At 44.3% G+C, this 57,671-nt stretch carries 52 protein-coding genes (1 of these 52 running past the window's edge); 23 read left to right on the forward strand and 29 right to left on the reverse strand.

What is annotated here, in order from left to right:
- Positions 1-133: 133 nt before the first annotated feature.
- Positions 134-3,496 carry a helix-turn-helix domain-containing protein gene (locus tag AB6E52_RS04050; protein WP_241910578.1) on the reverse strand — a complete coding sequence of 1,121 codons (3,363 nt, stop codon included), beginning with the start codon at positions 3,494-3,496 and terminating at the stop codon, positions 134-136.
- 269 nt (positions 3,497-3,765) lie between these two features.
- Positions 3,766-4,656 (reverse strand): zinc ABC transporter substrate-binding protein ZnuA, encoded by an 891-nt coding sequence (gene znuA / locus AB6E52_RS04055; protein WP_017067380.1) that lies wholly within the window; start codon positions 4,654-4,656, stop codon positions 3,766-3,768.
- Between the two features lie 83 nt (positions 4,657-4,739).
- On the opposite strand from znuA, the gene znuC reads away from it, so the two are divergent.
- Positions 4,740-5,519, forward strand: a complete 780-nt coding sequence (gene znuC, locus AB6E52_RS04060; RefSeq protein WP_102320165.1) for a zinc ABC transporter ATP-binding protein ZnuC — start codon at positions 4,740-4,742, stop codon at positions 5,517-5,519.
- Positions 5,519-6,304 (forward strand): zinc ABC transporter permease subunit ZnuB, encoded by a 786-nt coding sequence (gene znuB, locus AB6E52_RS04065; protein ID WP_017061944.1) that lies wholly within the window; start codon positions 5,519-5,521, stop codon positions 6,302-6,304. The genes znuC and znuB overlap by 1 nt, the downstream gene beginning before the upstream one ends.
- Positions 6,305-6,418: 114 nt before the next feature.
- Here znuB and sucD read toward each other — a convergent pair whose 3' ends face one another.
- The 8 genes from sucD to sdhC all read right to left on the reverse strand — a co-directional run bounded on the left by sucD (position 6,419) and on the right by sdhC (position 16,034).
- On the reverse strand, positions 6,419-7,291 hold the full coding sequence (sucD, locus tag AB6E52_RS04070) for a succinate--CoA ligase subunit alpha (protein WP_017061945.1): 873 nt from the start codon (positions 7,289-7,291) through the stop codon (positions 6,419-6,421).
- Positions 7,291-8,457, reverse strand: coding sequence for an ADP-forming succinate--CoA ligase subunit beta (sucC, locus tag AB6E52_RS04075; protein WP_019820479.1), 1,167 nt, complete (start codon positions 8,455-8,457; stop codon positions 7,291-7,293). The genes sucD and sucC overlap by 1 nt, the downstream gene beginning before the upstream one ends.
- Before the next feature lie 206 nt (positions 8,458-8,663).
- Positions 8,664-9,872 carry a 2-oxoglutarate dehydrogenase complex dihydrolipoyllysine-residue succinyltransferase gene (gene odhB, locus AB6E52_RS04080; protein ID WP_017056410.1) on the reverse strand — a complete coding sequence of 403 codons (1,209 nt, stop codon included), beginning with the start codon at positions 9,870-9,872 and terminating at the stop codon, positions 8,664-8,666.
- Between the two features lie 21 nt (positions 9,873-9,893).
- Entirely contained in the window at positions 9,894-12,710 is a 2,817-nt protein-coding gene (sucA, locus tag AB6E52_RS04085; protein ID WP_017061946.1) for a 2-oxoglutarate dehydrogenase E1 component, read from the reverse strand.
- A gap of 97 nt (positions 12,711-12,807) precedes the next feature.
- The gene (locus AB6E52_RS04090) at positions 12,808-13,521 is read right to left on the reverse strand and encodes a succinate dehydrogenase iron-sulfur subunit (RefSeq protein ID WP_010436773.1); all 714 of its coding nucleotides are present in this window, start codon (positions 13,519-13,521) and stop codon (positions 12,808-12,810) included.
- 12 nt (positions 13,522-13,533) lie between these two features.
- Positions 13,534-15,300, reverse strand: a complete 1,767-nt coding sequence (gene sdhA, locus AB6E52_RS04095; RefSeq protein ID WP_017061947.1) for a succinate dehydrogenase flavoprotein subunit — start codon at positions 15,298-15,300, stop codon at positions 13,534-13,536.
- A complete protein-coding gene (gene sdhD, locus AB6E52_RS04100) occupies positions 15,301-15,648 on the reverse strand; it encodes a succinate dehydrogenase, hydrophobic membrane anchor protein (RefSeq protein WP_010436768.1) in 348 nt (115 codons plus the stop codon).
- Positions 15,642-16,034, reverse strand: a complete 393-nt coding sequence (gene sdhC, locus AB6E52_RS04105; protein WP_017061948.1) for a succinate dehydrogenase cytochrome b556 subunit — start codon at positions 16,032-16,034, stop codon at positions 15,642-15,644. The genes sdhD and sdhC overlap by 7 nt, the downstream gene beginning before the upstream one ends.
- A gap of 417 nt (positions 16,035-16,451) precedes the next feature.
- On the opposite strand from sdhC, the gene AB6E52_RS04110 reads away from it, so the two are divergent.
- Positions 16,452-17,741 carry a citrate synthase gene (locus AB6E52_RS04110; protein ID WP_017061949.1) on the forward strand — a complete coding sequence of 430 codons (1,290 nt, stop codon included), beginning with the start codon at positions 16,452-16,454 and terminating at the stop codon, positions 17,739-17,741.
- Between the two features lie 248 nt (positions 17,742-17,989).
- On the opposite strand, the gene AB6E52_RS04115 is transcribed toward AB6E52_RS04110, so the two are convergent.
- Positions 17,990-18,748 carry a Nif3-like dinuclear metal center hexameric protein gene (locus AB6E52_RS04115; RefSeq protein ID WP_102320164.1) on the reverse strand — a complete coding sequence of 253 codons (759 nt, stop codon included), beginning with the start codon at positions 18,746-18,748 and terminating at the stop codon, positions 17,990-17,992.
- A gap of 115 nt (positions 18,749-18,863) precedes the next feature.
- Here AB6E52_RS04115 and AB6E52_RS04120 point away from each other — a divergent pair, with 115 nt between their 5' ends.
- Positions 18,864-19,622: a DUF1853 family protein gene (locus tag AB6E52_RS04120; RefSeq protein ID WP_102320178.1), complete on the forward strand. Its 759-nt coding sequence runs from the start codon at positions 18,864-18,866 to the stop codon at positions 19,620-19,622.
- 118 nt (positions 19,623-19,740) lie between these two features.
- On the opposite strand, the gene pgm is transcribed toward AB6E52_RS04120, so the two are convergent.
- Together pgm and seqA are read right to left on the reverse strand one after the other, a co-directional pair.
- Complete coding sequence (gene pgm / locus AB6E52_RS04125) at positions 19,741-21,387, reverse strand: phosphoglucomutase (alpha-D-glucose-1,6-bisphosphate-dependent) (RefSeq protein ID WP_061034159.1); 1,647 nt, start codon at positions 21,385-21,387, stop codon at positions 19,741-19,743.
- Positions 21,388-21,479: 92 nt separating this feature from the next.
- Positions 21,480-22,019, reverse strand: coding sequence for a replication initiation negative regulator SeqA (seqA, locus tag AB6E52_RS04130; RefSeq protein WP_017061953.1), 540 nt, complete (start codon positions 22,017-22,019; stop codon positions 21,480-21,482).
- A 93-nt stretch (positions 22,020-22,112) separates the two neighbouring features.
- Between seqA and AB6E52_RS04135 the strand changes: the two genes are divergently transcribed.
- The 3 genes from AB6E52_RS04135 (at position 22,113) to fldA (ending at position 23,793) form a co-directional block, all read left to right on the forward strand.
- Entirely contained in the window at positions 22,113-22,874 is a 762-nt protein-coding gene (locus AB6E52_RS04135) for an alpha/beta fold hydrolase (RefSeq protein WP_017061954.1), read from the forward strand.
- A 108-nt stretch (positions 22,875-22,982) separates the two neighbouring features.
- Positions 22,983-23,201 (forward strand): DUF2788 domain-containing protein, encoded by a 219-nt coding sequence (locus AB6E52_RS04140; protein WP_004737900.1) that lies wholly within the window; start codon positions 22,983-22,985, stop codon positions 23,199-23,201.
- Between the two features lie 58 nt (positions 23,202-23,259).
- Complete coding sequence (fldA, locus tag AB6E52_RS04145; RefSeq protein WP_010436745.1) at positions 23,260-23,793, forward strand: flavodoxin FldA; 534 nt, start codon at positions 23,260-23,262, stop codon at positions 23,791-23,793.
- A 96-nt stretch (positions 23,794-23,889) separates the two neighbouring features.
- On the opposite strand, the gene AB6E52_RS04150 is transcribed toward fldA, so the two are convergent.
- A complete protein-coding gene (locus AB6E52_RS04150; RefSeq protein WP_017061955.1) occupies positions 23,890-24,396 on the reverse strand; it encodes a DUF4442 domain-containing protein in 507 nt (168 codons plus the stop codon).
- Positions 24,397-24,603: 207 nt separating this feature from the next.
- On the opposite strand from AB6E52_RS04150, the gene fcrX reads away from it, so the two are divergent.
- Together fcrX and AB6E52_RS04160 are read left to right on the forward strand one after the other, a co-directional pair.
- Positions 24,604-25,050 carry a ferric iron uptake transcriptional regulator FcrX gene (gene fcrX, locus AB6E52_RS04155; protein WP_017061956.1) on the forward strand — a complete coding sequence of 149 codons (447 nt, stop codon included), beginning with the start codon at positions 24,604-24,606 and terminating at the stop codon, positions 25,048-25,050.
- 57 nt (positions 25,051-25,107) lie between these two features.
- The gene (locus tag AB6E52_RS04160; protein ID WP_032547229.1) at positions 25,108-25,725 is read left to right on the forward strand and encodes a prepilin-type N-terminal cleavage/methylation domain-containing protein; all 618 of its coding nucleotides are present in this window, start codon (positions 25,108-25,110) and stop codon (positions 25,723-25,725) included.
- 132 nt (positions 25,726-25,857) lie between these two features.
- Here AB6E52_RS04160 and glnS read toward each other — a convergent pair whose 3' ends face one another.
- Positions 25,858-27,525: a glutamine--tRNA ligase gene (gene glnS, locus AB6E52_RS04165; RefSeq protein WP_017063407.1), complete on the reverse strand. Its 1,668-nt coding sequence runs from the start codon at positions 27,523-27,525 to the stop codon at positions 25,858-25,860.
- 299 nt (positions 27,526-27,824) lie between these two features.
- The gene (gene nagE / locus AB6E52_RS04170) at positions 27,825-29,375 is read right to left on the reverse strand and encodes an N-acetylglucosamine-specific PTS transporter subunit IIBC (RefSeq protein WP_032545860.1); all 1,551 of its coding nucleotides are present in this window, start codon (positions 29,373-29,375) and stop codon (positions 27,825-27,827) included.
- A 475-nt stretch (positions 29,376-29,850) separates the two neighbouring features.
- On the opposite strand from nagE, the gene nagA reads away from it, so the two are divergent.
- From nagA to asnB, 4 genes are all read left to right on the forward strand, one after another.
- Complete coding sequence (gene nagA, locus AB6E52_RS04175) at positions 29,851-30,987, forward strand: N-acetylglucosamine-6-phosphate deacetylase (protein WP_017062193.1); 1,137 nt, start codon at positions 29,851-29,853, stop codon at positions 30,985-30,987.
- Positions 30,988-30,989: 2 nt separating this feature from the next.
- Entirely contained in the window at positions 30,990-32,204 is a 1,215-nt protein-coding gene (locus AB6E52_RS04180) for an ROK family protein (RefSeq protein WP_017062194.1), read from the forward strand.
- A gap of 83 nt (positions 32,205-32,287) precedes the next feature.
- Positions 32,288-33,874, forward strand: coding sequence for a cation:proton antiporter family protein (locus tag AB6E52_RS04185; RefSeq protein WP_102320163.1), 1,587 nt, complete (start codon positions 32,288-32,290; stop codon positions 33,872-33,874).
- A 235-nt stretch (positions 33,875-34,109) separates the two neighbouring features.
- A complete protein-coding gene (asnB, locus tag AB6E52_RS04190; RefSeq protein ID WP_102320162.1) occupies positions 34,110-35,780 on the forward strand; it encodes an asparagine synthase B in 1,671 nt (556 codons plus the stop codon).
- Between the two features lie 78 nt (positions 35,781-35,858).
- Here the strand turns inward: asnB and rfaH are convergent, their stop codons facing one another.
- Positions 35,859-36,365, reverse strand: a complete 507-nt coding sequence (rfaH, locus tag AB6E52_RS04195) for a transcription/translation regulatory transformer protein RfaH (RefSeq protein ID WP_017068990.1) — start codon at positions 36,363-36,365, stop codon at positions 35,859-35,861.
- Positions 36,366-36,866: 501 nt separating this feature from the next.
- Between rfaH and AB6E52_RS04200 the strand changes: the two genes are divergently transcribed.
- Positions 36,867-38,252, forward strand: a complete 1,386-nt coding sequence (locus AB6E52_RS04200; RefSeq protein WP_102320161.1) for a peptide MFS transporter — start codon at positions 36,867-36,869, stop codon at positions 38,250-38,252.
- A gap of 90 nt (positions 38,253-38,342) precedes the next feature.
- Here AB6E52_RS04200 and hemH read toward each other — a convergent pair whose 3' ends face one another.
- The 3 genes from hemH to htpG form a co-directional block, all read right to left on the reverse strand.
- Positions 38,343-39,305 (reverse strand): ferrochelatase, encoded by a 963-nt coding sequence (hemH, locus tag AB6E52_RS04205; protein ID WP_017068992.1) that lies wholly within the window; start codon positions 39,303-39,305, stop codon positions 38,343-38,345.
- A gap of 277 nt (positions 39,306-39,582) precedes the next feature.
- Positions 39,583-40,227 (reverse strand): adenylate kinase, encoded by a 645-nt coding sequence (gene adk / locus AB6E52_RS04210; protein WP_017062200.1) that lies wholly within the window; start codon positions 40,225-40,227, stop codon positions 39,583-39,585.
- A 389-nt stretch (positions 40,228-40,616) separates the two neighbouring features.
- Entirely contained in the window at positions 40,617-42,521 is a 1,905-nt protein-coding gene (htpG, locus tag AB6E52_RS04215; RefSeq protein ID WP_017062201.1) for a molecular chaperone HtpG, read from the reverse strand.
- A gap of 271 nt (positions 42,522-42,792) precedes the next feature.
- Here htpG and AB6E52_RS04220 point away from each other — a divergent pair, with 271 nt between their 5' ends.
- The 3 genes from AB6E52_RS04220 to AB6E52_RS04230 all read left to right on the forward strand — a co-directional run bounded on the left by AB6E52_RS04220 (position 42,793) and on the right by AB6E52_RS04230 (position 44,677).
- On the forward strand, positions 42,793-43,704 hold the full coding sequence (locus tag AB6E52_RS04220; protein ID WP_017072436.1) for a transcriptional regulator: 912 nt from the start codon (positions 42,793-42,795) through the stop codon (positions 43,702-43,704).
- Between the two features lies 1 nt (position 43,705).
- Positions 43,706-44,221 carry a regulatory protein ToxS gene (locus tag AB6E52_RS04225; protein WP_017068993.1) on the forward strand — a complete coding sequence of 172 codons (516 nt, stop codon included), beginning with the start codon at positions 43,706-43,708 and terminating at the stop codon, positions 44,219-44,221.
- 135 nt (positions 44,222-44,356) lie between these two features.
- On the forward strand, positions 44,357-44,677 hold the full coding sequence (locus AB6E52_RS04230) for a SelT/SelW/SelH family protein (protein WP_017062204.1): 321 nt from the start codon (positions 44,357-44,359) through the stop codon (positions 44,675-44,677).
- A 24-nt stretch (positions 44,678-44,701) separates the two neighbouring features.
- Here AB6E52_RS04230 and yfcE read toward each other — a convergent pair whose 3' ends face one another.
- Genes yfcE through AB6E52_RS04255 form a run of 5 tightly spaced genes read right to left on the reverse strand, consistent with a single transcriptional unit; the run spans position 44,702 to position 47,564 of the window.
- The gene (gene yfcE, locus AB6E52_RS04235; RefSeq protein ID WP_017068995.1) at positions 44,702-45,247 is read right to left on the reverse strand and encodes a phosphodiesterase; all 546 of its coding nucleotides are present in this window, start codon (positions 45,245-45,247) and stop codon (positions 44,702-44,704) included.
- A gap of 47 nt (positions 45,248-45,294) precedes the next feature.
- Positions 45,295-45,702 (reverse strand): CBS domain-containing protein, encoded by a 408-nt coding sequence (locus AB6E52_RS04240; protein WP_017062206.1) that lies wholly within the window; start codon positions 45,700-45,702, stop codon positions 45,295-45,297.
- Positions 45,699-46,049, reverse strand: coding sequence for a P-II family nitrogen regulator (locus tag AB6E52_RS04245; RefSeq protein WP_017062207.1), 351 nt, complete (start codon positions 46,047-46,049; stop codon positions 45,699-45,701). The genes AB6E52_RS04240 and AB6E52_RS04245 overlap by 4 nt, the downstream gene beginning before the upstream one ends.
- The gene (locus AB6E52_RS04250; protein WP_017062208.1) at positions 46,039-46,833 is read right to left on the reverse strand and encodes a DUF1538 domain-containing protein; all 795 of its coding nucleotides are present in this window, start codon (positions 46,831-46,833) and stop codon (positions 46,039-46,041) included. Before AB6E52_RS04250 ends, AB6E52_RS04245 begins: the two co-directional genes overlap by 11 nt.
- Complete coding sequence (locus tag AB6E52_RS04255) at positions 46,830-47,564, reverse strand: DUF1538 domain-containing protein (RefSeq protein WP_017072437.1); 735 nt, start codon at positions 47,562-47,564, stop codon at positions 46,830-46,832. The genes AB6E52_RS04250 and AB6E52_RS04255 overlap by 4 nt, the downstream gene beginning before the upstream one ends.
- Positions 47,565-47,853: 289 nt before the next feature.
- Here AB6E52_RS04255 and AB6E52_RS04260 point away from each other — a divergent pair, with 289 nt between their 5' ends.
- The 6 genes from AB6E52_RS04260 to AB6E52_RS04285 all read left to right on the forward strand — a co-directional run bounded on the left by AB6E52_RS04260 (position 47,854) and on the right by AB6E52_RS04285 (position 52,983).
- Entirely contained in the window at positions 47,854-48,768 is a 915-nt protein-coding gene (locus tag AB6E52_RS04260) for a TIGR01777 family oxidoreductase (protein ID WP_102320160.1), read from the forward strand.
- A 43-nt stretch (positions 48,769-48,811) separates the two neighbouring features.
- Entirely contained in the window at positions 48,812-49,639 is an 828-nt protein-coding gene (locus tag AB6E52_RS04265) for an SDR family oxidoreductase (protein WP_017061923.1), read from the forward strand.
- Positions 49,640-50,035: 396 nt separating this feature from the next.
- On the forward strand, positions 50,036-50,890 hold the full coding sequence (locus AB6E52_RS04270) for a co-chaperone YbbN (protein WP_102320159.1): 855 nt from the start codon (positions 50,036-50,038) through the stop codon (positions 50,888-50,890).
- Between the two features lie 211 nt (positions 50,891-51,101).
- Complete coding sequence (locus AB6E52_RS04275; RefSeq protein ID WP_010436654.1) at positions 51,102-52,031, forward strand: SPFH domain-containing protein; 930 nt, start codon at positions 51,102-51,104, stop codon at positions 52,029-52,031.
- A gap of 3 nt (positions 52,032-52,034) precedes the next feature.
- On the forward strand, positions 52,035-52,484 hold the full coding sequence (locus AB6E52_RS04280; protein ID WP_016799217.1) for an NfeD family protein: 450 nt from the start codon (positions 52,035-52,037) through the stop codon (positions 52,482-52,484).
- A gap of 319 nt (positions 52,485-52,803) precedes the next feature.
- Positions 52,804-52,983, forward strand: a complete 180-nt coding sequence (locus AB6E52_RS04285) for a hypothetical protein (RefSeq protein WP_017061927.1) — start codon at positions 52,804-52,806, stop codon at positions 52,981-52,983.
- A 64-nt stretch (positions 52,984-53,047) separates the two neighbouring features.
- Here the strand turns inward: AB6E52_RS04285 and cueR are convergent, their stop codons facing one another.
- From cueR to ligA, 4 genes are all read right to left on the reverse strand, one after another.
- The gene (cueR, locus tag AB6E52_RS04290; protein WP_017061928.1) at positions 53,048-53,440 is read right to left on the reverse strand and encodes a Cu(I)-responsive transcriptional regulator; all 393 of its coding nucleotides are present in this window, start codon (positions 53,438-53,440) and stop codon (positions 53,048-53,050) included.
- Between the two features lie 93 nt (positions 53,441-53,533).
- Positions 53,534-54,340, reverse strand: coding sequence for a DUF2057 family protein (locus AB6E52_RS04295; RefSeq protein WP_102320158.1), 807 nt, complete (start codon positions 54,338-54,340; stop codon positions 53,534-53,536).
- A gap of 98 nt (positions 54,341-54,438) precedes the next feature.
- The gene (locus AB6E52_RS04300) at positions 54,439-55,539 is read right to left on the reverse strand and encodes a porin (protein ID WP_102320157.1); all 1,101 of its coding nucleotides are present in this window, start codon (positions 55,537-55,539) and stop codon (positions 54,439-54,441) included.
- Positions 55,540-56,064: 525 nt separating this feature from the next.
- Positions 56,065-57,671 carry the 3' portion of an NAD-dependent DNA ligase LigA gene (gene ligA / locus AB6E52_RS04305; protein ID WP_102320156.1) on the reverse strand. The gene runs 406 nt beyond the window's last position, so only the last 1,607 of its 2,013 coding nucleotides appear in the window; the start codon falls outside the window, past its right edge — the gene reads right to left on this strand; its stop codon occupies positions 56,065-56,067.

The following is a 57,671-nucleotide window of genomic DNA, read 5'->3' on the forward strand; positions in this document are numbered from 1 at the left end:
CTCGTATCTCGTATCTCGTATCTCGTATCTCGTATCTCGTATCTCGTATCTCGTAGAAGCATAAGAAAGCCCCAACACGAATGTCGAGGCTAAAGTATCTTTATTTATGTTCTAGCTGAGTATCCGCTGCGTGCTACTCTTCGTTGTTTTCAGCAAACTTAGATGGTGACATGCCAAAGTGGTGCTTAAACCTTTGACTGAAATAGGAAGGGTCATTGAACCCCGAATCAAACGCCACATCAGAGATCTTCTCTCCAGCGAGTAAGCGCTCACACGCATGCTCTAGACGTACTTCATTCAAGTGCTCTTTGAAGGTCTTGTTGTAAGCCGATTTAAAGCGTCTCTGTAAGCTTCTCTCAGACATAAACAAATACTTAGCGGCAGTTGCAGTACTGAACTCGGCATCAGCGTAGTTTTCACTCACAAGCTGCGACACTCTGTTCTTCCACTCTTGTTCCGCTGTCAGTTTTTGTTGCTCTGGTGTTGAGGCGGCAAGCTTAATGGTTTCAATCTGTTCAATTGTGCTGGCTTCGAGATTGTCGAGTACTTGATACTCAATTGGCCACGAAAGCTGAACCTTATTTTGAGACTCCGAAACAAAGGCATTAAGCTCGCCACCGCTCTGATTCATCAATAGCGGCAGCTTTTCGATGTTAAGGTCGGTCGACTTTCCGGTATTGTCACCCATGCTTGATGCCAGCTTAGGGAAAGGCATGCCATGATCTCGAATGGTTACAACAAGATGCTCCTTAACCTCTTCAACCAGAACCACCATACTCTGCGACTTAAAGTTTCTCTTGATGATGCTCCCGACCAAGCTATTGAAGATAATATCGAGATTAAAATACAGCAACGAGACATATCGTTGTTTTGTTTCGACTTTAATATCCAGTTCAATACCGGCTTTGGTTAAGTCATCCTGCCAAGCTTTGAGTACCACCTCTAAGATTAAAATTATATCGTAACAAACTTGCCCTTCTCCTTGAGGCGTATTACTCAATTGAGCTAAGCCATTTTTCAAGGTTAGAATCGGCGACTTCCCGAGCTCGTCATTCCAATTCGGGAGCATCGCAGCAATATGATTCACTTCAGAAGAGAGTTCATTGGCAGTGTGAGACACAAGCGCATTCTTCACGGATAGCTGCTTTTTAAGCTGTTGATTAGTGGCGAGTAATATCCGGCTTTGGTGCCTCAATTGGTCTGTCTTCAGTGCAACTTGCGCTTTTAAGTGCCGGTTGGCAAAAGTGACATAACGCGAACGCCAAAAGACTAAGATAGTCACAACGCCAATCAGTAATATCAGAGAGCTTGCTGCAGCCCAACTGGTCAGATACCAAGGCTCCGCAATCGAGAAGCTTTGATTGGTTGACACAAAGCGATAATGGGAGCCTTTAACCGGCTTCACTTCAAGTGTGTAATCCCCTGGAAGAAGATGATCGAGCGTTAACAAGCCCCCTTCAAACTCACTCCAAGGTTCATCGTCGCTCAGTCGGTATTCCATCGCAGGTGCGAACGTTGCTGGTAAGATACCTAGCTTAAACCCCATCGATGAACCATAAGGAATCTCATCCAGCTCTGCCGTTTTCCCGCCAAGTGATACCGTTTGTTGGTCGACACTTATCTTACTCAACAAGGCACGGCTATGAGGTGTAGTTGATACCAGTAACTCGTTAGATAACGCGCTGACTACACCATACTTTGAGCCGAAAACAAGCCTCGAAGGTTGGCTATCTTGACTGTAAAAAAGAGCACACGCTCCTGCCGCCAGTTCATTGGTGATCAAACCAAATGGCGAACCTATGTGTTTATGCAGTTGCCCATCCAATCCGTAATAACTGATGCCTTTCGAAGAGCCTAACCAAACACCATTGTCATCGCTTATCAGGCAGTTGGGGCTAATATTGTCTTCAACAAGAGTGATTTCTTGAATAATAGAGCTGTCATCCGGGATTCGATACACGCCATAACTGCTCGCAAACCACTGCGCTCCATCCTTCGCTTTTTCAATATCGACGACTTTGCCAAACCGTTCGCTGGAACGACTAAAGCTAATTCGTTTATCAATGAACGAGTAGAAGCCATGATCCGTTCCTATATAGATGCGACCTAGCAAGCCTACATTGAGAGCGGTGATCTTCGCAGGCAAGAACTTGTCGACTAACCAGTCAGTGCCATAACTCGTCAGTTTCATGGTTTCGATAGATAACGAATAGAGGTTTTGCCCAGAGGTCATCCAAAGAACGTTATCGGCTTGAAGCGCAAGGTTTTCAACACGCACTCCCTCAATTGGCCTTGGTAAATCAAGGGCTTCGGGTTGTAGTGTTTCCGTATTTAGACTGATGATACCTTGTTCGGTCGCCAACCAAATGGAAGAGCCAAAGATCTCAAAATCATTAACAGGGTTAGAGTAAACACGAATTGGGTTCTCTTCACTTTCAGAATCAACCAAGTAGAGCCCCATTGAAGACGCGACCCAAGATAACTGGTCACTGACAGGCAGTACTTTATTGATCACCACACTACTCGAATGCATGCCCATTCCAGTTAGGGGTGTTCTCGAGAAGGTTTTGCTGAACAGTGAGAAGTATCGGATACCGTTGTTTGTCGCAACCCACATACCACCAGCATGATCGTTTATCAACGAATATATTTTCTCACCCGGTAACGAGAAGTCTTGACTAGCGGCTTGTTCGAATCGAGTAATTTGTCCCGTAATAAAGTTGTAGCTAATAAGGCCGTGCTCTGTACCAATCCAATACTGGTCCGAAGTTTCGGCCAACGAGAGAACATGCGACCCTTTAACGATGGTCTCTTTGTCTGGGTTCGCGAGATCAACAATCACAGCACCATTTAAAGTACCGATCACTAACTCACGTCGAGCATTCGAAAAATAAACCGTCTCAATATGGTTTTTGTCTGATGCGGTGACATGGGTAAACTCTTGATTCTCTGAAAGGTAAACGCCAGAACTGGTCGCTAGCACCCACTTTGATAGTACCCACTCAGCGTCGTTAATCGCAATGTCACTGCTGTTATTGTATCGGTACAGTTTAAGTAGAGAGTAGGTGTTGAATTCTAAAGATTGAGTGTTGTAGGTATAGAAATTACTGCCGTCAGTAACCCAAATATAATCGCCTGATGCACCGATATTCGCTATTTCAGCGCCGGGACTTAGGCTAAACGCCAATTCGTTGCCAATTCCAGGGTTATGTCGATAGACCTCATTGTCGAAAAATGTCCAAAACTCATCGTTCAGAAAGGCGACTCTTTCCGAAGAAAATTGCAGTAAGCTTCCCTTGCGAGGGAATAGAGTTCGACCATCGTAAAAGAGTACTTTTCCATGCACATCATGAACCCAGAGCCCACCTCCGGCACCTAAATACAAGTTTTTAGCCGCAAGGAAATTCCCTTGCGCTTGAACGGGCAAAGGATAGAAAACGGAGGGCGAGGTATTTACCGCTAGAACGCTAAATGAAATGCTCATTAACATGAACATTTTGAAGATAATTCGATACAACTCTTAATCCTGAACAGCAACAACACATGAAATTTTGGGTACCACAACGTCTTATCGTTGCTAAACCAAAAACTGAGTTTTTTTGTGCTTATTATTATCTTTCCATTTTAGCGGAAATTAGAAAAGGAGAAAGGAGGTTTGTTATTTGTTAGGAGGTTTTATCTTAGCGGTCACGAAAATGCCGCAAAAAGCGGCATGATTCATAAATTAACGAGAGCAAAGTAGAGTAAAGAATACTCGTTTATGACTTACTTCTCGTCTAAGCAACTTGTATAGCTATCTGTAAGTTGCTGAAGAAAATCGAAATAGCTTCCACTCTTCACTTCAACTGTTGAACCGATAGGGTCAAGCTGACCTTGTTTTGCGTTACTTCCGCGCGTCACTGATTCAATCACAGCAGGAGTGAATTGAGGCTCAGAAAACACACATTGAACGTTTTCACGTACTATCGTTTTCTTAATAGCGATCAGGCTTTTTGCACCCGGCTTACGCTCTGGGCTCACCGTAAAGTGACCTAAGTTATTTAGCTCAAACTCTTGCTCAAAGTAACCATACGCGTCATGAAAAACGTAGTAACCTTTGTCTTTCACGGGTGCAAGTTGCTCTCGAATAGACTGTTGCTTCTCTTTCAATGCAATCAGGAATGAATCGAGATTCTCTTGGTACGCCATTGCGTTGTCTGGATCAGATTCAATCAACTTAGCTGAGATGTATTTTGCAGCTACTTCAACTTGCTCGATACCTAACCAAAAATGCGGGTCATGGCTACCGTGGTGGTGCCCTTCATGTGCATCGTGGTCATGCTCTTCGTGTCCGAACTCTCGCAAGTTGATTCCGGGAATATCACTGATCTTGATAACATTTTCTTTTGAACCAATCACCTTAGTCAGAAAGGCTTCTAGGTCAGGGCCGAACCAGATGACCATATCGGCACTATGAACTTTTTTGACATCCGATGGCTTAAGCGCATAATCATGCGGCGAAGCATTGCTGTTCATCAACACATCCGGCTCACTAACGCCTTGCGTTAATTCTGTCACAATCATTTGAATTGGTTTAAAGCTTGTTAGAATAGTATTGGCACTTGCGACACTTGGCGCTAAAAGCAAAGTAGCAAGTATAAAAGATGAACGTGACATAATCCCTCGATAATAGAAAAGTAGCTTAGGCTTGAGGTAAATGTTACATTATAACATTAGCGAATTGCAAATGAGTTCTATTCATGGATAACTTAATCCAACTAGATTCTGTGAGCGTCGAATTTGACGGTCGAAAAGTTCTAGACAACATCTCTCTAAATTTAGAGCGCGGCAGAATCACCACCCTGATTGGGCCAAACGGTGCAGGAAAGTCGACATTAGTAAAAGTGGTACTGGGTTTACAGACCAAATTTTCAGGCACAATAACAAAAGCTAAAAAACTGAAAATTGGCTATGTACCACAAAAATTAAAGCTCAATGATTCCCTACCGCTCAACGTAGAGCGTTTTCTAAAACTCACTGGCAATTTCAGTCAGCAAGAGGTCCTTGAAGCATTGAAGCTTGTTGGTGCTGAACATCTGCAGAAGAGTAACATGCACCAGCTATCTGGCGGAGAAAACCAACGTGTGCTCATTGCTCGTTCATTGCTAAGAAGACCAGATCTACTGGTTCTCGATGAACCGGCTCAAGGCGTCGACGTTCAAGGGCAAATAGACCTGTATGACTTGATTGACACCATTCGCCACCGCTTTGGTTGTGCCGTATTTATGGTTTCACACGATCTGCATTTAGTGATGGCAAAAACAGACGATGTTATCTGTTTACACCACCACATCTGTTGCTCAGGCGCACCTGCAGACATCAAACACCATCCTTCGTATATTGCGCTCTTTGGCACCGCGACCCAAGAGACGCTAGCGTTTTATCATCACCAACACGAACATCACCATCATGATCTCGCAGGCCAGCCTGTCGAAGGCGACGTGCATGAATGTTCAAACCATAAACACGGACACCACTAATGCTTGAGTTTCTTCTTCCCTCTATTTTGGCAGGTTTGGGTATTGCACTAATTGCAGGCCCACTAGGTTCATTCGTGGTGTGGCGTAAGATGGCTTACTTTGGTGACACGCTTGCTCACGCTTCTTTGATGGGCTTAGCACTTGGCTTTCTGTTCAACATTAACTTGTATTTCGCGCTGCTGATTTGTTGTTTGATGCTGGCCGTGTTGCTAGTGACTTTACAAAAACAAAAGCTGGTCGCGACCGATACCCTACTCGGTATTTTGGCGCACAGTGCGCTATCACTTGGTTTGGTTGCTGTCAGTTTCTTAGATAACGTTCGTGTTGACCTAATGAGCTACCTATTTGGTGACTTGCTGGCAGTATCTCCAACGGATTTAGTGTTCATCTATGCGGGTGCTGCTGTGATTGGATTAGTACTTGCTATCTTTTGGCGACCACTACTATCAACGACGGTTAACGAAGATCTCGCGGCGGTTGATGGCATCAACATTGATTTAATGCGTCTGATTCTGATGCTATTGGTCGGTATCGTGATTGCTGTCGGTATGAAGTTTGTTGGTGCGTTAATCATGACATCGCTACTGATTATTCCTGCAGCAACGGCAAGGAAGTTCTCGAGCACACCTGAGCAGATGGCCTTCCTTGCATCAATTATTGGCTCTATCGCTGTATTCGGTGGATTAAGCTTGTCTTGGTTCTATGATACGCCTGCTGGCCCGTCTGTGGTTATCAGTGCGGCAGCAATGTTTATGCTATCTCAAATGGTTAGAAGTCGAGCTTAGCACTTAGCAGTACGATCTCGTATCTCGAAAACATAAAAAAAGGCTTGGTCAGTGACCAAGCCTTTTTAATATCGTTTCAATTAACTTCTATCTCAATCGATAAAAGCCAGCTGATTACCAACCCGTGATTTCACGTAGGCCTTTACCGATGTCAGCAAGAGACTTAACAGTCTTAACGCCTGCTGCTTCTAGTGCTGCGAATTTATCTTCAGCAGTACCTTTACCGCCAGAGATGATTGCGCCTGCGTGGCCCATACGTTTGCCCGGAGGAGCAGTAACACCAGCGATGTAAGATACAACTGGCTTAGTTACGTTTGCTTTGATGAAATCAGCCGCTTCTTCTTCCGCAGTACCACCGATTTCACCAATCATTACGATTGCTTCAGTTTCTGGGTCTTCTTGGAAAAGTTTCAAGATATCAATGAAGTTTGAACCTGGGATAGGGTCACCACCGATACCAACACATGTAGACTGACCAAAGCCTTCATCTGTTGTTTGCTTAACTGCTTCGTATGTCAGAGTACCGCTGCGAGATACGATACCTACTTTACCCTTCTTGTGGATGTGACCAGGCATGATACCAATCTTACACTCGTCTGGAGTGATAAGACCTGGACAGTTAGGACCGATCATGCGAACGCCAGTTTCTTCTAGCTTCACTTTAACGTCGATCATATCTGTTGTAGGGATACCTTCAGTGATCGTTACGATCAGTTCGATACCTGCATCAATCGCTTCTAGGATTGCATCTTTACAGAAAGGAGCTGGTACGTAGATAACTGTTGCTGTTGCGCCAGTTACTTCTACCGCTTCACGTACTGTGTTGAATACTGGAAGGCCTAGGTGAGTTTGACCACCTTTACCAGGTGAAACACCACCAACCATTTGCGTACCGTATGCGATAGCTTGGTCTGAGTGGAATGTACCTTGACCGCCAGTGAAACCCTGACAGATTACTTTAGTGTCTTTGTTAATTAATACAGACATTATTTAGCCTCCGCAGCAGCAACAACTTTCTGAGCAGCATCTGTTAGAGATTCAGCTGCAATGATATCAACATCAGAATTAGCAAGTACTTCGCGACCTAGGTCTGCGTTTGTACCTTCTAGACGAACAACTACAGGAACTGTTACGCCGACTTCTTTAACTGCACCGATAATACCTTCAGCGATCATGTCACAACGAACGATGCCACCGAAAATGTTTACGAGTACTGCTTTAACATTGTCATCAGAAAGGATGATCTTGAATGCTTCAGCTACACGCTCTTTAGTCGCGCCGCCGCCTACATCAAGGAAGTTTGCTGGCTTGCCGCCGTGTAGGTTTACGATATCCATCGTACCCATCGCAAGGCCTGCACCGTTAACCATACAGCCAACGTTGCCATCTAGTGCTACGTAGTTCAGTTCCCACTGTGCTGCGTGTGCTTCGCGCTCATCTTCTTGAGATGGATCGTGCATTTCACGTAGTTTAGGCTGACGGTACATCGCGTTTGAGTCGATGTTGATCTTACCGTCTAGACAAAGCAGGTTGCCTTCGCCAGTAATGACAAGCGGGTTGATTTCTAGTAGAGCTAGGTCGTACTGAGAGAACATTTTGCCAAGACCCATGAAGATCTTAACGAACTGTTTGATTTGATCGCCAACTAGACCAAGTTTGAACGCAAGTTCACGGCCTTGGTAAGCTTGAGGGCCTACTAGAGGATCGATCGCTGATTGGTGAATCAACTCTGGAGTTTCTTCAGCGATTTTCTCAATGTCCACACCGCCTTCAGTTGACGCCATGAATACAATTTTACGCGTTGCGCGGTCAACAACAGCACCTAGGTAAAGTTCGTTAGCAATGTTTGATGCTTCTTCAACTAGGATCTTTGTTACAGGCTGACCATTAGCGTCTGTTTGGTAAGTCACTAGGTTTTTACCTAGCCACTTTTGTGCAAACTCTTTAACGCCTTCTTTGGTGTCATGTAGCTCTACGCCGCCCGCTTTACCGCGGCCACCAGCATGTACTTGACACTTAACGACTTTCTTGGCTGTACTGATACGACCTGCAGCTTCGAAAGCTTCTTGTGCAGTATCACATGCGAAACCTTCTGGTACAGGCAAACCGAATTCTGCAAACAGCTGTTTGGCTTGGTATTCATGCAAATTCATTTTGATATTCCGTTTATTTTCCCTTAAGGGATTATTATTTCCATAACGACACAGTTTCCTGTGTTACGTCTGTAGGGTCTTCTCAAAACAACTGCTGTCCATTTTCTAATGGCTTTACAGTTCAATTGAAGGCCAGACGTTGAGCAGCCTAGCCTTTGAAACTTTTTACGTCTAGCTAACGGGGTTAACTAGACGTTTTAGCGATACTAAACGTCTAATAGCAGACGTGCAGGATCTTCTAGAAGCTCTTTGATGGTCACTAGGAAGCCAACTGATTCACGGCCATCGATTAGACGGTGGTCGTAAGAAAGCGCTAGGTACATCATTGGTAGAATCTCTACCTTGCCATCAACAGCCATTGGACGGTCTTGGATTTTGTGCATACCCAAAATTGCCGCTTGAGGTGGGTTGATGATTGGCGTAGACATTAGAGAACCAAATACACCACCGTTTGTGATAGTGAAGTTACCACCCATCAGTTCATCAACCGTTAGCTTGCCGTCACGGCCTTTGATTGCTAGCTCTTTGATGCCTTTTTCGATATCAGCGAAACCTAGTGTGTCACAGTCTTTAAGTACTGGAGTCACTAGACCACGTGGCGTAGATACCGCCATGCTGATGTCGAAGTAGTTGTGGTAAACGATATCTGTACCATCAATAGAAGCGTTCACTTCTGGGAAACGTTTTAGCGCTTCTGTTACTGCTTTCACGTAGAAAGACATGAAGCCAAGACGCGTATCGTGACGTTTCTCGAATTGGTCTTTGTACTGCTTACGAAGGTCCATGATTGGCTTCATGTTCACTTCGTTGAAAGTAGTCAGCATTGCTGTGCTGTTTTTCGCTTCTAGAAGACGGTTTGCAACTGTCTTACGCAGGCGAGTCATAGGCACGCGTTTTTGGCTGCGAGCCGCTGCTGGCGCTTCAACTGCTGGTGCAGATGCTGCTGCCGGAGCCGCTTTCGCTGCTGCTAGGTGTGCGTCGATGTCTTCACGAGTAATACGACCACCAACACCAGTGCCTTTAACGTCAGCTGGTTGTAGGTTGTGCTCAGCAAGCAGGCGACGAACAGCTGGGCTTAGTGCGTCGTTGTTCTCTTCTGTTAGCGCAGCTTTATGGCGCTTATCAGGAGATGCTTCTGTATCTTCAGTGGTGTCTTTCGTTGGTTCACCAGCGACAGCACCCGGCTTGATTTTAGCCAAAAGCTGCTTAGAAAGTACCGTAGCACCCTCTTCTTCGATGATAGCTTCCAGAACACCCGCTTCAGGAGCCGGTACTTCTAGAACTACTTTATCTGTTTCGATATCTACAATGACTTCATCACGTGCAACCGCTTCGCCCGGTTTTTTGTGCCAAGTAGCAACTGTTGCATCAGCCACAGATTCAGGTAAATCTGGAACCAGAATTTCAATTGTCATGTGCGTATTTTCCTTTTACTTCTAGTTCTTAAGTAGGGTCAAAGCGTCGTCAACTAACGCTTTTTGTTGTTTCAAGTGTACTGACATATAGCCAACAGCTGGTGATGCTGATGCAGGACGACCTGCGTATTGAATATCAGCACCTACTGGGATAGCAGCTCGGAAATTATGTTGGCTACTGTACCAAGCACCTTGGTTTTGTGGCTCTTCTTGACACCAAACGTAATCGACTACATTTGTGTACTGTGCGATGGCAGCTCTCACGTCCTCATAAGGGAACGGGTAAAGTTGCTCAATACGTACAATAGCGACATCGTCTTGCTCGTTCTTACGTCTTTGGTCAAGCAGGTCAAAGTAAACCTTACCTGAACAGAACACGACGCGTTTTACGTTCTCAGGAGCCAGATCATCAATTTCTGCGATAGCTGGTTGGAACGTGCCTTCTGCCAAATCTTCAAGAGAAGAAGTACACAGAGGGTGACGAAGCAATGACTTAGGTGACATTACAATCAGTGGACGACGCATTGGTCGAACAACCTGACGGCGAATCATGTGGTAAACCTGAGCTGGTGTTGAAGGAACAACAACCTGCATGTTTTGTTCAGCACATAACTGAAGGTAACGCTCAAGACGTGCAGAAGAGTGCTCCGGGCCTTGGCCTTCATAACCGTGAGGAAGCAGCATAGTTAGACCACATAGACGTGCCCACTTTTGCTCACCTGATGAAATGAATTGGTCGATAACAACTTGTGCACCGTTTGCGAAGTCACCAAATTGAGCTTCCCAAAGGGTTAGACCGCTTGGCTCTGCTGTCGCGTAACCATACTCAAATGCGAGTACCGCTTCTTCAGATAACACAGAGTCAAACACTTGGAATGGCCCTTGTTTATCATGAATGTTCGCAAGAGGAACATACGTGCTTGCATCTGATTGATTGTGCAGTACTGAGTGACGGTGGAAGAACGTACCACGACCTGAATCTTGGCCTGAGATACGAATACGCTTACCGTCGTCAACAAGTGTTGCGTATGCCAGAGTTTCAGCCATACCCCAATCGACTTGTTTCTCACCATTCACCATGGCAGTACGATCGTTGTACAGTTTATTTACTCGGCTTTGCAGCTTGTGGCTGTCCGGGTATTGACAAAGTTTGGTACCAAGCTCTTTCAGGCGCTCGATATCAATCTTGTTATCCCACTCGATGTTCCAGTCGTGACCTAGGTAAGGAGACCAGTCTACTGAGTGAAGTGCCATTGGACGCCACTCTTTAACCACAACTTCACCGTGATCAAGTGCATCACGATATTCGTTAACTAGCTGAGTTGCTGTATCAATACCAAACTCACCGCGCTCCATTAACACGTCAGCGTAAAGCTTACGTGGTGTTGGGTGCTTCTTGATTTTTTGGTACATCAAAGGCTGTGTTGCATTCGGCTCATCGGCTTCATTGTGACCGTGGCGACGGTAACAAACCAAATCAATAACAACATCACGCTTAAACGTATTACGGTAATCCAATGCAAGACGCGCAACAAACGCAACCGCTTCTGGATCATCAGAGTTAACGTGGAAAATCGGAGCCTGAACCATCTTCGCGATATCGGTACAGTACATCGTAGAGCGTGTATCGCGAGGGTTAGACGTTGTAAAACCAACTTGGTTGTTTACAACGATACGAACCGTACCACCTACACAGAAACCACGAGCTTGAGACATGTTAAACGTCTCTTGTACTACACCCTGACCAGCGATAGCTGAGTCACCGTGGATAGTAATTGGAAGTACACGGCTACCATCATTATCACCAAGGCGATCTTGACGTGCACGTACTGAACCGATAACTACCGGGTTTACGATTTCTAAGTGAGATGGGTTAAATGCTAGTGCTAAGTGAACGTTGCCGCCTGGCGTTGCGAAGTCCGCAGAGAAGCCTTGGTGGTATTTCACATCACCAGTACCCCACGTGTCATCGTGCTTGCCCGCAAACTCGTCAAACAGGTCTTGTGGCTTTTTACCAAGCACGTTGACCAACATGTTTAGACGACCACGGTGAGCCATACCAACAACAACTTCACGCATGCCTTGTCCGCCAGCATGACGAATAATTTCTTTCGTCATTGGGATAAGAGCATCACCACCTTCCAACGAGAAGCGTTTTGCGCCTGGGAATTTCGCACCAAGATAGCGCTCAAGACCTTCAGCAGCAGTTAGCTCTTCTAGGAAAGCTTGCTTTTCTTCTTTGTTGAAAGAGGGTTGACCAGATACAGACTCTAAACGTTGTTGGATCCAACGCTTTTGCTCTGTATTTGTCATGTGCATGTATTCAGCACCAATAGAGCCACAATACGTTTGCTTTAGAGATTTGTAGAGATCTTTAAGCACCATCGTCTCTTGGCCAATGGCGTAAGAGCCGACGTTGAACGTCTCATTGAGGTCATCTTCGGTAAGAGTGTGGAAAGAAGGGTCCAGTTCATCAACTGTCGCTCTTTTCCATAAACCTAGGGGGTCTAGATTTGCTGCTTGATGCCCTCGGAATCGATAGGCATTAATAAGTTGCAGAACCTTTACTTGTTTCGCATCGACATCTGGATCACTAACTTGGACACTGTAATGCTTTGTTTCTTGAGCGAGTCGACGGAAGTATTCACGAACACGAGAGTGTGGTTGTTCCACTGTCTCTGAAGCTTGCACAGGCAGTTCTTCAAAAACACTTCTCCATTCGTCACTTACCGAATCTGGGTCACTTAGATACAGTTCATAGAGTTCTTCTACGTACGTTGCATTGGCGCCAGCCAAGTGTGAAGACTCGAGCCATGCCTTCATCACGCCGTTGTGCATATTTTCCCTTAACCAGTAGTTTTCACGTTTGCTGCGGTCTATGCCGAGCTATTAAAAGGCCGCCCCAAAACTTCTAGGGCGGCAATTTTTATATAACTTAAACCGAACGATTCACTAGCATGGTCTTGATGTGACCAATAGCTTTCGTCGGATTTAATCCCTTAGGACAAACACTTACACAATTCATGATGCCATGGCAACGAAAAACGCTAAATGCATCATCAAGATCGGACAAACGTTCGTCTGTCGCTGTATCTCGGCTATCAATTAGCCAACGGTACGCTGCAAGCAGGCCTGCTGGTCCGATGAATTTGTCAGGGTTCCACCAGAATGATGGGCATGACGTTGTACAACATGCACACATGATACATTCGTACAATCCATCTAAATGAGCACGCTCATCAGGGCTTTGTAAGTTTTCACGAGCCGGTGGCACATTGCCATCAGACACTAAGAATGGCTTCACTTTTTCGTAGTTATCGTAGAACTGAGTCATGTCTACAATCAGGTCACGAACAACGGGTAAGCCAGGCAGTGGGCGAATCACAATCTTGTCTTGGCCCGAAAGCGCAGACAATGGCGTGATACACGCTAGGCCATTTTTACCGTTCATGTTCAAACCATCCGAGCCACATACACCTTCACGGCATGAGCGACGGAATGAGATTGTTGGATCTTGCTCTTTCAACAGAATAAGCGCATCCAAAAGCATCATGTCTGAACCTTCATCCACTTCTAGAGTGTATTCCTTCATATAAGGTTTCTGGTCGACATCTGGATTGTAACGATATAAAGAGAAATTCAGTTTCATGGTCATATCTCCTTAGTACGTACGTGCTTTTGGTGGGAACGCTTCACGATGGATAGGTTCCATGTTTACACCACGCTTAGTCATGCTCTCTGACTCTGGGTTGTAAAGTGAGTGGCATAGCCATTGCTCATCATCACGGTCAGGGAAATCGAATCGAGCGTGTGCGCCACGGCTCTCTGTACGGAAATTTGCAGCAACAGCCGTTGCGAATGCCGTTTCCATCAAGTTTTCAAGCTCTAGACACTCGATACGTTGAGTGTTGAACTCTGTAGACTTATCAGATAGGTGTGCATTTTTCAGACGCTCGCGAATCGCTTTTAGCTCTTCTAGGCCTTCAGCCATTGCTTTGCCTTCACGGAATACTGAGAAGTTGTTCTGCATACATTGCTGAAGATCTTTACGGATTTGCGCTGGATCTTCGCCGTCTGTGCTGTTTTCCCAACGGTTGTAACGCTCTAGTGAACGCTCAATGTCAGCTTCAGTTGCAGGTTTCGCTTCGTCTTGCTTCTTCAGTGTCTCACCTAGGTGTAGACCTGTCGCACGACCAAATACCACTAAATCAAGCAGTGAGTTACCACCTAGACGGTTGGCACCATGTACTGATACTGATGCGATTTCACCACAAGCAAAGAGACCTTGGATTTCAACATCGTTGCCGTCTTCGGTTTGCTTAATAGCTTGACCAGAAACTTGTGTTGGAACACCACCCATCATGTAGTGACATGTAGGGATTACTGGGATTGGCTCTTTCACTGGATCAACGTGAGCAAAGGTACGAGAAAGTTCACATACACCAGGAAGACGAGATTCAAGTGTCTCTTTACCTAGATGATCAAGCTTAAGCTTGATGTGTGGACCCCAAGGGCCATCGCAACCGCGACCTTCACGAATTTCAACCATCATTGAACGAGCAACAACATCACGACCCGCTAAGTCTTTAGCGTTTGGTGCGTAACGTTCCATGAAGCGTTCGCCGTCTTTATTGAGAAGGTAACCACCTTCACCACGACAACCTTCCGTTACCAATACACCTGCACCAGCGATACCCGTCGGGTGGAACTGCCACATTTCGATGTCTTGCATAGGAACGCCAGCACGAATCGCCATACCAACACCGTCACCAGTGTTAATGTGTGCATTGGTTGTTGATGCGTAGATACGACCAGCACCACCAGTCGCAAGGATTGTTGCCTTCGCTTTGAAGTAGCAAACCTCGCCCGTTTCCATACAAAGCGCGGTAGTACCTAAAATTGCACCATCTTCGTTTTTAACAAGATCCAGTGCATACCACTCAGAGAAAACCGTCGTTTTGTGTTTAATGTTTTGTTGGTAAAGCGTATGAAGCAGTGCGTGACCAGTACGGTCGGCTGCAGCTGCGGTACGAGCCGCTTGCTCACCACCAAAGTTTTTAGATTGACCACCGAAAGGACGCTGGTAAATAGTACCGTTCTCAAAACGAGAGAAAGGCAGGCCCATTTTTTCGAGTTCGATTACCGACTCAGGACCGTTTTTACACATGTATTCGATAGCGTCTTGGTCACCGATGTAATCAGAACCTTTTACTGTGTCATACATATGTTGTTCCCAATGGTCTTCATGCGCGTTACCAAGAGCAACAGTGATGCCGCCTTGCGCTGAAACCGTATGAGAACGAGTAGGGAAAACTTTAGAAAGCAATGCACAAGAAAGGCCTTGCTCAGAAATTTGCAGTGCGGCACGCATACCTGCACCACCAGCGCCGATCACTACGGCATCAAACTCACGAACAGGAATAGTCACTTACGCACCCCACAAAATAAACAGACCAGAGAAGAAATATCCAAGAAGAACTGCAACAACACCGACTTGAAGACCAACACGCAGTTTTGCGCACTTGATGTAGTCAGTTAGTACTTGCCATAGGCCGATCCACGCGTGAACCAAAACAGAAGTAAGCGCTAACATGGTGAAGACTTTAGTGAAGGTTCCACCAAAGAATTGCGTCCAAGATGCGTAAGAGATATCACCAGAGAAAGCACAAAAGCTAACTAGGTAGATAGTGTAAAGCGTCATAATGATGGCAGTAGCACGAATCAATAGATAATCGTGGACACCATTACGACCAAAAGTAGAAACGTTGTTTACCATACTAAGATCCCCGCTAGTAGAGACAATACCGCTGTTGCTGCGAATGCAACCTTAGCGCTCTTCGCGCCAGATTCCAGCTCTTCAAAGTGACCAAGGTCCATAAGAAGGTGACGAATACCACCAGCAATGTGGTAAGCCAAAGCGGTTAAAATGCCCCACAGAATAAACTTCACGAAGAAACCATCGACAATGTCGCTAGCTTCGGCAAAGCCTACTGGGGATGAGAGGGAAATGGATAGTAACCAAAGCAAAATTCCAATCGCGACAAAAGTTATCACCCCAGACACACGGTGTAGGATGGAAGCTATTGCTGTGATTGGAAAGTGGATGGTCTGTAAATCTAAATTAACAGGTCTTGTCTTTCTTTCTTTCACGGGCTTGCTCACTCAGCTCCATTGAGCATTATGGTCATTAAATAACCTTATGATATTGTTATGGACAAAATTTGATTGTAAACCTTCAAAATTTAACATTAACTTAACAAATAACCGAAGTTGAGCCTTAGATAATTGTAAAATAATTGTTAACTGCTCGATTAAGAAAGACACCTCACATTTCTTCTTAGCCTTGCATTTATAAGGTTTTAACCAAACTTTTCAGCGTCACTATACGACTGGCAACATTCTAATACAATTGATGTAACAAATAATGCTACACAGACCAGATTTTTAACGAATTTAATGTAAAAAACACTAACAAGTGCACACAAAGCTTCAGAAAAATTGACTTTCCCACGTAAGACCAGTAAAAAAATGGCACATAAACATCCTGGACGGATTAAATAATAAACAAAGGAGATTGTTATGGCGGATAAGAAAGCTACCCTTCACATTGAAGGTCAAGCGCCAATCGAGCTGCCGATTACAGAAGGTGTACTTGGTACTCCAGTGATCGATGTTCGTACACTAGGTTCTAATGGTTTTTTCACTTTTGACCCTGGTTTTCTTGCCACTGCATCCTGTGAGTCTCAAATCACTTTTATTGACGGTGGAAAAGGCATTCTTTTACATCGTGGTTATCCAATCGACCAACTTGCCAATAACGCTGATTACTTAGAAGTATGTTACATACTTCTTTACGGTGAAGCCCCATCTAGAGCTGAGTACGAAAAGTTCAAGACTACCGTGACACGTCACACTATGGTGCACGAGCAAATCGCTAGTTTCTTCCACGGCTTCCGTCGTGACGCTCACCCTATGGCTGTAATGTGTGGTGTTGTAGGCGCTCTAGCGGCGTTCTACCACGACTCACTTGATGTCAACAACGATACACACCGTGAAATTGCGGCATACCGCCTGATTTCAAAAATGCCAACACTGGCTGCAATGTGTTACAAATATTCAATCGGTCAGCCGTTTATCTACCCACGTAACGACCTAGGCTACGCAGAAAACTTCTTACACATGATGTTTGCAAACCCATGTGAAGAGTATGAAGTGAACCCTATCGTTGCTCGTGCAATGGATAAGATTTTCACTCTACATGCTGACCACGAACAGAACGCTTCTACGTCTACAGTGCGTCTTGCTGGTTCATCTGGTGCTAACCCGTTTGCGTGTATCGCAGCAGGTATCGCATCACTTTGGGGCCCAGCTCACGGCGGTGCAAACGAAGCTTGTCTGCGCATGCTTGAAGAGATCGGTAGCGTAGATAACATTGAAGAATACGTTGCGAAAGCAAAAGACAAAGATGACCCATTCCGTTTGATGGGCTTCGGTCACCGTGTTTACAAGAACTACGACCCACGTGCAACAGTAATGCGCGAAGCGTGTCACGAAGTGCTTAAAGAGCTAAACATCCAAGATCCACTACTAGACGTAGCGATGGAACTTGAGCGTATCGCTCTTTCTGATGAGTACTTTGTTTCTAAGAAGCTATACCCGAACGTAGATTTCTACTCAGGTATCATTCTGAAAGCAATCGGTATTCCAGTATCTATGTTTACAGTAATCTTCGCGATGTCTCGTACCATCGGTTGGATTGCTCACTGGAACGAAATGCACAGCGATCCGACGAACCGTATCGGTCGTCCTCGTCAGCTATATACTGGTGAAGAACAACGTGACTTTAAAGCACTTCACGAACGTGAATAGTTGCTATAAATCATAATGTTAAAAGGGGTTGATGTGAGAACATCAACCCCTTTTCTTTTGTACGCTCTCAACCCCGTCATCCTCAAGAATGCGAAGTGAACGAATAAAATAATATCGTCATCCCCAAGAACGAGGGACGAATGAGTTGGGGATCTCCTTAAGCGAGCAGATAAACTATACAGGTTACCTGCTCAATTCTAGAGAACGACGCATACACTCGACTCGTACCCCTTATCTCGCATCTGCTCTTAAACTGGGTTATCGATATCAATAAACTCAACATCCAAGCCATGTTCTTCCGCTAACCATTCACCTAACGCTTTTACACCGTATCGCTCAGTCGCGTGGTGGCCAGCAGCAAAATAATGAATGTCTTGCTCGCGTGCTGAGTAAGTAGTGCGCTCAGAAATTTCACCAGAAATAAAAGCATCAATGCCTTGAGAAGCCGCTAGCTCAATGTAGTCTTGACCACCACCAGTACACCAACCGACGGTCGTTATCATTTTGTCTTGGTTTTCTGGAGCGATATGCAGTGGTTTACGATTTAGAGCTTGATCGATTTTTGCTGCGAATTCAGTACCTGTCATTGGTGTTTTTAATCTACCAAACATAGCAACCGATTGTGGGTGCCCTTCCAAGCCACCTTCTACTTCAATATCAAGCAGTTCAGCGAGTTTGGCGTTGTTACCAAGTTCAGGATGGATATCGAGAGGTAAGTGATAACCCAAAAGGTTAATGTCATTCTTTATCAGAGTGCGAATGCGTTTGCCCTTCATGCCACGAATTGCCTCTGACTCACCTTTCCAAAAGAAACCGTGATGAACCAACAAAGCGTCAGCCTCTAGCTCAACCGCTTTATTAATCAAAGCTTGCGAAGCCGTAACACCAGTAACAATACGCTTGACTTCAGAAGCACCTTCGACTTGAAGGCCATTCGGACAGTAATCTTTAATCTGCTGTGGCTGCAGTTTTTCGTTAAGTAGCTTTTCTAATTGTAAGTTATTCATTTTTATTTCCAGCTTACCTTTATAATAACGTCGTTATATCAATTTACGGGTAGAATGTCGAAAGCCCTTCCACTCTGTTTCTAGAGAACAGATGCCTGAAGTTTACGAGGAACCGATGACTGAACTGCAACGCTTTTATCAATGGGTGATTAGCTCACCACCGCTACTAGAAATCAAGCCGCCCATTTCTGATCTCAGTGTATTCTCAAACCACCAAGCACTCGACGAGTCGCATACTTATGATGGAAACCCTAGATTAGGCTTCCTCTACCAACACTTATGTGAACAAGTCATCATGACTTCGGATAATTATTCAATCAAGTACGATGAGATTCAGATTAATGTTGAGGGACGAACACTTGGCGCAATCGACTTTATCCTGGAAGACACGAGCAGGCAAAAATTAGAACACTGGGAAGTGGCAATTAAGTTCTACCTACTTCATGAGCAAACATGGTTTGGTCCCAATTCTCACGACCAATTGGACAAGAAGCTCGATAGGATGCTCTGCCATCAACTTGGTATGTCCTCTTCAAGCGCTTTTATTGATCAGTATCCAGATATCGATGTCGACTCAAAACACCTTTTGATGCAAGGTCGCCTCTATACCAACCCATTTCTAGAACAAAACGTACCTACGGAGTGTTTGGGATACAACATTAACCCAAGCCAAGTAAACGGATTTTGGTGCTATCAAAATCAGGCTCACCAGATCACCGAAACACTCTATCCTCTAAGCAAAGAGCAATGGGCCGCTGGAACGGATGATTTCAGCGGTGAACCCATCGCCGAATTTGGTGATCGCTTCGTTCATGGGCAAACCAAGTCTGGTCAATTCTGGTTTGTGATGCCGCAAAGCTGGCCACACGGCTAATCCATTCGTCATGAACTGACTTAGTCTAGCCACTTACTCACAGACAAATAAAAAAGGGCTGATGCTTTCACATCAACCCTTCCATTATTTGCTTTATAACTCTATGAATCGTACTCGATTATAGACCTGCAGCGGCAAATACTTGGTTAACAATCTCTTGAGCTTCTGCTTCGATTGCTTTTAGGTGCTCTTCACCTTTAAAGCTTTCACAGTAGATCTTGTAGATGTCTTCAGTGCCTGATGGACGAGCAGCGAACCAACCGTTCTCAGTTGTCACTTTAAGGCCACCAATCGCAGCGCCATTACCAGGAGCATGCGTTAAACGAGCAGTAATCGCATCGCCAGCAAGCGTTTCAGCAGAAACCATCTCTGGAGAGAGCTTTTTCAGCACGTCTTTTTGTGCGCCATTTGCTACCGCTTGAATACGGTTGTACTTAGATTCACCGTGTTTAGCAGCCAGCTCTTCGTAGTACTCTTGTGGGTTCTTACCTGTAACGGCTGTGATCTCAGCCGCAAGTAGGCAAAGAATTAGACCATCTTTATCTGTTGACCAAGGCGTACCGTCTTTACGTAAGAAAGATGCACCTGCACTCTCTTCACCACCGAAACCAAACTGACCGTTGTAAAGGCCATCAACGAACCATTTGAAACCAACTGGCACTTCACAAAGTTCACGACCTAAGTCTGCTACTACACGGTCGATCAATGCGCTTGATACCAAAGTTTTACCAACAGCAACCTCTTTACCCCAACCTTCACGGTTACGGTATAGGTAATCGATACAAACCGCTAGGAAGTGGTTTGGGTTCATTAGGCCTTTAGGCGTAACAATGCCGTGGCGATCGTAATCAGGGTCGTTACCAAACGCTAGTGCGTATTCATCTTTAAGTGCAAGCAAACCTGCCATTGCGTATGGAGAAGAACAGTCCATACGAACTACGCCATCTTTATCTAGAGACATGAATTGGAATGAAGGGTCAACCGCTTCACTTACCAGAGTAAGATCTAGATTGTACGCTTTACCAATTTGACGCCAGTAATCAATACCGCTGCCACCCAGTGGATCAACACCAATCTTGATGTTTGCTTTCTGGATCGCTTCCATATCCACGACGTTAACCAAATCAGCGACGTATGGCGCGACTAGGTCAACTTCTTTTACTAGCTCAGACTGTTTAGCCTGTGCGATAGGCGTACGCTTAACACCTTGCATTTGCTCAGCAATGATCACGTTCGCACGGTCTTCAATCGCTTGAGTCAGTTCAGCTTCAGCTGGGCCACCGTGTGTCGGGTTGTATTTAATACCGCCGTCTTGAGGTGGGTTATGTGAAGGCGTGATAACAATGCCGTCGGCTTTTTTGTCATTCACTAGGTTGTGCGTAAGAATCGCGTGCGAGATACCAGGTGTTGGAGTAAAGCCGTTGTTTTCTTGAATAATAACTTCAACACCGTTCGCTACAAGCACTTCGATAACCGTAGAGAACGCAGGCTCAGATAGAGCGTGAGTATCTTTACCTAAGAAAAGAGGGCCAGTTGTACCTTGCTCGGCACGAACTTCAGCAACCGCTTGTGCAATTGCTAGAATGTGGTTTTCGTTAAATGTTGATTTGTCTGCTGTACCGCGGTGACCTGAAGTACCGAAAAGTACTTTATGATCTGGGTTCGTAGCATCCGGTTGCTGTAAGAAATAGTTAGCAACTAAAGCCGGGATATTATGAAGATCTTCCTGCTGAGCTTTCTGCCCAGCACGAGGGTGCATAGCCATTTTTCGACATCCTTATATATAAAATTTTAAAACAAAAAAACCTCATAATATCTTCTTATCCATGGATATTATGAGGTTTAAATCAGATTTCGTTAAATTGAACCTGTTACTTTTTCTATCAATTCTGCTTGGAAATTCATGCGGCTCATAAGCTGCTCAACCATCTGTCTTTTTCGGCTTGTATTGTTATTAGTAATAACCCAAAAAGGACTTTGTGGAATAGCTTTAGGCTTAGTCGTGTTGCCGTTTGCTAGCAACGTCGCTTCGTTATCTGCAAAGTAAACGCGCTTACGGCCTTTTACTTGAGTTGCTTCTGAAAAGCTTAAAGGGTCGATTTTATGCAGTGTTGATAACACAAGCATGAAACGATCAATGGCTTTCTTTAGTGATGCAAACTCATCTGATATTAGTAGTGAGCGCATTTCTTTAACGCCATCGAACTTCTCTGGAGTAAAGCCTACCTCTTTGCTAACAACGATACCTTTTGGCTCAACGATCTCTTCGATCGGAGCCATGCCTTGGCTATCAACCTGTAACAAGCGGCGCAGAATATCTGAAGCGCTTTCGCCAATACGTTCTGTCTGACCCGCAATAAAACGGTATAGGTCCTCATCAACCTCAATTGTTTTCATTCGCTTTTCACAATCTCAATGTTTAAACTCTGGGGGATTATAGCGAGATCCGCGCGGATACTCTACGTCAAACCCACCATGAATAAGATAAAAATGTCAGTACAGCTCAACTATAAAATTGAAGGTGAGGGTCACACCATTGTTTTGATCCATGGATTATTCGGTAATCTGGACAACCTTGGCTTGCTCGCTAGGGATCTAAAAGCCGATCATCAGGTACTTAGTATCGATCTCCGCAACCACGGTCAATCCTTCCATAGTGACACTCATAACTATCAAGCGATGGCACAAGACGTGGCTCAACTGCTGCATGATCTTAAGTCAGAAGACGTCACTGTGATTGGTCACTCGATGGGTGGCAAAGTAGCGATGGCACTGACACAACATCTTGCGCTGCATAAATTGATTGTCTTGGATATGGCTCCGGTCGCGTACACTCAGAGTCGCCACGACAACGTATTCGCAGGCCTGCAAGCCGTGATAGAAGAAGAGCCGACTTCACGCTCAGATGCACTCAAGGTTCTCGCAAAACATATCGAGATCGATGGCGTTCGCCAGTTTTTAACCAAATCTTTGTTCAAAACAGAGCAAGGCATCATGGAATGGCGCTTCAATGTTGCTTCGTTATTGAGCAACTACCCACATATTATTGGTTGGGAACCGATCGAGAAAACCTCGGTCAAAACCTTGCTCATTAAAGGTGGGGATTCAGATTACCTCACCGCAGAACATCAAGCAGCCGTTCAGCAGCAATTTTCTAACGCAAAAGCGCATGTCATTGCCAACACAGGTCACTGGCTGCATGCTGAAAAACCAGCAGAAGTACTTAGAGCAATTAGAAAATTCATCGCTTAACTGCGCTTTTTCGTGCAGATAAATGAGAGCTGTGTAATTACTGCAGATTAACTTTATCTCACAACAGTGATATAGTGCGCCCAAGCAAAATTGGTATATAAGGTTCCCATGCTTTACGACTACATGAACATCATCGAATCTGTTGGTTTAGATCTCCTGTTTGCCGCGATTTTCTTTTTAATCGGTATGGCAATTAAGGACGTTCTCAAGCAGGGAAATGTTCCTCCATTTGGTCGTCGCATCGTATGGTTAGTACTTTTCCTTGGCTGTGCGGGTTTTATCGCCAAAGGGATAATCCAACTAAGCTGGGAAGGAACTGGGATCTAACGATTCTCTTCCGAACTTTATTACACCGACAACAGACAAAATGAAAGGTAATGATTCTATGGCAAGTGTAGGTCTCTTCTTTGGTAGCGATACAGGTAACACTGAAGCTGTTGCTAAGATGATTCAAAAGCAATTGAGCAAACAGCTCGTTCACGTTCAAGACATTGCAAAAAGCAGCAAAGAAGATATCGATAACTTCGATCTACTGCTGCTTGGTATCCCTACGTGGTACTACGGCGAAGCACAATGTGATTGGGATGACTTTTTCCCAGAGCTAGAAGCTATTGATTTCTCAACTAAGCTTGTTGCTATCTTTGGTTGTGGCGACCAAGAAGATTACGCAGAATACTTCTGTGATGCTATGGGTACTATCCGTGACATCGTTGAAGCGAAAGGCGGTACTATCCTAGGTCACACATCAACTGAAGGCTACGAATTCGAAGCATCGAAAGGTTTAGTTGAAGGCGATGACAGCCAATTCGTTGGTCTATGTATCGATGAAGACCGTCAACCTGAGCTAACTGATGAGCGCGTATCTAACTGGGTTAAACAAATCCACGAAGAGATGTGCCTAGCAGAGCTAGAAGACTAATTCTCTAGTGGTTGTTAATTGTTACAGTTAATAACCATTATGTAGATATGAAAAAACCTCCTTATAGGAGGTTTTTTGCTATTTAAAATCTATTAATTAGCACTCAGCCTCTAATGCTTCATCATCATCTCTAAATTGCGGCTTCTTTCTTACATAGAGGGTGCGTTGAATTTCTGAAACCACATTACCCTGCTTATCTTTCACGTGAATAATAAATTCGGGGAAACACTTTTCACCGAGTTGCGTCTGACGATAGATATCGTCAAGCTGCCCTTGCCTTATCTCAAAATCTGCATACAAGTCCGATTGCCCCGGCTTGATGAAGTTAATGCTCGCTTCTTTATCCCAAACATAATATCGTTCACCTAAAATTCCCATTAACATCAATGAGTAAACGGGATCGGTAAGAGAAAAGATACTGCCGCCATATTGAGTACGATTGGCGTTCTTATTCCACCAGCGTAGCTTAAGTACTGTCTTAACAACCCTAAAGTCAGTGCTAATGTGGGCTATTCGAATACCCGCTCCCCAAAAGGGAGGCCAAATATTAAGAGCAAATTTTACAATGTTGGGTTTATATATTTTTGCGAGTTGCTTATTCATAACAACATTCCATGTTCATATCAGAAACACCGTCACCTTGACTGGTCGTACCTCCACTATAAGTGAGATACTTCCAATTTACAAAACAGATTGTGATGTCAGTAAGTAACCCTTTGAAGTTCGTGGTTTATTGTTATGCCTGACTAAACTATAATGGTATTAATATTGAATTCTGTTAATTGCTGCAGATCATCAACAGGAAAGTATATGTCAGACAATAATCAAGCGCTAAAAGATGCAGGTCTTAAAGTGACCCTTCCACGGCTCAAAATTTTAGAAGTATTACAACAGCCAGACTGCCAACATATTAGTGCTGAAGATTTATATAAGAAGCTGATCGACCTAGGTGAAGAAATCGGTCTTGCAACCGTTTATCGAGTACTTAACCAATTCGATGACGCTGGCATTGTAACTCGTCACCACTTCGAAGGCGGCAAGTCTGTATTTGAACTTTCTACACAGCACCACCACGACCACCTTGTATGTTTAGATTGTGGCGAAGTGATCGAATTCTCTGATGACATCATCGAAGAAAGACAGAAAGAGATTGCTCAGCGTTACAACGTGCAACTAACAAACCACAGTTTGTACTTGTACGGCAAAAGCATTAACGGAGATTGCAAAGGCAATCCAGACGCGCATAAAGCGAAGTAGTAATACAGAACGCTGGCTTAGGCCGGCGTTTTTTATATAGGGCATCATAAAGTATCCATGAAAAGAATCCCGCTAGTTAAGGCTTTTACTTTAATTGAGATGTTGGTTGTTGTAGTGATTATTGCAGTGCTTGCTATTGTTGCCCTTCCCCGTTTTCTTAACATTCAAACCGATGGCCGTATCGCTCTGTTTGACGCTGCTCAATCTCAATTTCAAACTGCGATCACGTTTGCTCACAGTAAATGGCTGGTCAGCGGCGGCGGCAACGCTGAAATGAATGACATGCCAGGTTTTGGGGAAGACGGAGACGGCAATGCTCAATTGGACATAAATGACGTCGGCTACCCACTCGGCGTCGATAAAGGCAACCCTATGGGGCAGCCTTACAACATAGGTCAAGGTGACCAAGGGTGTGTGTCAATATGGAATGCCATTATGACAACCGACCTGACCGCTACTACAGACCCGAACCAGTCCAACAATTTTGATTTTATTACCCGCCGTCAAAACCATAGTTTTGTTGCCAAAGACGGTACTCCTCAAAACAAACTCGCGCTTTGCTACTTCATCTACACTGGAGTCGATTTCGACAGCGATCCTGGTAATGCAGGTTATGTTTTCTGGTACAACTCACGCACGGGTGAAGTAACCCAACAAGACCCTAATAATCCCTAAAACTCTGGCTCTAGTGCTTAAAACGCTAGTTGGTCACTAGAAACACCTTGGTAATCAAATTTAAGACACAAAAAAACCGGCTCTAAGCCGGTTTTTTATTGGGTCGTTTTTAACAAACTAAATACTCAAGCATTAAGCTTCAGTTTTACCCCATGTGTCACGTAGACCAACCGTGCGGTTGAAGACTAGTGCATCTGCTTTAGAGTCTTTCGAATCCACACAGAAGTAACCTGTACGTTCAAACTGGTACGCTTGCTCTGCCACACCTTCTGCTAAGCTAGGTTCAACAAAACCATTTAGCGTAACAAGAGATTCAGGGTTTAGCGTTGCAGCGAAGTCATCAGCAGCGGCTGGGTTTGGCACTGTGAATAGACGATCGTACAAACGAATCTCAGCAGGCAGTGCTTTATCAGCAGATACCCAGTGGATAACGCCTTTCACTTTGCGGCCATCTGCAGGGTTCTTACCCAATGTTTCATTGTCGTAAGAACAGAAGATAGTCGTAATGTTGCCTTCTGCATCTTTTTCGATACGTTCAGCTTTGATCACGTAAGCACCACGCAGGCGAACTTCTTTACCTAGAACCAAACGCTTGTACTTTTTGTTTGCTTCTTCACGGAAGTCGTCACGTTCGATCCAAACTTCGCGTGTAAATGGTACTTCACGAGTGCCCATTTCTGGCTTGTTTGGGTGATTTGCAACCGTTAACGTTTCTACTGTATCTGCTTCGTAGTTTTCGATAACGATCTTAACTGGATCCAGAACAGCCATTGCACGAGGTGCATTTTCGTTCAGATCATCACGGATGCAAGATTCAAGTGAACCGAACTCAATCATGTTCTCTTGCTTAGTTACACCAATACGCTTACAGAATTCACGAATCGAGCTTGAAGTAAAACCACGACGACGTAGGCCAGAAATAGTAGGCATGCGTGGGTCATCCCAACCTTGAACTAGGTTTTCAACCACAAGTTGGTTCAGCTTACGCTTAGACATCACTGTATATTCAAGATTCAGGCGGCTAAACTCGTACTGACGAGGTTGGCAGTCAATCGTGATGTTATCTAGAACCCAATCGTACAAACGACGGTTATCTTGGAATTCAAGCGTACAGATAGAGTGCGTAATACCTTCCAACGCATCAGAGATACAGTGAGTAAAGTCGTACATTGGGTAAATGCACCACTTGTCAGCCGTTTGATGGTGGTGAGCAAAACGAACACGGTAGATAACAGGATCGCGCATAACCATGAACGAAGAGCTCATGTCGATCTTAGCACGTAGACACGCTTTACCTTCTTCGAAGCCACCGTCACGCATTTTTTCAAACAACGCTAGGTTCTCTTCTGGGCTGCGGTCACGGTATGGGCTCGCTTTACCTGGCTCTTTTAGCGTGCCACGGTACTCACGGATTTGATCAGGACTTAGCTCGTCAACATACGCTAAGCCTTTATTAATTAATTCCACAGCATAAGCGTAAAGCGTATCGAAGTAGTTTGATGAGTAGCAAATATCACCAGACCATTCGAAGCCTAACCAGCTTACATCATTCTTAATTGACTCAACGTATTCAACGTCTTCTTTTTCAGGGTTTGTATCATCGAAACGAAGATTACATTGTCCCTGGTAGTCCTGAGCAATACCAAAGTTCAAGCAAATAGATTTAGCGTGACCAATGTGCAGGTAGCCATTTGGCTCCGGCGGGAAACGAGTATGCACGCTACTGTGTGTACCATCCGCTAAATCTTTATCAATAATTTGGCGAATGAAATTCGATGGACGAGCCTCAGCTTCACTCATCTATAGCACCTCTATGTATTTAGTATTGTCAGAGAAAGTTATCTTTCGTCCCCAAGAAAACGGTCGCTTATGGCGCCAGTCAAAGATAGAAAGATCATTGTTGCTAATCATCCACAATTCTTAGCCTTTGCACAATAAGAACCGTCCGTTAATTGCGATTATTTCTGCTATTCGATGAAGAATAGAACGAACCGTGTTCGCTGGTCTTAAACTGCAGGCACAAAAAAGCCTCCCGTGTGGGAGGCTTTCAATTTGACACTTACTTAAGAGTAACTTTACGTCTTAATTAAGTACTTCCCTTACTGTGGAAGTTTTACATCAGATAGGTCTTCGCCTGCACCAATAGCTTTCATTTCGCCAGCTACGATTTCAGCTAGTGGGCCTAGGATAACCTGTAGGTTGTTTTCACCTAGTTTAACCACACCTTTAGCACCAAGTTTCTTAAGAACAACTTCATCTGCAACAGAGCGGTCTTTAAGAGTTAGACGTAGACGAGTGATACAAGCGTCGATTGAAGTTAGGTTGTCGTGACCACCTAGAGCTTTCAGGTATTGACGTGCAAGGTCGCCCTTTGGTGCTTCGCCAGCAGGAGCTGCAACAGCTTCGTCATCATCTTCACGACCTGGCGATTTCAAGTTGAAAGCGCGGATTGCGAAAGAGAAAGTGAAGAAGTATAGAGCACCGAAGCCAAGACCGATTAGTAGTAGTACGAATGGTTTAGTTGCTAGACCCCAGTTCAATACGAAGTCGATAAGACCAGCAGAGAAACCGAAACCGTGCAGAGTACCAAACATGTTAGCAACTACTAGAGACAAACCTGTAAATACAGCGTGCATTGCGTATAGAGCAGGAGCTAGGAATACGAACATGAATTCTAGCGGCTCTGTGATACCTGTTAGGAATGAACAGAATGCAACTGAGAATAGTGCGCCACCAACTTGGCTACGTTTTTCAGCAGGAGCAGCTAGGTACATTGCAAGTGCAGCACCTGGTAGACCGAACATCATTACTGGGAAGAAACCGTTCATGAATACGCCAGCGCCTTTATCGCCGCCGAAGAAACGGTGTAGGTCGCCAGATTTAACTGTTTCAGTTACTTCTTTAACAGTTGCAACAATTTCTGGGTTAACTGAGTTAGCAAATTCAAATGTGTACTCTTGACCAACAACTAAAGTTTTAGCTAGTGCAGGGTCAACACAAAGTTGAGAGAAGCCTTCTGCAGCAACTACGATCTCTTGACAAGAGCCCATACCGAACCAGAAGTACGAGTTCAGTACATGGTGTAGACCTACTGGGATAAGTGCACGGTTAAGAGTACCGTAAACAAATTGACCGATAGCGCCAGACGTTGAAACTGCGTGAGCAAGTGCATCTAGACCAGATTGAACAGCAGGCCATACAACACCAAAGATTGCGCCAGCAACTAGAGCAAATAGACCAGCCATAATAGGAACTAGACGTTTGCCAGAGAAGAATGCTAGCCACTCTGGAAGACGAGTCGCGTGGAATGCATTGTAAGAGTGACCTGCGATGATACCTGCAAAGATACCGCCGAAGAATGACATATTTACACTAGCATCGATGTTTGTTGCGGTTGCTGTCAGAACAAAGTAAGCAACTGCACCAGCAAGACCTGCTGCGCCGTTACCGTCTTTAGAAAGACCAATAGCTATACCCAAACCAAACAATAATGGTAGTTGACTGAAGATTGCGTTACCAGCAGATGCCATGAATGCGATATCGAGTAAGTCTGGTTGACCCAGACGTAGCAGCAATGCCGCAATCGGAAGCGTTGCGATTGGTAGCATTAACGCCTTACCAAGCTTCTGCGCATATCCTAGAATATTCACCAGTTGTTTCCCCCTATAGGATTTTTTAGAATTCGTTTGAGAAACTTATTTTAGTCGCTCAATTTAGTCCTATTCAGTGTATTCAATTAATTTTGCTCCGCAAATTAAAACCTTACCATTTGTGATCCTAATCACCAGTTTTTACCAAATCCAGAGGTTTTTGCTAGCGAGATCATAAAACTTATTTTATCATTAAAAAAAACGAATATTTATGGATAAAATCCAAATCTAATCATTAGGCAAAAAGATGGTAACTCCGGGCTTATAGAGCACCGTGAATAATCATTATTGATGGACCTAAATGTATAATAAAAATCAATTGTTCATATGTTTTTCAACAACTTAAATCGCTTCTCATTTTGAAGCCGTTTGCCCATAAAAGATAAATCGTTACGTAAATGATGCTCGCAAACTAAGTCCGCATTTAGGTAACGAACGAATTTAAAAGATCTCACGAAATAAGGATTAGCTGACTATGTACGCGCTAAGTAACTGTAAAATTTACACTGGTAGTGATGTTCTAACCGATCATGCTGTTGTAATCGAAAACGAACTGATCAAAAAAGTCTGTCCTATCTCTGAATTGCCAGAAGGAATCGAGCTTCGCGACCTAGACGGAGCAAACCTAAGCCCAGGTTTCATTGACCTACAACTGAATGGTTGTGGCGGTGTAATGCTTAACGATGAGATCACTGCAGAAACCATGCAGATCATGCACAAAGCAAACCTGAAATCTGGCTGTACTAGCTTCCTACCAACGCTTATCACCTCTTCAGACGAAGATATGCGTGCGGTTATTACGGCAGCTCGTGAATACCATAACCAGTACCAAAACCAATCTTTAGGTCTGCACCTTGAAGGCCCTTACCTAAACGTTGCGAAAAAAGGCATCCATAGCGTCGATCACATTCGTAAATCTGACAACGAAATGATTGAGCTTATCTGTGAGAACCGTGACCTTGTTGCAAAAGTAACATTGGCTCCAGAGCTTAACGACCCTGAACACATCGAACGCCTGCACAAAGCTGGCGTTGTCGTTTCTATCGGCCACACCAACGCAACTTACGCAGAAGCGCGTCAAGGTTTCGAATCTGGTATCACGTTCGCCACTCACCTGTTCAATGCAATGACGCCGATGGTTGGTCGTGAGCCTGGCGTTGTTGGCGCGATTTACGATACTCCTGAGGTTTACGCTGGCATTATTGCCGACGGCTTCCACGTTGATTACGCAAACATCAGAATTGCGCATAAAATCAAGGGAGAAAAGTTGGTATTAGTGACGGATGCCACAGCTCCTGCAGGTGCTGACATGGAATACTTTATTTTTGTCGGTAAGAAAGTATATTACCGTGATGGTAAGTGTGTTGATGAAAACGGCACACTGGGCGGCTCAGCTCTGACTATGATTGAAGCAGTTCAGAATACAGTTGAGCACGCTGGTATCGCTTTAGACGAAGCTCTTCGCATGGCTACGCTATACCCAGCTACGGCTATCGGTGTAGAAAGCAAGCTAGGTCGAATCAAAAAAGGCATGGTTGCAAACCTAGCTGTATTTGACCGAGACTTTAACGTTAAAGCGACTGTTGTTAACGGACAATACGAGCACAATTAAGTATGAATGGCGGACAAATAGGTAACGTAGACTTAGTTAAACAACTAAACAGTGCGGCGGTATACCGACTTATAGACCAACAGGGGCCTATCAGTCGTATACAAGTGGCTGATGTAAGCCAACTCGCACCGGCAAGTGTTACAAAAATTACCCGCCAACTTTTAGAGCGCGGCCTAATTAAAGAGGTTGCGCAGCAAGCGTCTACTGGCGGTAGACGCGCTATCTCCCTAACCACAGAAGTAGAGCCTTTTCATTCTGTTGCTGTGCGTTTGGGTCGAGACTACATTCAAATAAGCCTGCATGACCTTGGTGGTCGTGAATTGGCTTTCCAACAGCAAGACCTGAATTATTCAGACCAATCAGACCTTACCCAAGGCTTGGTCAATAACCTCAAAGCTTTCATTGCTGAGCATCAACCAAAGATCGATCAACTGATTGCTATTGGTGTCACGCTTCCAGGCTTGGTTAACCCAACGACCGGTGTTGTTGAGTACATGCCGAATACCGACATCGATAACCTCGCATTAAGCGACATTATTCGCGATACATTCCATGTTGCTTGTTTTGTTGGTAACGATGTTCGTGGAATGGCGCTTGCTGAGCACTACTTCGGTGCAAGTAAAGATAGCCAAGATTCTATTTTGGTCAGTGTTCACCGTGGTACAGGTGCAGGCATTATCGTTAATGGTCAGGTTTTCCTAGGTCATAACCGTAATGTGGGTGAAATTGGTCATATCCAAATTGATCCGCTAGGCGAGCAATGCCAATGTGGTAACTTCGGCTGTCTTGAAACAGTAGCGGCAAACCCAGCTATCGTTGAACGCGTGCAGAAGCTGATTAAACAAGGCTATGAGTCTTCTTTAACAGAGCTTGAGCATATTACGATTCAAGACGTTTGTGACCACGCGATTAATGGTGATGAGCTAGCCAAGCAAAGCTTAGTTCGAGTAGGAAACCAGTTAGGTAAGGCTATCGCGATGACGATTAACTTATTTAACCCTCAAAAAGTTATCATTGCTGGTGATATTACCAAGGCACAAGAGATTGTTTTTCCTGCAATTAAGCGCAATGTAGAGAATCAGTCGTTAACGACTTTCCATAGCGGCCTGCCTATTGTAGCATCACAGATCGATAAACATCCTACGATGGGAGCTTTTGCTATGATTAAGCGCGCCATGCTTAACGGCGTGTTACTGCAGAAGCTTCTCGAAGACTAGAGAAAACAATTCTGATTTTCCGCGGGCCGTGTTTGTATAAACACGGCCCGTTTTTTTAAGCTAGGGAACTACAACAACAAGTTATGGAACTTATATTAATATCCACTGCGTTTATCGCAGGATTTATTGCTTTAAAGTGTCACCTTCCCCCATTAGTTGGTTTTTTGGTTGCAGGCTTTGGGCTTTTTGCCTTTGGCTTTGAAACCAATGACACCATCATTACTTTAGCTGACCTTGGTGTCACGCTGCTTCTATTTACTATCGGCTTAAAGCTCGATATCAAAACCCTATTCTCTAAAGAGATCTGGGCTGGCGCGACAATCCACAACCTTTTGTCCACTCTGTTTTTCGCCGTCGCCCTGTTTGGCTTTAAGTTCTTAGGTATTTCATCGCTAGCTGCCATGTCGGTAGAACAGATCGTTCTGCTCGGTTTTGCTCTTTCATTCTCTAGTACTGTATTTGCGGTTAAGACTCTGCAAGAGAAAGGCGAAATGAATGCGACCTACGGAACGTTAGCGATTGGTATCTTGGTCATGCAGGATATCTTCGCCGTAGTATTCTTAACGGCTTCTACGGGCAAAATACCTGAGTGGTATGCAATTGCTCTGTTTGCCCTACCCTTATTACGCCCACTGTTCTACAAAGTGCTCGATTGGGTTGGTCACGGTGAGATGCTGGTTCTTTCCGGCATCTTCTTCGCATTAGTCGTCGGTGCTGGTTTATTCCATTTGGTTGGTGTGAAACCAGATTTGGGGGCTCTTGTTCTAGGTATGTTACTTGCTGGTCACCCAAAAGCCTCAGAATTATCAAAGTCGCTGTTTAACCTTAAAGAACTTTTCCTTGTCTGTTTCTTCTTGAATATTGGTCTGTCAGAGCAACCAACCATTCAAGGCTTTATGCTCGCAATCTTGTTCTTGCTGATGCTGCCAGTGAAAGGTGTTCTCTACTTCTTGGTACTCAACCGCTTCAAGTTCCGTGTTCGAACGTCTCTACTTGCCTCGCTATCACTGTTTAACTATAGCGAGTTTGGCCTCATCGTTGGTGGTCTCGCCTTCAAGATGGGTTGGATGTCGGGTGATATCTTAGTTGCCGTTGCCATTGCAGTTTCACTGTCTTTTCTAATCGCTGCTCCTTTAAACCGAGCTGGTCATAAGCTTTATCAGCAGTCAGGTAAATGGCTAAAAGAGCATGCGTCAGAAAAGCTTCACCGACGTGATAAGCGAATTGACCCTGGTCGTGCCCAAGTGCTTATTCTAGGTATGGGCCGAATTGGTACCGGTGCTTATGACGAATTACGTACTCGCTATGGCAAGGTCAGCCTAGGTGTAGAAGTGCGTGAAGAAGCCGCGCACAACCACAGAAGCCAAGGCAGAAACGTGATTTCTGGCGACGCGACTGACCCAGATTTCTGGGAGCGAATTCTAGATACAGCAAACGTAAAGCTGGTGATTTTGGCAATGCCTCACCACCAAGGTAATCAAACCGCTTTAGAACAATTAAAGTCACGTAACTTTAAAGGCCAAATTGCGGCTATTGCTGAATATCCCGATCAACTCGAAACACTGAAAGAGAATGGCGTTGATGCGGCATTTAACATTTACAGCGAGGCTGGTAGTGGTTTTGCTCGCCACGTTTGCGAACAGTTAAATCCAAATATCAATAAAATCTAGTATTAGACAGTGTTCAACTAAACCTCTCAAAACTGCCAATTTTTCGCACTTTTGAGAGGTTTTTGTTTAAAAAACCAACCGCAATTAAACATCACACACCAAAAGCACATAAAAATTAGATAATTTCTAACAGAACACCCTTTATATTATTTTTTTGCTCACATCCGGTTGCTTTTTTTAGCCAGAATGGCAAATTGAATGCAGTTGATTTGGAAATTATTTAAGAGGAAGTTCTATGTGTTCAGTATTTGGCATTCTCGACATTAAAAGTGATGCCGCAACACTTCGCCCTATTGCTTTAGAAATGTCTAAGAAGCTTCGTCACCGTGGTCCAGACTGGTCTGGTATCTATGCTGGTGAAAAAGCAATCCTTGCTCATGAACGTCTTGCTATTGTTGGCTTGAACAGTGGTGCTCAACCACTATACAGTCAAGACAAAAAGCACATTCTTGCAGTAAACGGTGAAATTTATAACCACAAAGAACTTCGTGCACGCTATGAAGATAAGTACCAGTTCCAGACTGATTCTGACTGTGAAGTTATCCTAGCGCTATACCAAGAGATGGGTGCAGACCTTCTAGAAGAGCTTAACGGTATTTTCGCATTCGTTTTATACGACGAAGAGAAAGACGAGTACCTAGTGGGCCGCGACCATATTGGTATCATCCCGCTTTACCAAGGTTACGATGAGCACGGCAACTACTACGTGGCTTCAGAGATGAAAGCATTGGTTGAAGTATGTAAGACGATCAGTGAATTCCCTCCAGGTAGCTTCTACTCTTCGAAAGATGCTGAACCTCAACGCTACTACATCCGCGATTGGAACGAGTACGCTGCGGTACAAGGCAACAGCACAAGCAAAGAAGAACTGACTGAAGCGCTAGAAGCAGCCGTTAAACGTCAACTAATGACTGACGTTCCTTACGGTGTACTTCTATCTGGTGGCCTGGATTCATCAATTACTTCAGCAGTTGCAAAACGCTTTGCGGCAATGCGTATCGAAGATGATGAGCAATCTGAAGCTTGGTGGCCACAACTGCACTCGTTCGCTGTTGGTCTTGAAGGCGCACCAGACCTTATCGCTGCTCGTGAAGTTGCGGACAAGATCGGAACTGTGCACCATGAGATGACTTACACTATTCAGGAAGGCCTAGACGCAATCCGTGACGTTATCTACCATATCGAAACTTACGATGTAACGACGATTCGTGCATCAACGCCAATGTACTTGCTGGCTCGTAAGATCAAAGCGATGGGCATCAAGATGGTACTTTCAGGTGAAGGTGCTGATGAAATCTTTGGTGGTTACCTGTACTTCCATAAAGCGCCAAACGCGAAAGAGTTCCACGAAGAGACAGTACGTAAACTGCTTGCTCTAAGCATGTTCGACTGTGCTCGTGCAAACAAATCGCTAGCGGCATGGGGTGTTGAAGGCCGTGTACCATTCTTGGATAAAGAGTTCATCGATGTCGCAATGCGTCTGAACCCTGAAGATAAGATGTGCGGTAACGGTAAGATGGAGAAACACATCCTGCGTGAGTGTTTTGAAGACTACCTACCAGATTCAATCGCATGGCGTCAAAAAGAGCAGTTCTCTGATGGTGTTGGCTACGATTGGATTGATACATTGAAAGCAACGGCTGAAGCAAAAGTAACGGATCAACAAATGGAAGCTGCTAAGTTCCGTTTCCCTTACAACACGCCAACAACCAAAGAAGGTTATGCTTACCGTGAAATCTTTGAGGAGCTATTCCCTCTAGAATCTGCGGCAGAGTGTGTACCTGGTGGTCCTTCAGTTGCTTGTTCATCAGCGAAAGCGATTGAGTGGGATGAGTCATTCAAAAACTGTGTCGACCCATCAGGCCGTGCAGTACAAGCCGTTCACAACGATGCTTACAACGCTTAGAGCGTTTTGAACAAATCCTAAAGACTAAAAAAGGCGCATTATGCGCCTTTTGTTTTAAGCCTATTTTTATTACTGCAGTTATGCGCGAGCTTGTAGTGCTTCGTTCTCAATACTGATTGGAACGACTTGGCTGATCATTTTCACCAGCATAATCGATCGAGCCTCACCGTCTTTCTGATCGAAAATAGCTTCAACCCCAGCAAATTGGCCACTCTGAATCTTAACTACCTGTCCAGATTCAAACTCAACACAACAATCTTCCACTTCGTTACTGCAGCACTTCTCAAACTCTTTAAGTTCAAACACCAAGTCTCCTTGGACCTCGTGCGGCAGTGAACCGAACTTAATAAAGTCCACAACGCCACGTGTTGAACGAACGGTCGTGAAGCTAGGACCTTGCTCATAGTCGAAGCGAACAAAGATGTAAGACGGAAACAGCGGTTCTTTGACCTGCTTTTCTTTCCCTCTCACCACCTTTTCGACTTCTATTTGAGGGTAAAAGCACTCTACCCCCTGATTCTCTAAGTGCTGCTGAGCGCGTTTTTGATCACCACGCTTACAGTAAAGCAAATACCAACGTTTCATTTGACTAGCCATTTTATATTTTTAGATATTTTACCACATGCCTAAAACGGTTAAATCACCATTAATAAAATGAATCGTTGCTAACGAAAAATAATGCGTAGCAGACCAATTTATCAACAAAAAGTTATAGGTGTCGGAGTGGTTAAGCATTGTACAGAGATCATTTAGAGATCAAAAGACTCATTGTTGTAAGCATATGTATGCCCCAGCTAATGCGCATGCCACTCCCTTAAAACTCAAAATGATACACCAGAGCAATATATCTAAAGATTTCAATTCAACACAACTTTAATGAAGGTTATTAACCAACCAACTCAAATCTGGAAAATTAGTTTGCAGCACATCTAAAATGGGCAACATTAAAAATAAAGATATTTAATATCAACATCTTAGTTAAACCAAGTTGTCGTGACCATAAAATAAGTCTATTGCAGACTTTTATCCCACTGTGTATACATGAATGACTATAAAATCTTTTAATACCTGAAATTAGTAAAACTTATGCCAAGCAACCACAACATCTTTGGCCACCCTAGAGGCCTATTTCTACTTTTTAGCACAGAGCTATGGGAACGTTTCTCTTACTATGCGATGCGTGCCATCCTTGTCTTATTTTTGACTGACACTACCCTCAACGGTGGACTGGGTTGGTCAACGAAAGACGCACTCGATCTCTACGGTATTTACACCGGCTTAGTCTACATCACACCATTAATTGGTGGCTGGATTGCCGATAACTACCTAGGTCAGCGTAAATCAATTATGATTGGCGGTGTATTGATGGCACTTGGCCAATTTACAATGGCTCTACCTAACGGCTTCATCGGTTTAGACCAAGTGAACGCGCTGTACCTTGGTTTAGCACTGCTAATCAGTGGTAACGGTATGTTTAAGCCGAACATCTCAACCATGGTTGGCGATCTGTACCAAGAAGGCGATAACCGCCGTGACGGTGCTTTCACCATTTTCTACATGGGCATCAACTTAGGTGCGCTGCTTGGTGGCTTAATTTCAGGTGCTGCTGTCGATTCATTCGGTTGGAAAGCAGGTTTCCTAGCCGCTGGTATTGGTATGGTTATTAGCTTGATCATGCAAGTGACAATGGCTCAGTCTTGGTTGGGCAACATCGGTTCTGTACCTGCTGCTGCAAGAGCGAAAGCACTAAACAAATCTAAAGAAAAAGCGCCACTGACCAAAGAAGAGTTCGACAGACTAAAAGTGATTCTTATCATGGGTCTGTTCGTGATTGTTTTCTGGGCGGGCTTTGAACAAGCTGGCGGCCTAATGAACATCTACACTCAACAATATACTGACCGTATGATTGGTGGCTTTGAAGTTCCTGCTGCGTGGTTCCAATCTTTGAACCCATTCTTCATCATTACACTTGCTCCAATCATTGCTGCGTTCTGGGTGAAACTGGGTAAGCGTGAACCCAACTCTCCTGTTAAGTTTGCAATGGCATTGTTCTTCTTAGCACTGGGCTTTGTGTGCATGATAGGCGCGGTAATGGAGCAAGGCGGTGACCTAACCGTGAAAACATCAATGCTATGGCTAGTCGGTGCTTTCTTCTTCCATACCCTTGGTGAGCTTTGTCTATCGCCTATTGGCCTGTCGTTGGTCACTAAGTTAGCTCCGCTTCGCCTAGCATCATTGATGATGGGTGCATGGTTTGGCTTCAATGCGGTGGCAAACTACGTGGCAGGCCTGGTCGGTTCTCACGTTGGTGAGCTTGGTGCTATGTCAATCTTCAGTGGTATTGCTATCACAGCAACGGTGAGTGCCATATTACTGCTGCTTTGTGCTGGTAAGCTTGTATCATGGATGCATGGTGTAGAAACCAACATGACGCTTGAAGCAGAACCAAAAGCAGAAACTTCGGTCGCTTAATAGCTAGATCGATTTCAAGAAGAAACATCAAGATCAAAAAGGGCTGCTCAATGAGCAGCCCTTTTGTTATCTATTCAATCGCCATATCAGTTAGCGATGAAGCGCCACTAGTTCAGCCATCATGTCGATGTGTGAGTCTCTGTCGTTCAGACACATAATGTAGCTAAAGTCCGAACCACCAGCGTCAATGAACGTCTCTTTACACTGGTCTGAAATCTCTTCCAACGTTTCCAAACAGTCAACCGAAAAGGCAGGTGCCATGATGTCGATCTTCTTGATGCCTTTACTCGGCAGTGACTCAAGTGTCTCGTCAGTGTATGGCTTCAACCACTCTTCTCGACCAAATCGCGATTGGTATGTCATGGTGATATCGTCCGCTAACAAACCTAACTCTGCCGCAAGCAGCTTTGTTGTCGCTTCACAATGCTGAGGGTAGATATCGCCTTCATCAGCCAGTCGCTTCGGAATACCGTGGAAAGAACACACTAAATGATCGGCTCTGCCATTTTTATCCCAATGACTGCGGACGCTTTCAGCCAATGCTTTTGCATAGCTTGGGTGCGCGTAGTAGTCGCGAATAAAGCGATAGCTCGGGATAACTGGCATCTGCTTAAAGGCTTTGGTCAAACCATCAGAAACCGCTGCTGTGGTTGTGCCAGAGTACTGCGGATACAGAGGCAGTACGATGATGTCCTCAACGCCCTGCTCCATCAGTTGCTCAACACCAGTCTTTAGGCTTGGGTTGCCATAGGTCATACCCAGTGCAACAGGCATCTCTAGTTTTTTCTGGAGCTTTTCAGCTTGTCTTTGAGAGTACACAAGCAGTGGTGAGCCCTCATCCATCCAGACAGACTGATACAGCTTAGCAACTTTAGGCGAGCGAATCGGTAAAATCACGCCATGTAATATAGGACACCAAAGCCAACGCGTTAGGTTTACAACTCGCTTGTCGTGTAAGAATTCACTCAAAAATCGACGAACGCCAGCGGGGGTCGCCGCATCTGGCGTTCCTAAGTTCACCAGTAAAACGCCCTGCTTTTTATTATTTTCCATAGATACCTGAGACCAATATGTGATTTTCTGGAAAGTAATATACTAATCTGCATAAGTTTAAGATCATTGCGCCTCAATGAAAGTCTGAATAATCATTCTTCATATGAGATACACAACATCCACTCTCAATTGCTAGCCACTGCCGTCGGGTCTGAACCGTTCTGAATCATGTGCAATCAAGTTATATAGATTGGTATCGTACTAAAAATTGAAACAAAAAAAGCGACCCTTAAGGTCGCTTCCAATATATCAAATTCTAAAACTGGCTGTTAGCCAATTATGCTAGTGCTTTCTCAAGTTCTGCACTAACTTCAGCAACTTGCTTAGTACCGTCAAACTTAAGGTACTGAGTGTTACCTGCTTCAGCTTCTTTACCGTAGTAAGAGATTAGCGGAGCTGTTTGATCGTGGTATACACCTAGACGTGCACGAACTGTTTCTTCTTTGTCGTCATCACGTACCACTAGGTCTTCACCCGTTACGTCATCTTTACCTTCTTCTTTAGGCGGATTGTACACAGTGTGGTATGTACGACCAGAAGGAAGGTGAGCACGACGACCAGCCATACGCTCAACAATCACATCGTCAGCTACGTCAAATTCAACAACGTAATCAACAGCGATGCCCATTTCTTTTAGGCCATCAGCTTGTGGGATTGTGCGTGGGAAACCGTCTAGTAGGAAACCTTTCTCACAGTCATCTTGAGCGATACGCTCTTTGATAAGACCAAGGATAATTTCATCAGAAACTAGCTGACCAGCGTCGATTACTGATTTTGCTTGCTTACCAAGCTCAGTACCCGCTTTGATAGCAGCACGTAGCATGTCACCAGTTGAAATTTGAGGGATACCAAATTTGTTCATGATGAAGTTAGCTTGAGTACCTTTACCCGCGCCAGGAGCACCTAGAAGAATGATGCGCATGTTTAATCCTCTTATAAAATTATGATTTATACCGAAGCTCACTATCCCTCCATTCTTGCTCATTTTTAGGATGAACAGAAAGCGTTAAGTAACCATTGAGGCTAAGCAAAACTGTGAACAGAAGCAAAACGGTAAGTTTCGGTATAACGTTTAAAAATCATACAACTGGAGATAGTTGCTTCTTAGCCCCAGCTGATTAGGTCGAGCATTCTATCACATTAATATTCAATTTGGCTGAATTTACGACTAAAGAATGCATCGACAACATTTGTTGTGACGATAACGGTGACGTTGACCACGTTAGGTCAATTTTCAACGACGTTCATAAAAAAAAGCCCGCATTTGCGAGCTTTTTATTGTAATTGTTGGCTTAACCTAAAGTCGAAAGACTAACGCTTTGTTAGTAGCTCGTTGATTGCACCCAAGAATTGTGACGGATCTTCCATTGAGCCCTTTTCAGCCAGCATCGCTTGACCAAGTAGCAACTCAACCCAACGACCAAACGCTTGCTCGTCTGCTTCGTCAGCCATCTGTTTAACCAGTGCGTGCTCAGGGTTAATCTCGAAGATGTACTTCACTTCCGGTGCCGCTTGACCCGCAGCTTCAAGAAGCTTCGCCATTTGCGTGCCCATTTCGAAGTCGTCAGTCACAACAACCGCAGGTGTCGTTGCTAGCTTGAAGGTCGTACGAACTTCTTTAACACGACCACCTAGGTAAGATTGAGTACGCTCAACAACAGATTTGAACTCTTCTTCTGTCTCTTTTTGCTTCTCTTTCTCTTCTTCACCTTCAAACTTGCTTAGGTCTAAGCCTGCTTTAGTGATCGATTGGAACTGTTTACCGTCGAAGTCAGTCAGGTAGTTCATTACGTACTCATCAATACGATCGTACATTAGAACCACTTCAATACCTTTAGCTTTGAACTGCTCCAAGTGTGGGCTGTTCTTAGCGGCAGCGTAGCTATCTGCTGTCAGGTAGTAAATCTTATCTTGGCCTTCTTTCATGCGCTCAACGTAAGATTCTAGGCTGATGGTTTGTTCAGCAGAATCCACTTCCGTTGACGAGAAACGAAGTAGACCAGCGATCTTCTCTTTGTTCGCCATATCTTCAGCCGGGCCTTCTTTCAATACTAGGCCGAACTCTTTCCAAAACTCTAGGTACTTATCATTGTCATTCTTCGCCATGCGCTCAAGCATAGTCAGTACACGCTTGGTACATGCGCCACGAAGAGACTGAGTTACCTTGTTGTCTTGCAGGATTTCACGAGACACGTTCAATGGCAGATCGTTTGAGTCAATCAAGCCACGAACGAAACGCATGTAAGATGGCATGAACTGCTCTGCGTCATCCATGATGAATACACGCTGCACGTAAAGTTTCAAGCCACTCTTGTGGTCACGGTTCATCATGTCCCAAGGTGCTTTCGCTGGGATGTAAAGCAGGCTTGTGTAATCGTTCTTACCTTCAACCTTGTTGTGGCTCCAGGTTAGTGGATCAGCAAAGTCGTGAGATACGTGCTTGTAAAACTCTTGGTACTCTTCTTTCTCGATATCAGATTTGTTGCGAGTCCAAAGCGCTTGCGCCTTATTGATCTGTTCCCAATGTTTCTCTTCGGTGTCTTTACCTTCGTCATCTTTCACTGCTGTGAAGATAGAAACAGGAATACCGATGTGGTCAGAATATTTACCAATCACTTCACGCAGACGCCACTCATTTAAGAACTCTTTACCGTCTTCACGCATGTGCAGAACGATGTCAGTACCACGAGACTCTTTAGTGATGTCTTCGATTGTGTAATCGCCTTCACCTGCAGAGTGCCACTGAACAGCTTCATTGTTCGGCAGGCCAGCTGCACGTGTGCGAACCGTTACCGCGTCTGCGACGATGAATGCAGAATAGAAACCCACACCAAATTGACCAATCAGTTGAGAGTCTTTGCTTTGGTCTTCAGACAGCTTTGAGAAAAAGTCTGCAGTGCCTGACTTAGCAATCGTACCTAAATGCTCAATAACGTTGTCGCGGCTCATACCGATACCGTTATCAGAAATGGTTAACGTGTTTGCTTCCGCGTTGAAAGAAAGTTTTACACCTAGATCTGCATCACCTTGGTAAAGGTCACCGTTCGATAGAGCTTGAAAACGAAGCTTATCAGCCGCGTCAGATGCGTTAGAGATCAGCTCACGTAGAAAGATTTCTTTATTTGAATACAGTGAGTGAATCATTAGATGAAGTAGTTGTTTTACTTCAGATTGAAAGCCACGAGTCTCTTTATTTTGCGTTGCCGTTTCGCTCATTTTTACTCCAAAACATCTATACTTTATGTTGAATAATCATAGGGGCGTAACACTTGATGCCACTCTTCTGTTCATTAACATGAGGATGACAAATGTAAATTCAAGGTCAAAAATCATAAAAACACTGTTTTTTTTATCTGTTTTTATTATCCTTGAGCCGGATAAATATAAAAGAACATAAAATAAGCCATGATTTGGTGAAGAATTAACGGAACTTCACCTGAGATTTGTCTATTTCTCCCCCCAAAACAATCCAAAATAGAAGAATTCAATGAGTAATATCGGCACAAAGTTTATTCTCGCACAACGGTTCGTATTCGACCCAAACAGCAATTCACTTGTCGATCAAATGAGCGACGGTGAAGTCGTACGTCTTGGTAGCAATGAAAGCCGCATTCTCTTGATGCTGTCAGAAAGGCCTAATGAAGTTATCACTCGTAATGAATTGCATGAGTATGTTTGGCGAGACCAAGGCTTTGAGGTGGATGACTCAAGCTTAACGCAAGCCGTATCGACTCTGAGAAAGATGCTCAAAGACTCGACTAAATCTCCTGAATTCGTAAAGACAGTACCGAAGCGCGGTTACCAATTTATTGCGACCGTTGAGCGCTCTGCGCCACTGTCATCAAATGATCAGCCAGTAGCCGCTGAAATTGCAGAAAATGACGTTGAACCTATCCTAACGTTTGCAACGCCTGCAGCGACTGAACAAGCAATCACTGACACATTTGAACCTGAGCCAATTACAAAAGTTCAACAAACTAAAGTGGCAGTAGAACCAGCAACCGCTCCTGTTGTAGCTCCGGCTAAAAGCACCAATAAATGGTTAACATTTTGGTTACTGCTTGCCGCTTTCATCATGCCGATTCTCGTTTTAACGTTTACTACCCCGGCGGAGTCCGAGTTCACGGTTTTGACTGAAGTGGATGGTGTAAAGGTTCAATCACCGGTTAACCACCCAGACCTCAGCAGTTGGCTGCCAGCAATAGAAAAGTGTGTATTAAGTTACAACACGAGTCACACTGGTGTGTTAAAGCCGGCTGAAGTGATCGCTACAGGAGGACAAACCAATAACCTTGCCCTCAATTACATTCACCCGCAAGATTACTCGAGCGAAAATGTAACCCTAAGAATTTACGCAAACCAGTCGGATGTAAACGACATTTGTAACGGTGGTAAGTAACATGAAATTAAAAGTATCGATTATCTTACTGGTTCTATCGGCATTTTTGAGTGGTTGGCTATATTGGAGCAGCAATGCAAAAGTAGAGCGCTTGCTCACTCAGCATGAATGGCAGTCGAGAATGGTGACGCTGATTAGCGATAACAAGCAAGCTGACTCAATAGGCCCACTTCGTAGAGTTGAACTATCATCGAATGCGAAATACCTACCAAATGGTACATATTTAAGAATGTCAGTGGTTAGACTGTACAGCACTCAAACTGCACCTGCGAATGTCATCAACATCTCTGAAACGGGTCAGTGGGATATTAACGATAACTACTTACTGATTTCGCCAACGGAGTTTAAAGATGTGACCTCGGCTGAGCGCCAAGACTTTTCAGAAGAACAGCTAGAGCTGATCACTCAAGTCATTAAGATGGACGCAGAGCAAAGCCGACGCATAGATATTGTTAACCCGAAGGCACTGCTACTGACTAGCTTAAATCATGGTTCTACCGTATTGTTTTCAAACTAAGATTGGATCGCTATTTACTGTTTATGAATAGCTGAATACCATGAAACGGTAAACCAATAGAAAAAAGGGGCATGAAGCCCCTTTTTTGTTAGCCGTTGGTATCAAATTACGGATGTAGCATTTTAAGGATTAACCATGAAAACGGAACAACCTAATCTGGCGCCAGCGAAAGAGACAGCAACAAAAGCCACAATCGCGATACACTATTGCCGTCAATGCAATTGGATGCTTCGCTCTAGTTGGTTATGCCAAGAGCTACTGCATACCTTCAGCGAAGAAATTGAACAAGTGAGCTTACACCCAGACACAGGAGGCAGGTTCGAAATCTTTTGTAATGGTGTGCAGATTTGGGAAAGAAAAGCAGATGACGGTTTTCCAGAGGCGAAAGTTCTGAAGCAAAGAGTACGAAACATCATTGCTCCAGACAGAGATCTCGGCCACGTGGACTCAAAATAAGCCTTTCACAGCCGATCCAATGAGTTAAAGCTGACCACTCACGAGAACATCACCTTCAAGGCTAATGACTTTGAAGGTATTGTTTTCATAGATGCCATAGCTTGCCGCGTGTCCCTCTCGTGGGAATGTCACCGAGCTAGGGTTAAAGATAAAGATGTCATCTTGGTATTCGGCGACAGGAATATGGGTATGACCGTGTGCAATGATATCGCCCGCCTTCAACGCAGGGCGTTTATTGGTGTTGTACAAATGGCCATGCGTTAGGAAGATACGCTGGCCTGATTCTAATAGCACCCACGAGTAATCCATCATCATTGGAAAAGACAACAACATCTGATCCACTTCGCTATCGCAGTTACCACGAACAGCAATGATCTCTTGAGAAAACGCATTCAACTTATCTGCAACCGCCGGCGGGTTATACCCTTCTGGGATCGGGTTTCTTGGTCCATGATTCAGAATGTCACCCAATAGAACTAAATATTGCGCACCAGATGCTTGGTAGAGTTCTAATACCTTTTCTGTTGCTGGCAGCGAACCGTGTAGGTCTGAAGCAAAAAATAATTTCACACGTACTTCTCCATAAAATTTATGAGCCTATTGTACGTATCTAAATGCTACACGTCATCTCTCGCCATACCGTTGATCACGATATTATTGTAACTAACCATACCGACTATCTTGTTATCACGAACTACTGGCGCACGACTGATACCAAAGCGTTCAAACAAGCGAGCGCAATACTTTACGTTCATCTCAGCAGACACGCTTAGCGCTGGCTTGGTCATGATCTCATAAACATTGGTTCGCTTTGGAGATCGGTTCTTAGCCAGTACTTTCTTGGCAATGTCATTCATCAATACGATGCCGTATTCGTCATCTTCGTGGCGTTTATCGACAATGATTGCCTTCACTTTGTGCTTTTTAGCCATCTCTATCGCTTCTAACACCGTGGTTAGCCCATCGATAATCACATACGTATTGGCCATGACATCGCCTACTCGGATCTTTTCACTGGTACTCATAGCTCATCCTCCACAACCTTTGTTAACGTCTCGACTTGATGCGCAACCCCGACTGCGTCTTCGATATCGATCTGCACCGCTATACCTTGTCCTGACTCCTGGTCAAACTCACCGACTTCGCCAATAGTTTCAAGAATATGCCTCGCTAAGTGTTCCTCAACCACAAACAGCAACACATCTTTTTGTACCTCTAGGGTTAGGCCAAAGAAGGTGGTTTTTTGGTTTAAGCCTTGCCCTCTGGCGTTGTTAATCACCGTTGCTCCAGTCGCGCCCGCATCACGCGCGGCATCGAGCACAGTGTCGGTCTTGCTCTCTTCTACAAACGCTAAGATAAGTTTAAAGCGCATCTTTGCTCTCCTTAGAGGTGTGTAAACGGTTTAACCATTGTGTTATTTGGGCATAGCCCATCACTGAAATGATGGGAAATAAGCTGGCAAAGGCGATCAACCCAAAGCCATCAATAACAGGGTTTCTTCCTGGTACGGTTGAAGCGAGTCCAAGCCCGAGCGCCGTCACTAAAGGGACTGTCACCGTTGATGTAGTGACGCCACCCGAATCGTAGGCCAATGGAATAATGAGTTTTGGGGCGTAAAAGGTTTGAATGACCACGACGACATAACCAAAAATGATGTAGTAGTGGATCGGGTCACCCGCAACGATACGGTAGCTGCCCAGTGAGATACCGATAGCAACGCCCAATGCCACGGCGATCCTCAGCCCATTGACGCTGATACTGCCACCGGAAACTTGGTTCGCCTTAATCGCTACAGCAATCAAAGAGGGCTCGGCTATCGTGGTGCTGAAACCAATACAAAACGCGAAAAGATAGACCCAGTAATAATCAAACCAAGCCAAAGCAAGACCAGAACTGATCTTAAACTCAGTCAAAAAACTTGGCTCGGTGAGTTGCATTGCCATCGTCTCCCCTAGAGGGAATAACGCGAGTTCCAATCCCATCAAAAAGAGTGATAAGCCAAGAATGACGTAGAAGAAACCGATCAGCACTTTGGCTAGGTTATTGACTGGCTTTCGTAATACCGCCAACTGAAAACCGAAGATGATGATCGCAATCGGGATCACATCCATCACAGTGCCGAGAAAGGTGTCGATAAATTGTTGAACACTGATCATGTCACCACCATCCCGTACACCATGACAAACATCATCGGCAGCAACGAAGCAAACGCGATCAACCCAAAACCATCTATCATCGGATTACGCCCTTTAATTGCCGAGGCTAAACCCACCCCTAACGCAGTTACTAATGGGACGGTGATCGTCGATGTCGTTACTCCACCAGAGTCATACGCAATTCCAATGATGTTTTCCGGAGCAAATGCAGTGAGCACGACCACTCCAATATATCCACCGATGATCATGTACTGGATTGGCCAACCTTTTAAGATTCTCAGCACACCGAGTAAAATAGCGATACCGACTGACAGTGCCACAGTAAAGCGCAGGCCATTGGCATACTGCTCCATTTCATCTAACGTATTGGGGATTACACCTCCCTCAGCTGCCACTTCTGCGGCTTCGGCAGCGACTGCGGTTAACGCTGGCTCGGCTATGGTGGTACCAAAACCCAAACAAAAAGCGAAGATCAATAACCAGAACACACTCCCCTTTCTGGCAAATGCTTGAGCCATCGATTCGCCAATTGGAAACAACCCCATTTCAAGGCCAAAGATAAAGAAAGTGAGTCCAAAAACGACGAGCACTAAGCCAGTCAGAATAGATAAAAGATGAGGAAGTGGCTCTTGTAAGACAGCAAGCTGGAAGAAAGCGATTACCGCCACGATTGGCAATAGATCCCTCAGGCTACCTAACATGGATCGAAACAAAGCAAGCACCGCCGTCATCGCAATTCCTTGTCGTTGATTATGAATTAATAATAATCATGGCAAATCCTTATCATTGCTTATGTGACAAATATTACGCAGTTGGTAACATATCCGAGTAAAGTGCATAAGTGTGATGACGGTACACATCCTGACTTGATGAATTTAATTTCACTCCTTTGTAAATTGAAAAAGGCGTAATTTGGGCATCACACGATTGAAACCTTATGATCGTTATAGTGATTTTTTCGTATTGATTGGCGACTAAAAACAAGCCATGTCTATAATTATGTTTAATAGGGAGATTGGTATGAAGATATTGTTAACGGGTGGTACTGGATTTATTGGCTCTGAATTGGTCAAGAGTTGGAACACTGACGACGTGACATTGCTGACGCGGAGTCCTGAAAATGCGAAGCAAAACCTAAATCACCTCAACCAGAACAACCTTCATTACATTCAATCCCTTGATGAGCTCAGTGATCTCAATGACTTTGATGTGGTGGTCAACCTCGCGGGTGAGCCGATTGCCGATAAGCGTTGGAGTACAGAACAAAAAGAGAGGATCTGTAACAGCCGCTGGCACATCACTGAAAAGCTGGTCGAATTAATTCATGCCAGTAGCAACCCGCCACACGCTTTTATTAGCGGTTCAGCCGTGGGTTACTATGGCGATCAACAGCAGCACCCGTTTGACGAGTCACTGCAAGTAGAAGATGAAAGCTTTCCTCATAAAGTCTGTGCCCACTGGGAAGAGATAGCCAAGAGAGCACAATCAGAAAGCACACGCGTGATACTACTGCGAACAGGGGTTGTACTTGGCGAGAATGGCGGCGCACTCAAGAAGATGCTATTGCCTTATAAACTCGGCGTCGGTGGTCCAATAGGTTCAGGTGAGCAGTACATGCCATGGATTCACATTCTCGATATGGTGAGAGCCATCAATCACTTGTTGTCACTCCCCCACGCTCAAGGGGAATTCAATATGTGTTCCCCTCACCCTGTGACCAACAAACTGTTCAGCAGCACGTTAGCGAAACAATTAGGCCGACCGCATTTCTTATTCACGCCGAAATGGGCAATGTCGATTCTCATGGGGGAATCATCTTGTTTGCTATTTGACAGCATTCGCTCCAAGCCGAAGAAACTCACTGAGATGGGATTCATCTTTAGTTACTCAAGAATCGAGCCAGCACTAAAAAACTTGTTACAACATCAAGACTAATTCTTTACCCTAGAGCGATAGAGACTCTAATAAAGGATTAAGTGTGAACAAGTCGATTCTGATTACCGGTTGCTCAACAGGTATTGGCTATACATGTGCTCATGCACTTCAAAAGCGTGGTTTTCATGTCATTGCATCTTGTCGTGATCCACAAGATGTTCAACGCCTTCAAGATGAAGGCCTCACCTGTATTCAATTAGATCTTTCCAACCAAGAAAGTATTGAGCATGGCGCCAAGCTTGCTATTGATCTCGCACCTAATGGATTGTATGGATTATTCAATAACGGTGCTTACGGTCAAGCAGGTGCGCTAGAAGACTTACCGACCCAAGGACTCAGAGAACAATTCGAAACCAACTTCTTTGGTTGGCATCATCTCGTCTGTCAGATCCTTCCGCACATGCGCGAGCGTGGCGAAGGTCGAATCGTACAAAACAGTTCCGTATTAGGTTTTGCAGCCATGAAGTATCGTGGTGCTTATAATGCTTCTAAATTCGCGATTGAGGGTTGGACAGATACCTTACGATTAGAACTGCATGGCAGCGGTATACAGATCTCATTACTGCAACCAGGGCCAATTGAGACTCAATTTAGAACCAATGCCTTGAAAGCGTTCAATAAATGGATCAACATTTCTGGCAGCGCCCACCAAGACGCTTACCAACAACAAAAAGATCGACTCGAAAAAGAATCATCGAATAACGCTTTTGTCCTGCCTCCAGAAAGTTGTATTGAGCCGGTATTCCATGCTCTCACCGCCGACAAACCCAAGCTAAGATACCGAGTTACGACCCCGACTAAAGTGTTCGCGGTATTGAAAAGGATTCTACCGAGTCGCTTGCTAGACCCTATTTTGAGAAAAGCTGCATAAATTACTAACTTTGAATGCAGAGTCGCAAACTTTAATGTAACGATGTAATTTTTCCGTAACAATAAGATGTCATGATTACCCTATCTCATCAATTATTCCCGATTGATGAATAGACTCTGGAAACTTCATGACTTTAAACCGCCTTAATTGGGTAGGTGTGGGTTTGGCTATTACGTTGTTTATTCTGTTTTGAGTATCTCACGCAACACCTCACTGACTACCTTTATGATAACGCTATGCCTTCCATGTAGAGACAACTACTTTACCAACATAGAAGCATAGCGTTTTTCTATATTTGTCTCTTTTTATCTGAGATAACAGAGTTAGATCTTGAAGTTACCAACTTATCCCCCCATATTTGCAACGTATCCATAAAACAACCCTCAAGGAACGTAAATGCAATCTCCGCATATTGTTGAACTTAATGAACAGAACTTTCGCCAAGTATTAGAAGGTTCGATGCAGACTCCTGTACTCATCCATTTTTGGGCACCAATGAGCCAAGAGAGCGCCCAAGTCATTCCTGAACTACAAACATTAACTCAGCAATACAACGGCGCTTTCACCCTAGCCCTGTTGAATTGCGAGCAAGAGCAAGCCATTGCTAGCCAGTTTGGTGTACAAGCACTGCCAACCATCGCACTGTTTGTTAACGGTCAACCTGTCGATGGATTAGGTGGTCCTCAAAGCGTGGAAGCGATTGTGGAAATGCTAAGTAAGCACTTACCTAGTCAAGAAGAGCTCGCTTTGCGCCAAGCTCTAGAGCAAATGCAAGCCGGTGAGCACGCACAAGCACTCTCGGCAATGCAACAACTGCCAACAGAGTTAACAAACAAAGGTGAAGTAAAACTGGCTATCGCTGAATGCCTTTTAGAGACACAACAGTTTGAACTCGCTGAAACTCAGCTTGCCACTATCCCTCTCGAGTACCAAGACAACTACTATAAAGGCTTAGTCGCTAAGCTTGAACTTCACAAGCAAGCTGCTGACAGCCCAGAAATCCAAGCATTAGAAGCGGCTTTACAGCAAAGTCCAGGCGATGCGAAGACCGCTTCTGAATTGGCATTGCAATATCACCAAGTAAATCGTAGCGAAGAAGCTATGGATCTACTTTGGTCATTCCTAGCTAAAGATCTCAATACGCTCGATGGTGACATGAAGAAAGAGTTCATGGATATCTTAAGTGCATTAGGACAAGGTAACGCAGTTGCGAGTAAATACCGTCGTCAACTGTACTCGCTACTGTATTAGTAAAGCACACATATCACAGCGTAGTGTTTAGCTTATACCTATCTCGATAGATAACAAACCCTCAGCAGACCGTACGAATCGAACAACGTTAAATGGGCCATAAAATCAAGGTTTTATGGCCCATTTCTCATTTATAGATTTGCTCGATTTTTAAATATGAGCCAGTATGAGTAATGAACTATCAAAAACTTAAACTTACAAAGGATTTTGTATGGCTATTGATACATTAATTACCATCGGCGTCTTTACTGTCGTCGCAATACTGTTCATTTTCGCTGGAGTAAAAACGGTTCCGCAAGGCAACAACTGGACTGTAGAACGCTTCGGTCGTTATACACAAACACTCAAGCCAGGATTAAATCTGATCATTCCATTTATCGATAAAGTTGGACAACGCATCAGTATGATGGAGCGAGTTCTCGATATCCCGGCTCAAGAAGTCATCTCCAAAGATAACGCAAATGTGGTTATCGATGCGGTGTGCTTTGTACAAGTCATAGATGCCCCAAAGGCAGCTTATGAAGTCAATGATCTTGAGCATGCGATCCGTAACTTAACCCTAACTAATATCCGTACTGTGCTTGGTTCCATGGAGCTAGATGAGATGCTTAGCCAACGTGATATGATCAATACCAAATTGTTAAATATCGTTGATGAAGCAACAAATCCTTGGGGCGTAAAGGTTACACGTATAGAGATTAAAGATGTACAACCACCAGCCGATCTTACTGCCGCGATGAATGCTCAGATGAAAGCCGAACGTAACAAACGTGCTGATATCTTAGAGGCAGAGGGTGTGCGACAAGCTGAGATCTTAAAAGCAGAAGGCCACAAACAATCAGAGATCCTCAAAGCGGAAGGTCAAAAGCAAGCAGCAATCCTGCAAGCAGAAGCGCGTGAGCGTGCTGCAGAAGCAGAAGCGAAAGCAACAGAAATGGTATCAACAGCTATCGCTCAAGGTGACATGCAGGCAGTTAATTACTTTATAGCACAAGGTTACACCGACGCATTGAAGTCTATTGGCCAAGCTGAAAACGGTAAGATCATCATGTTACCACTCGAAGCAACTGGCCTAATGGGTTCTGTTGCAGGTATCGCAGAGATGTTTGCACATAAGAATGACAAGGGTAGTAAGGACTAACTTATGGTCGAATTACTAGAACAAGTAAACCATTGGCATTGGTTAGCGTTTGGTCTAGCACTGCTAGCACTTGAGCTGATTGGAACCGCTGGTTACTTTTTATGGATAGGGATATCTGCCATGCTCGTCGGTGCCCTATTAGGCGCACTACCGATCGGTTGGCAGATGCAATGGTTGTCCTTCGCGAGCTTCTCTCTTATTACCACTTGGCTGTGGTGGAGAAGGCAGTTGTCTAATGACAAGGAATCAGACGCAGGGCGAGAGTTAAACCAAAGAGAGAAACAACTGGTAGGTCAAACGGTTCGTTTAACAGAAGATATTCAGCGCGGGAATTGCCGTATTAAGGTAGGCGACTCTTCTTGGTCAGCAAGAGCGAGTCAAGATATCCCTTCTGGTACCGAAATTAAGATCATCGCTTTAGACGGAATTGTTCTAATAATAGAACCTTTATAGCCAAATGAAATATAAGGCCTGCATTTTGAACAAGTGTAGGCTTAGGGGATTTTCAGGGCTCAATAATATTCGAATTATCATTGTGATAGTTCAAACTAAATAAAAAATAAGTTCTTATTTCGTAAGGCTAATTTACGTAATAAGATTAAAAAGATATAAGAAAGCCTAGTTTATTTACCAACATGTATATGAATTGGAAGCCGTAAACTCGCTTAATTATAATTAATAAAAATGTTAAGTCTGTCTAATTTTTGAAATTTTCTTTTCCTTGTCCATACTTTCAATTATCTCAATTAGAGATAAACCTAATGGAGTTTGTATGAGACATTTTTTAATAATTCTAACGGCTATTTTCAGCTTGTCATTTGGAAGCGCTCTAGCGAGCAGTCAGTCTCCTGGTAACGGAAACATGGGGCCTATCGTTAAGTGTTCAGATGGTAACGCAGTCACTCATGTACCACTGTTGATCTGTAAACATTACGGCGGAAAGGTGCTGTGATAGGTGATTAAAGTCAGGCTAGTAATGAAATTGCTGCCTGACGATTATTTAGAACTGGAATAACCTAACTGCGGCCAGATAGATTATTCAAGATAGGACATTCCGTTGAAGTATCTCCAGGGCAGTCATGTACCCAAGATTGTAGCTGCACCTTCATCTTGTTTAACTCCGCAAGCTTCAACTCTATTTCATCTAACTTCTGAGTAGCCTTCTTCTTTACTTCGTAGCTTTGTCTGTTGGGATTCATTGCCAACTCAACCAGTGACTTACACTCATCGAGAGTGAAACCAACCATTTTAGCTCTCAAAACGAACTCTAACTGTTCGATATGAATCTCGCCATATTGCCTGTAACCATTTTCTGATCGGTGCGGTGGGCTCATCATGCCTTTACTTTCGTAAAAACGAATGGATTTCGCTGTTGTACCAACACGCTTCGCTACTTCACCAATATTCACAATCTTACCTGTAAGCCTAAAATGAAAAACCGCAGTACTGCTGTTATACAATACTGCGGCTGAAAAACATAGCTAGGGTGTAACGTTAGAAACTTACTCTTGTTCTAACAACCAAATCATAGTTTGAGATTTTTCTTCACTGTCTAGCTTATTGAACCAGTATGAAACCATTTCGATCTCTTTTGAGCCTTCTAGTAATGCTGGGTTAGCGTTCTTACGGTTCTTGAATGCCCAATCTGTTACTGCAGATTGCTCTTCTTTGGTTGCTTCACCATACCAGTAATTCACCATCTCTTGTGCTTGTGATGCTTTTGGCTCTTCAGCAACTACTGCTGCTACTGGAACAGCCGCGACTGGAGCAACCGCGATAGCTGTATGATTATTTGCACCGTTATAAATTGTATCGATATACGCCTTTGGTACGATAAAAGTCGTGCTCATGACTGAGTTTTGGCCTTCAAGCGTAAATTCTAAATTCTTTTGTCTTGCTTGCTGAATATCAGCGTCACTTAATGGAAACTTAATATATTGAGTCTTAGTACAGTGCTCGCTGCAGCTTTCTCTTGGTACTTGTCTATCTTCTAATTCTATCGTTTTACCAAAAAAACTAACCGTTTCGTACTCTTTGTAACTTTGGAAGTAACTCACGTCCATAGTAATTGAAGATTCTGGGGCAGTATTTGGTGTTACTTCTTTATTGTATGTAAAGTAAAGCGACGACTTGAGAATGTCTGCGCCTACATTTGCTCTATTTTCTGCTACGTAAGATTGACCGGTTACTTTAATGTAACCACCTTTGGGCTGCACATCAGCAACTGAGTCTGCAAAATTACTTTGTGAATCGAGTGAACTACAAGCTCCCAAAAATAATGATAATACGACTACACTAACTTTATTCATTATGACTAATTCCTTATGTTCACTATGGAAAAACGCTGGCAAACAAAATTTACCAGCGTTTTGATTTTTATCTAACTGTTTGAGCTGAAGATTCTAGCTTAGAAACCGTATTCAAGACCAACGCGAGTTACGATATCTGTATCAGCGTCACCAACAGTACGACCCGCTACACGTAGGTAAGGTACGAAACCGTTATGAACAGCCATTAACTGACCAGAAATAGTGTTGCTGTCTGAGTTAGCGTCTTTCTTACCGTTTGTTTCAGACTCAAGGTTAGCTGCGTAGCCTAGTTTGAAACCGATTGGACCATTCCAGTATTGACCGATGATAGAGTAAGAATCTTGAGTTACTTTGCGGATGCTGTTATCTAGCTCTTCGCCTTTATAAGCTGCTGCGAAGCCAAAACCTGCAGGTAGGCTAGCTTCAAAACCAACGATGTACGCAAATGTATCGTCTTTAATTTCCGCAGCAGCAGCTACAGGGTCAATACCCGTCTCTGGGTTAAACTCAAAACCAGCATCAACAGCTGGAGTTACACGTGTACCAGATTCAACCGCACCCATTAATGTTACTTTCTCGAAGCTGTACTTAGCACTTGCGCCAACAAAGTTTGCGTCACGAGTTGCTGCACCACCACCGTTGTCGTTATCGTCACGACCAACAGAAGCTGCAAAAGAGAAACCGCCAAATTTAGCTGAATCGTAACGAACTTGGTTAGATTGACGATCGTAGTGACCGTTGATGCCGCCCCAATCGAATACAGAACCTAGACCAGGGTTAGAGAATGGCCAGTCGACGATTTCGTATAGTGGAGTAAGAACACGACCCACACGCAGGTTACCCCAAGAGCCAGAAGCACCAACGAACGTATCACGGAAACCAAGCACACCGCCTGAAACGCCGCCATGACCCCAGTCTGTGCTATCTACGTAGCCAGATTCAATCTGCATTGTGATTAATACGTCATCAAACATCTCTTTATGAGCACGGAAGCCGATACGAGATTCGTTCTCTACTGCGTAACCAGAGCTAGAGTCATTGTTATCAGTCGTGTTGTAGTTAACTAGAGAGATAGCTGCAACACCGTATACGTCAACGTTGAAATCAGAGTTGATACCAACTTCTTTCGCCATTACGCCTGTCGATAAAAGTGCAACCGTTGCACCTAGTAGAGTACGTTTGAAAATTTTGTTTTCCATGGAATAAAACTCCTAAAAATGGATATAGCTGTTTGAATATTCCCCGCCTAAAGTTGGCCGCCGTAGAGAGAAATACCTTTTCTTGTTTGAGAACCCTAAACTCTGAATTCTCTATTTCCTTTCTGGTTATACACATCATGTGCATCCATGGCATTAAGACTAACTTCGCCCTCAAAAAGATCAATGAGAACTTAATTTTCATCTAAAAAAATATGAGTTGGTGCAAATTTAATAGGTACTTAGTGATCCAGATCGATAAATAGAAAAATCCTCACCAAAACAAAATCAATACCAATAAATTCAACAACTTGAGGTAATTATAACTTTGTAAAAATAGATATGACTCGCAATTATGATACAACTAGAATGGTATTTCATTAATGTTGAGCGGCGTCACTGTCCTGATTTTAGAGTTCGTATAGGAACAAAATTCTCAACAATTAAAAAGGCATCTAATTTGCAGCAGACACAAAAAAAGCACTCCCTTTAAAGGAGTGCTTTTGAGCTTTTTTTACCTTGGTTTACTTACGAAATAAGTGCAATTAGATCTTCTTCTGTTCTTATTTCGATACCTAAATCTTGTGCTTTAGTTAATTTAGAACCCGCAGCTTCACCGGCAAACAAGATGTCCGTTTTCTTCGATACGCTACCCGTCACTTTCGCACCTAATGCTTGTAACGCAGCTTTAGCTTCACTTCGACCTAATTGCGACAATGAGCCTGTTAACACAACGACTTTACCTTCTAATGGTAGCTCTTGGTCATCGGCAGCTTCTTTGATGATTGGCCAATTCACACCTAGCTCTATCAGCTGATCGACGACCGCTCTGTTTTTCTCTTGTGAGAAGAAGCTGGTGATATGGCTAGCAACGATGTCACCAATATCTGACACTTCAACTAATTGTTCATGAGTAGCTGCTTGAACCAGTTCCAACGTCTTAAAGTGTTGCGCTAAGTTCATCGCTGTCGCCTCACCGACTTCACGAATACCGAGTGAATAGAGGAAACGCGCTAACGTCGTGTCTTTAGCTTTATTCAACGCACTCACGACGTTCTGTGCCGATTTAGGCCCCATTCGGTCAAGAACAGTAATCACGCCAGCACTTAGCTTAAATAAATCAGCAGGTGTTTCGACCATTTCACGGTCCACAAGCTGCTCAATAACTTTCACGCCCAGTCCATCAACGTCTAGCGCCTTTCTAGAAACAAAGTGTTTAAGTGCTTCTTTACGCTGCGCCTGACAGACTAAACCGCCAGTACAACGCGCTACAGCTTCACCTTCTACACGCTCAACCGCAGAACTACATACTGGGCAAGCATCAGGGAAAACAATGTCTCTAGCCGTTTCAGGGCGACGATCTAGTACAACAGCCACTATTTGTGGAATAACGTCACCTGCACGGCGAATAATAACGCTGTCGCCTACCTTCACGCCTAAACGCGCAATCTCATCGGCATTGTGTAAAGTGGCATTGCTGACCGTCACGCCACCAACGAAGATAGGTTCAAGTTTAGCAACCGGCGTAATAGCGCCAGTACGGCCCACCTGAAATTCAACGTCATTGAGCAGTGTAATCTCTTCTTGAGCTGGAAACTTATAAGCAATTGCCCAACGTGGCGCTCTAGCAACAAAACCAAGCACTTCTTGAGCCGCGATATCGTCGACTTTGATAACAACGCCATCAATCTCGTAAGCCAGAGCATCACGACGAGTCATAATATCTTGGTAATAGGCTTTCACGTCTTCGAGAGAGCTCAGTTGCTTAGTCTCGGGGCACATAGGTAAGCCCCAACCTTTAAGCTGTAAAAAGCGTTCGTAGTGACTATTTGATAGCTCAGCGCCTTGTACAACACCGACACTGTATGCGTAGAAAGCTAGCGGACGTTTCGCAGTAATACGGGAATCAAGCTGACGCAGGCTACCTGCGGCGGCATTACGTGGGTTAACAAATACTTTCTCGCCTTTCTTCAACGCCATCTCATTCAACTTATCGAAACCCGCTTTTGGCATAAACACTTCGCCACGAACTTCAATACGCTGCGGCCAGCCTTCACCTTGTAACTTAAGTGGGATAGAGCTGATCGTACGCACGTTTTCAGTGATGTTTTCACCCGTCGCACCGTCACCACGTG

The organism is Vibrio sp. 10N.247.311.13 (assembly GCF_041467595.1).
GTDB lineage: Bacteria > Pseudomonadota > Gammaproteobacteria > Enterobacterales > Vibrionaceae > Vibrio > Vibrio crassostreae_C.

What these genes read in the sequence shown, in the direction of transcription:
- AB6E52_RS04050 (WP_241910578.1), bottom strand. Translation starts at nt 3,496, where the DNA reads ATGTTCATGTTAATGAGCATTTCATTTAGCGTTCTAGCGGTAAATACC.
- znuA (WP_017067380.1), bottom strand. Translation starts at nt 4,656, where the DNA reads ATGTCACGTTCATCTTTTATACTTGCTACTTTGCTTTTAGCGCCAAGT.
- znuC (WP_102320165.1), top strand. Translation starts at nt 4,740, where the DNA reads ATGGATAACTTAATCCAACTAGATTCTGTGAGCGTCGAATTTGACGGT.
- znuB (WP_017061944.1), top strand. Translation starts at nt 5,519, where the DNA reads ATGCTTGAGTTTCTTCTTCCCTCTATTTTGGCAGGTTTGGGTATTGCA.
- sucD (WP_017061945.1), bottom strand. Translation starts at nt 7,291, where the DNA reads ATGTCTGTATTAATTAACAAAGACACTAAAGTAATCTGTCAGGGTTTC.
- sucC (WP_019820479.1), bottom strand. Translation starts at nt 8,457, where the DNA reads ATGAATTTGCATGAATACCAAGCCAAACAGCTGTTTGCAGAATTCGGT.
- odhB (WP_017056410.1), bottom strand. Translation starts at nt 9,872, where the DNA reads ATGACAATTGAAATTCTGGTTCCAGATTTACCTGAATCTGTGGCTGAT.
- sucA (WP_017061946.1), bottom strand. Translation starts at nt 12,710, where the DNA reads ATGCACAACGGCGTGATGAAGGCATGGCTCGAGTCTTCACACTTGGCT.
- AB6E52_RS04090 (WP_010436773.1), bottom strand. Translation starts at nt 13,521, where the DNA reads ATGAAACTGAATTTCTCTTTATATCGTTACAATCCAGATGTCGACCAG.
- sdhD (WP_010436768.1), bottom strand. Translation starts at nt 15,648, where the DNA reads ATGGTAAACAACGTTTCTACTTTTGGTCGTAATGGTGTCCACGATTAT.
- AB6E52_RS04110 (WP_017061949.1), top strand. Translation starts at nt 16,452, where the DNA reads ATGGCGGATAAGAAAGCTACCCTTCACATTGAAGGTCAAGCGCCAATC.
- AB6E52_RS04115 (WP_102320164.1), bottom strand. Translation starts at nt 18,748, where the DNA reads ATGAATAACTTACAATTAGAAAAGCTACTTAACGAAAAACTGCAGCCA.
- AB6E52_RS04120 (WP_102320178.1), top strand. Translation starts at nt 18,864, where the DNA reads ATGACTGAACTGCAACGCTTTTATCAATGGGTGATTAGCTCACCACCG.
- pgm (WP_061034159.1), bottom strand. Translation starts at nt 21,387, where the DNA reads ATGGCTATGCACCCTCGTGCTGGGCAGAAAGCTCAGCAGGAAGATCTT.
- seqA (WP_017061953.1), bottom strand. Translation starts at nt 22,019, where the DNA reads ATGAAAACAATTGAGGTTGATGAGGACCTATACCGTTTTATTGCGGGT.
- AB6E52_RS04135 (WP_017061954.1), top strand. Translation starts at nt 22,113, where the DNA reads ATGTCAGTACAGCTCAACTATAAAATTGAAGGTGAGGGTCACACCATT.
- AB6E52_RS04140 (WP_004737900.1), top strand. Translation starts at nt 22,983, where the DNA reads ATGCTTTACGACTACATGAACATCATCGAATCTGTTGGTTTAGATCTC.
- fldA (WP_010436745.1), top strand. Translation starts at nt 23,260, where the DNA reads ATGGCAAGTGTAGGTCTCTTCTTTGGTAGCGATACAGGTAACACTGAA.
- AB6E52_RS04150 (WP_017061955.1), bottom strand. Translation starts at nt 24,396, where the DNA reads ATGAATAAGCAACTCGCAAAAATATATAAACCCAACATTGTAAAATTT.
- fcrX (WP_017061956.1), top strand. Translation starts at nt 24,604, where the DNA reads ATGTCAGACAATAATCAAGCGCTAAAAGATGCAGGTCTTAAAGTGACC.
- AB6E52_RS04160 (WP_032547229.1), top strand. Translation starts at nt 25,108, where the DNA reads ATGAAAAGAATCCCGCTAGTTAAGGCTTTTACTTTAATTGAGATGTTG.
- glnS (WP_017063407.1), bottom strand. Translation starts at nt 27,525, where the DNA reads ATGAGTGAAGCTGAGGCTCGTCCATCGAATTTCATTCGCCAAATTATT.
- nagA (WP_017062193.1), top strand. Translation starts at nt 29,851, where the DNA reads ATGTACGCGCTAAGTAACTGTAAAATTTACACTGGTAGTGATGTTCTA.
- AB6E52_RS04180 (WP_017062194.1), top strand. Translation starts at nt 30,990, where the DNA reads ATGAATGGCGGACAAATAGGTAACGTAGACTTAGTTAAACAACTAAAC.
- AB6E52_RS04185 (WP_102320163.1), top strand. Translation starts at nt 32,288, where the DNA reads ATGGAACTTATATTAATATCCACTGCGTTTATCGCAGGATTTATTGCT.
- asnB (WP_102320162.1), top strand. Translation starts at nt 34,110, where the DNA reads ATGTGTTCAGTATTTGGCATTCTCGACATTAAAAGTGATGCCGCAACA.
- rfaH (WP_017068990.1), bottom strand. Translation starts at nt 36,365, where the DNA reads ATGAAACGTTGGTATTTGCTTTACTGTAAGCGTGGTGATCAAAAACGC.
- AB6E52_RS04200 (WP_102320161.1), top strand. Translation starts at nt 36,867, where the DNA reads ATGCCAAGCAACCACAACATCTTTGGCCACCCTAGAGGCCTATTTCTA.
- hemH (WP_017068992.1), bottom strand. Translation starts at nt 39,305, where the DNA reads ATGGAAAATAATAAAAAGCAGGGCGTTTTACTGGTGAACTTAGGAACG.
- adk (WP_017062200.1), bottom strand. Translation starts at nt 40,227, where the DNA reads ATGCGCATCATTCTTCTAGGTGCTCCTGGCGCGGGTAAAGGTACTCAA.
- htpG (WP_017062201.1), bottom strand. Translation starts at nt 42,521, where the DNA reads ATGAGCGAAACGGCAACGCAAAATAAAGAGACTCGTGGCTTTCAATCT.
- AB6E52_RS04220 (WP_017072436.1), top strand. Translation starts at nt 42,793, where the DNA reads ATGAGTAATATCGGCACAAAGTTTATTCTCGCACAACGGTTCGTATTC.
- AB6E52_RS04225 (WP_017068993.1), top strand. Translation starts at nt 43,706, where the DNA reads ATGAAATTAAAAGTATCGATTATCTTACTGGTTCTATCGGCATTTTTG.
- AB6E52_RS04230 (WP_017062204.1), top strand. Translation starts at nt 44,357, where the DNA reads ATGAAAACGGAACAACCTAATCTGGCGCCAGCGAAAGAGACAGCAACA.
- AB6E52_RS04240 (WP_017062206.1), bottom strand. Translation starts at nt 45,702, where the DNA reads ATGAGTACCAGTGAAAAGATCCGAGTAGGCGATGTCATGGCCAATACG.
- AB6E52_RS04245 (WP_017062207.1), bottom strand. Translation starts at nt 46,049, where the DNA reads ATGCGCTTTAAACTTATCTTAGCGTTTGTAGAAGAGAGCAAGACCGAC.
- AB6E52_RS04250 (WP_017062208.1), bottom strand. Translation starts at nt 46,833, where the DNA reads ATGATCAGTGTTCAACAATTTATCGACACCTTTCTCGGCACTGTGATG.
- AB6E52_RS04255 (WP_017072437.1), bottom strand. Translation starts at nt 47,564, where the DNA reads ATGACGGCGGTGCTTGCTTTGTTTCGATCCATGTTAGGTAGCCTGAGG.
- AB6E52_RS04260 (WP_102320160.1), top strand. Translation starts at nt 47,854, where the DNA reads ATGAAGATATTGTTAACGGGTGGTACTGGATTTATTGGCTCTGAATTG.
- AB6E52_RS04270 (WP_102320159.1), top strand. Translation starts at nt 50,036, where the DNA reads ATGCAATCTCCGCATATTGTTGAACTTAATGAACAGAACTTTCGCCAA.
- AB6E52_RS04275 (WP_010436654.1), top strand. Translation starts at nt 51,102, where the DNA reads ATGGCTATTGATACATTAATTACCATCGGCGTCTTTACTGTCGTCGCA.
- AB6E52_RS04280 (WP_016799217.1), top strand. Translation starts at nt 52,035, where the DNA reads ATGGTCGAATTACTAGAACAAGTAAACCATTGGCATTGGTTAGCGTTT.
- AB6E52_RS04285 (WP_017061927.1), top strand. Translation starts at nt 52,804, where the DNA reads ATGAGACATTTTTTAATAATTCTAACGGCTATTTTCAGCTTGTCATTT.
- AB6E52_RS04295 (WP_102320158.1), bottom strand. Translation starts at nt 54,340, where the DNA reads ATGAATAAAGTTAGTGTAGTCGTATTATCATTATTTTTGGGAGCTTGT.
- AB6E52_RS04300 (WP_102320157.1), bottom strand. Translation starts at nt 55,539, where the DNA reads ATGGAAAACAAAATTTTCAAACGTACTCTACTAGGTGCAACGGTTGCA.